At 74.5% G+C, this 57,671-nt stretch carries 50 protein-coding genes (2 of these 50 cut by a window edge); 20 read left to right on the top strand and 30 right to left on the bottom strand.

Annotation, left to right across the window (positions count from 1 at the left end; all coding sequences use genetic code 11):
* A protein-coding gene (locus QSK52_RS21310) for an aminopeptidase P family protein (protein WP_285737707.1) crosses the window boundary here: on the bottom strand, positions 1-335 show its beginning. Its footprint begins 1,111 nt before the window's first position; 335 of the gene's 1,446 nt are visible here — the first part of the coding sequence; the start codon lies at positions 333-335; its stop codon lies off the left edge, out of view.
* A 244-nt stretch (positions 336-579) separates the two neighbouring features.
* Here QSK52_RS21310 and QSK52_RS21305 point away from each other — a divergent pair, with 244 nt between their 5' ends.
* The 6 genes from QSK52_RS21305 (at position 580) to QSK52_RS21280 (ending at position 8,162) form a co-directional block, all read left to right on the top strand.
* Complete coding sequence (locus QSK52_RS21305; protein WP_285737706.1) at positions 580-2,316, top strand: ABC transporter substrate-binding protein; 1,737 nt, start codon at positions 580-582, stop codon at positions 2,314-2,316.
* 14 nt (positions 2,317-2,330) lie between these two features.
* Entirely contained in the window at positions 2,331-3,299 is a 969-nt protein-coding gene (locus QSK52_RS21300) for an ABC transporter permease (RefSeq protein ID WP_285737705.1), read from the top strand.
* Positions 3,296-4,285, top strand: coding sequence for an ABC transporter permease (locus QSK52_RS21295; protein WP_285737704.1), 990 nt, complete (start codon positions 3,296-3,298; stop codon positions 4,283-4,285). Before QSK52_RS21300 ends, QSK52_RS21295 begins: the two co-directional genes overlap by 4 nt.
* On the top strand, positions 4,282-5,268 hold the full coding sequence (locus QSK52_RS21290; protein ID WP_285737703.1) for an ABC transporter ATP-binding protein: 987 nt from the start codon (positions 4,282-4,284) through the stop codon (positions 5,266-5,268). The genes QSK52_RS21295 and QSK52_RS21290 overlap by 4 nt, the downstream gene beginning before the upstream one ends.
* Positions 5,265-6,281: an ABC transporter ATP-binding protein gene (locus QSK52_RS21285; RefSeq protein ID WP_285737702.1), complete on the top strand. Its 1,017-nt coding sequence runs from the start codon at positions 5,265-5,267 to the stop codon at positions 6,279-6,281. Before QSK52_RS21290 ends, QSK52_RS21285 begins: the two co-directional genes overlap by 4 nt.
* A 93-nt stretch (positions 6,282-6,374) precedes the next feature.
* Positions 6,375-8,162, top strand: coding sequence for a glycoside hydrolase family 36 protein (locus QSK52_RS21280; protein ID WP_285737701.1), 1,788 nt, complete (start codon positions 6,375-6,377; stop codon positions 8,160-8,162).
* A gap of 21 nt (positions 8,163-8,183) precedes the next feature.
* Here QSK52_RS21280 and QSK52_RS21275 read toward each other — a convergent pair whose 3' ends face one another.
* The 8 genes from QSK52_RS21275 to QSK52_RS21240 all read right to left on the bottom strand — a co-directional run bounded on the left by QSK52_RS21275 (position 8,184) and on the right by QSK52_RS21240 (position 17,260).
* Entirely contained in the window at positions 8,184-8,558 is a 375-nt protein-coding gene (locus QSK52_RS21275; RefSeq protein ID WP_285737700.1) for a hypothetical protein, read from the bottom strand.
* 92 nt (positions 8,559-8,650) lie between these two features.
* A complete protein-coding gene (locus tag QSK52_RS21270) occupies positions 8,651-9,082 on the bottom strand; it encodes a roadblock/LC7 domain-containing protein (protein WP_435053308.1) in 432 nt (143 codons plus the stop codon).
* A 40-nt stretch (positions 9,083-9,122) separates the two neighbouring features.
* Positions 9,123-10,208, bottom strand: a complete 1,086-nt coding sequence (locus QSK52_RS21265) for a transcriptional regulator (protein ID WP_285737698.1) — start codon at positions 10,206-10,208, stop codon at positions 9,123-9,125.
* Positions 10,208-10,591 (bottom strand): hypothetical protein, encoded by a 384-nt coding sequence (locus QSK52_RS21260; RefSeq protein ID WP_285737697.1) that lies wholly within the window; start codon positions 10,589-10,591, stop codon positions 10,208-10,210. Before QSK52_RS21260 ends, QSK52_RS21265 begins: the two co-directional genes overlap by 1 nt.
* Positions 10,592-10,796: 205 nt before the next feature.
* Positions 10,797-12,086: an MFS transporter gene (locus QSK52_RS21255; RefSeq protein ID WP_285737696.1), complete on the bottom strand. Its 1,290-nt coding sequence runs from the start codon at positions 12,084-12,086 to the stop codon at positions 10,797-10,799.
* Complete coding sequence (locus QSK52_RS21250; protein WP_285737695.1) at positions 12,083-12,676, bottom strand: winged helix-turn-helix domain-containing protein; 594 nt, start codon at positions 12,674-12,676, stop codon at positions 12,083-12,085. Before QSK52_RS21250 ends, QSK52_RS21255 begins: the two co-directional genes overlap by 4 nt.
* Before the next feature lie 79 nt (positions 12,677-12,755).
* Positions 12,756-15,089: an immune inhibitor A domain-containing protein gene (locus QSK52_RS21245; RefSeq protein ID WP_285737694.1), complete on the bottom strand. Its 2,334-nt coding sequence runs from the start codon at positions 15,087-15,089 to the stop codon at positions 12,756-12,758.
* A gap of 86 nt (positions 15,090-15,175) precedes the next feature.
* Positions 15,176-17,260 (bottom strand): S9 family peptidase, encoded by a 2,085-nt coding sequence (locus QSK52_RS21240; RefSeq protein WP_285737693.1) that lies wholly within the window; start codon positions 17,258-17,260, stop codon positions 15,176-15,178.
* A gap of 53 nt (positions 17,261-17,313) precedes the next feature.
* Between QSK52_RS21240 and QSK52_RS21235 the strand changes: the two genes are divergently transcribed.
* Both QSK52_RS21235 and QSK52_RS39700 read left to right on the top strand, forming a co-directional pair.
* Entirely contained in the window at positions 17,314-18,588 is a 1,275-nt protein-coding gene (locus QSK52_RS21235) for an aminotransferase class V-fold PLP-dependent enzyme (protein WP_285737692.1), read from the top strand.
* A gap of 293 nt (positions 18,589-18,881) precedes the next feature.
* Complete coding sequence (locus QSK52_RS39700) at positions 18,882-20,816, top strand: SpoIIE family protein phosphatase (protein WP_435053307.1); 1,935 nt, start codon at positions 18,882-18,884, stop codon at positions 20,814-20,816.
* 69 nt (positions 20,817-20,885) lie between these two features.
* Here the strand turns inward: QSK52_RS39700 and QSK52_RS21220 are convergent, their stop codons facing one another.
* Both QSK52_RS21220 and QSK52_RS21215 read right to left on the bottom strand, forming a co-directional pair.
* Positions 20,886-21,215 (bottom strand): ArsR/SmtB family transcription factor, encoded by a 330-nt coding sequence (locus QSK52_RS21220; RefSeq protein WP_176191456.1) that lies wholly within the window; start codon positions 21,213-21,215, stop codon positions 20,886-20,888.
* A 44-nt stretch (positions 21,216-21,259) separates the two neighbouring features.
* Positions 21,260-21,634: a hypothetical protein gene (locus tag QSK52_RS21215; protein ID WP_285737691.1), complete on the bottom strand. Its 375-nt coding sequence runs from the start codon at positions 21,632-21,634 to the stop codon at positions 21,260-21,262.
* Between the two features lie 465 nt (positions 21,635-22,099).
* Here QSK52_RS21215 and QSK52_RS21210 point away from each other — a divergent pair, with 465 nt between their 5' ends.
* Positions 22,100-24,934, top strand: a complete 2,835-nt coding sequence (locus QSK52_RS21210) for a DEAD/DEAH box helicase (RefSeq protein WP_285737690.1) — start codon at positions 22,100-22,102, stop codon at positions 24,932-24,934.
* Between the two features lie 61 nt (positions 24,935-24,995).
* Here the strand turns inward: QSK52_RS21210 and QSK52_RS21205 are convergent, their stop codons facing one another.
* From QSK52_RS21205 to QSK52_RS21195, 3 genes are all read right to left on the bottom strand, one after another.
* A complete protein-coding gene (locus QSK52_RS21205; protein WP_285737689.1) occupies positions 24,996-25,796 on the bottom strand; it encodes a nucleotidyltransferase domain-containing protein in 801 nt (266 codons plus the stop codon).
* A gap of 281 nt (positions 25,797-26,077) precedes the next feature.
* The gene (locus tag QSK52_RS21200) at positions 26,078-26,620 is read right to left on the bottom strand and encodes a hypothetical protein (RefSeq protein ID WP_285737688.1); all 543 of its coding nucleotides are present in this window, start codon (positions 26,618-26,620) and stop codon (positions 26,078-26,080) included.
* Between the two features lie 114 nt (positions 26,621-26,734).
* Positions 26,735-27,757 (bottom strand): LacI family DNA-binding transcriptional regulator, encoded by a 1,023-nt coding sequence (locus QSK52_RS21195; RefSeq protein ID WP_285737687.1) that lies wholly within the window; start codon positions 27,755-27,757, stop codon positions 26,735-26,737.
* Positions 27,758-27,918: 161 nt separating this feature from the next.
* On the opposite strand from QSK52_RS21195, the gene QSK52_RS21190 reads away from it, so the two are divergent.
* The 6 genes from QSK52_RS21190 (at position 27,919) to QSK52_RS21165 (ending at position 37,069) form a co-directional block, all read left to right on the top strand.
* The gene (locus QSK52_RS21190) at positions 27,919-29,841 is read left to right on the top strand and encodes a discoidin domain-containing protein (protein ID WP_285737686.1); all 1,923 of its coding nucleotides are present in this window, start codon (positions 27,919-27,921) and stop codon (positions 29,839-29,841) included.
* Between the two features lie 78 nt (positions 29,842-29,919).
* A complete protein-coding gene (locus QSK52_RS21185) occupies positions 29,920-31,812 on the top strand; it encodes an RICIN domain-containing protein (protein WP_285737685.1) in 1,893 nt (630 codons plus the stop codon).
* A gap of 263 nt (positions 31,813-32,075) precedes the next feature.
* Positions 32,076-33,566, top strand: coding sequence for a hydrolase (locus tag QSK52_RS21180; RefSeq protein ID WP_285737684.1), 1,491 nt, complete (start codon positions 32,076-32,078; stop codon positions 33,564-33,566).
* A 91-nt stretch (positions 33,567-33,657) separates the two neighbouring features.
* Positions 33,658-35,247 (top strand): radical SAM protein, encoded by a 1,590-nt coding sequence (locus QSK52_RS21175; protein ID WP_285737683.1) that lies wholly within the window; start codon positions 33,658-33,660, stop codon positions 35,245-35,247.
* A complete protein-coding gene (locus QSK52_RS21170; protein WP_285737682.1) occupies positions 35,244-36,305 on the top strand; it encodes an aminotransferase class I/II-fold pyridoxal phosphate-dependent enzyme in 1,062 nt (353 codons plus the stop codon). The genes QSK52_RS21175 and QSK52_RS21170 overlap by 4 nt, the downstream gene beginning before the upstream one ends.
* On the top strand, positions 36,302-37,069 hold the full coding sequence (locus tag QSK52_RS21165; RefSeq protein WP_285737681.1) for a class I SAM-dependent methyltransferase: 768 nt from the start codon (positions 36,302-36,304) through the stop codon (positions 37,067-37,069). Before QSK52_RS21170 ends, QSK52_RS21165 begins: the two co-directional genes overlap by 4 nt.
* Here QSK52_RS21165 and QSK52_RS21160 read toward each other — a convergent pair.
* The 12 genes from QSK52_RS21160 to QSK52_RS21105 all read right to left on the bottom strand — a co-directional run bounded on the left by QSK52_RS21160 (position 36,994) and on the right by QSK52_RS21105 (position 49,159).
* Positions 36,994-38,277: a type III PLP-dependent enzyme gene (locus QSK52_RS21160; protein WP_285737756.1), complete on the bottom strand. Its 1,284-nt coding sequence runs from the start codon at positions 38,275-38,277 to the stop codon at positions 36,994-36,996. The genes QSK52_RS21165 and QSK52_RS21160 overlap by 76 nt on opposite strands.
* 59 nt (positions 38,278-38,336) lie before the next feature.
* The gene (locus QSK52_RS21155) at positions 38,337-39,329 is read right to left on the bottom strand and encodes an alpha-ketoacid dehydrogenase subunit beta (RefSeq protein WP_285737680.1); all 993 of its coding nucleotides are present in this window, start codon (positions 39,327-39,329) and stop codon (positions 38,337-38,339) included.
* Complete coding sequence (locus QSK52_RS21150; RefSeq protein WP_285737679.1) at positions 39,326-40,378, bottom strand: thiamine pyrophosphate-dependent dehydrogenase E1 component subunit alpha; 1,053 nt, start codon at positions 40,376-40,378, stop codon at positions 39,326-39,328. Before QSK52_RS21150 ends, QSK52_RS21155 begins: the two co-directional genes overlap by 4 nt.
* On the bottom strand, positions 40,375-41,289 hold the full coding sequence (locus tag QSK52_RS21145; protein WP_285737678.1) for a phytanoyl-CoA dioxygenase family protein: 915 nt from the start codon (positions 41,287-41,289) through the stop codon (positions 40,375-40,377). The genes QSK52_RS21150 and QSK52_RS21145 overlap by 4 nt, the downstream gene beginning before the upstream one ends.
* A 42-nt stretch (positions 41,290-41,331) precedes the next feature.
* On the bottom strand, positions 41,332-42,360 hold the full coding sequence (gene hppD / locus QSK52_RS21140) for a 4-hydroxyphenylpyruvate dioxygenase (RefSeq protein ID WP_285737677.1): 1,029 nt from the start codon (positions 42,358-42,360) through the stop codon (positions 41,332-41,334).
* On the bottom strand, positions 42,357-43,673 hold the full coding sequence (locus QSK52_RS21135; RefSeq protein ID WP_285737676.1) for a beta-ketoacyl-[acyl-carrier-protein] synthase family protein: 1,317 nt from the start codon (positions 43,671-43,673) through the stop codon (positions 42,357-42,359). The genes hppD and QSK52_RS21135 overlap by 4 nt, the downstream gene beginning before the upstream one ends.
* Complete coding sequence (locus tag QSK52_RS21130) at positions 43,670-45,328, bottom strand: class I adenylate-forming enzyme family protein (protein WP_285737675.1); 1,659 nt, start codon at positions 45,326-45,328, stop codon at positions 43,670-43,672. Before QSK52_RS21130 ends, QSK52_RS21135 begins: the two co-directional genes overlap by 4 nt.
* A 94-nt stretch (positions 45,329-45,422) precedes the next feature.
* Positions 45,423-45,980 carry a hypothetical protein gene (locus QSK52_RS21125; protein ID WP_285737674.1) on the bottom strand — a complete coding sequence of 186 codons (558 nt, stop codon included), beginning with the start codon at positions 45,978-45,980 and terminating at the stop codon, positions 45,423-45,425.
* Positions 45,977-47,086 carry a beta-ketoacyl synthase N-terminal-like domain-containing protein gene (locus QSK52_RS21120; protein WP_285737673.1) on the bottom strand — a complete coding sequence of 370 codons (1,110 nt, stop codon included), beginning with the start codon at positions 47,084-47,086 and terminating at the stop codon, positions 45,977-45,979. The genes QSK52_RS21125 and QSK52_RS21120 overlap by 4 nt, the downstream gene beginning before the upstream one ends.
* Complete coding sequence (locus tag QSK52_RS21115; RefSeq protein WP_285737672.1) at positions 47,083-47,385, bottom strand: acyl carrier protein; 303 nt, start codon at positions 47,383-47,385, stop codon at positions 47,083-47,085. The genes QSK52_RS21120 and QSK52_RS21115 overlap by 4 nt, the downstream gene beginning before the upstream one ends.
* A complete protein-coding gene (locus tag QSK52_RS21110) occupies positions 47,382-47,651 on the bottom strand; it encodes an acyl carrier protein (RefSeq protein WP_285737671.1) in 270 nt (89 codons plus the stop codon). Before QSK52_RS21110 ends, QSK52_RS21115 begins: the two co-directional genes overlap by 4 nt.
* Before the next feature lie 53 nt (positions 47,652-47,704).
* A complete protein-coding gene (locus QSK52_RS21105; protein WP_435053306.1) occupies positions 47,705-49,159 on the bottom strand; it encodes a class I adenylate-forming enzyme family protein in 1,455 nt (484 codons plus the stop codon).
* A gap of 173 nt (positions 49,160-49,332) precedes the next feature.
* Between QSK52_RS21105 and QSK52_RS21100 the strand changes: the two genes are divergently transcribed.
* From QSK52_RS21100 to QSK52_RS21090, 3 genes are all read left to right on the top strand, one after another.
* A complete protein-coding gene (locus QSK52_RS21100; protein ID WP_285737669.1) occupies positions 49,333-50,445 on the top strand; it encodes an alpha-hydroxy acid oxidase in 1,113 nt (370 codons plus the stop codon).
* A gap of 283 nt (positions 50,446-50,728) precedes the next feature.
* On the top strand, positions 50,729-51,667 hold the full coding sequence (locus QSK52_RS21095; protein WP_285737668.1) for an alpha/beta hydrolase: 939 nt from the start codon (positions 50,729-50,731) through the stop codon (positions 51,665-51,667).
* Positions 51,664-52,974, top strand: a complete 1,311-nt coding sequence (locus QSK52_RS21090; RefSeq protein WP_285737667.1) for a PLP-dependent aminotransferase family protein — start codon at positions 51,664-51,666, stop codon at positions 52,972-52,974. The genes QSK52_RS21095 and QSK52_RS21090 overlap by 4 nt, the downstream gene beginning before the upstream one ends.
* Before the next feature lie 74 nt (positions 52,975-53,048).
* On the opposite strand, the gene QSK52_RS21085 is transcribed toward QSK52_RS21090, so the two are convergent.
* The 4 genes from QSK52_RS21085 to QSK52_RS21070 form a co-directional block, all read right to left on the bottom strand.
* Positions 53,049-53,813: an ABC transporter permease gene (locus tag QSK52_RS21085; RefSeq protein ID WP_285737666.1), complete on the bottom strand. Its 765-nt coding sequence runs from the start codon at positions 53,811-53,813 to the stop codon at positions 53,049-53,051.
* A 24-nt stretch (positions 53,814-53,837) separates the two neighbouring features.
* Entirely contained in the window at positions 53,838-54,788 is a 951-nt protein-coding gene (locus QSK52_RS21080) for an ATP-binding cassette domain-containing protein (protein ID WP_285737665.1), read from the bottom strand.
* Positions 54,789-54,875: 87 nt separating this feature from the next.
* Positions 54,876-56,036 (bottom strand): glycosyltransferase, encoded by a 1,161-nt coding sequence (locus tag QSK52_RS21075; RefSeq protein ID WP_285737664.1) that lies wholly within the window; start codon positions 56,034-56,036, stop codon positions 54,876-54,878.
* Positions 56,033-56,362 carry a hypothetical protein gene (locus tag QSK52_RS21070; protein ID WP_285737663.1) on the bottom strand — a complete coding sequence of 110 codons (330 nt, stop codon included), beginning with the start codon at positions 56,360-56,362 and terminating at the stop codon, positions 56,033-56,035. The genes QSK52_RS21075 and QSK52_RS21070 overlap by 4 nt, the downstream gene beginning before the upstream one ends.
* Before the next feature lie 98 nt (positions 56,363-56,460).
* Here QSK52_RS21070 and QSK52_RS21065 point away from each other — a divergent pair, with 98 nt between their 5' ends.
* Together QSK52_RS21065 and QSK52_RS21060 are read left to right on the top strand one after the other, a co-directional pair.
* Complete coding sequence (locus QSK52_RS21065) at positions 56,461-57,393, top strand: 3-oxoacyl-[acyl-carrier-protein] synthase III C-terminal domain-containing protein (protein WP_285737662.1); 933 nt, start codon at positions 56,461-56,463, stop codon at positions 57,391-57,393.
* 46 nt (positions 57,394-57,439) lie between these two features.
* Positions 57,440-57,671: the 5' portion of an acyl carrier protein gene (locus QSK52_RS21060; RefSeq protein WP_285737661.1), read on the top strand. Its footprint extends 83 nt past the window's final position; the window shows 232 of its 315 coding nt (coding positions 1-232); its start codon is at positions 57,440-57,442; its stop codon lies off the right edge, out of view.

The raw sequence follows: 57,671 nt of genomic DNA, 5'->3' as shown, positions 1-57,671 counted from the left end.
TAGAGGACGGGTTCGCCGTCGGGCTCGACCACCAGGACGTGGCCGACCTGCTCCTCGCCGGTCAGGCCGGTGAGGTGGGCGTAGGCGCTGTGCGGGCGGAAGCGGTGGTCGCAGTCGTTGCTGCGGACCTTCAACTGCCCGGCGGGGACGAGGAGTCGCTCGCCGGGGAAGGCGGCGGCGAGCCTGCCGCGGCGGGCCGGGAAGTGGGCGTAGCCGGGGACGCGCTCGTCGGCGGGCAGCGGGGTGGCGGCCCACTGGCCGGCCATGTGGGCCTCCAGTGCGGGGGTGACGGGGAGGTCGTGGCTGCCGGTGTTCAGGGTGGGCTGGTCGGCCATCGTCGGGGGCTCCTCTGACCTGGTTGTGACCTGGTGGGTCCGGGACAACGTGCTGGGCGGGAAAGGAAGTTGCACCACCGGGGCGGGGTCGGCAATGACACGGGTCGGTAACGGTCCGGTCCCCTCGTTGCGCAGTGCAATTTCACATTACTATGTTACGGGTCACACCTCAGAGCGGGCCAGACCCCGGGCGGCACAGATCCCCCGTTGAACGGCAGACCGGCCCCCATTTCCGGAGTTGCACATGAACAGGCGTTCCCACGCCGCCCTCGCGGCGGCCATCGCGGCATCCCTCACCCTCGGCCTCGGTGCGTGCAGCAGCAACGGCGGCGACCGGGGCAGCGGCGACCAGCAGGGCGTGGTCACCGAGGGCAACGGCATCATCGGCGGCACGCCGGTGAAGGGCGGCACCCTCACCATCCTGTCGAACCAGGACTTCGACCAGCTCGACCCGGCCCGCAACTGGACCATGCCGGTCATGGACGTCGGCGTCCGGATGCTCTACCGCACCCTCACCACGTTCAGGGCCGCCCCCGGCGCCGAGGGCCTCAAGGTCGAACCCGACCTCGCCACCGACCTCGGCACCCCCAGCGACGGCGCCCGGACCTGGACCTTCCACCTGAAGGACGGCCTCACCTACGAGGACGGCACCCCGATCGTCGCCGACGACGTCAAGTACAACGTCGAGCGCTCGTTCTCCCCCGAGCTGGCCGGCGGCCCCGACTACGCGGCCCGCTACCTGGCCGGCGTCGACGGCTACCAGGGCCCGCTGGGCGGCAAGCGGCTGGGCAGGGAGTCCATCGAGGTCCCGGACGCGAAGACCATCGTCTTCCACCTCAAGCGCCCGGTCGCCGAGTTCGCCCAGACCGTCACCCTGCCCACCTTCTCGCCCGTCCCGCAGGCCAAGGAGACCGGCGCCAACTACTCCAACCACCCGGTCTCCTCCGGCCCGTACAAGATCGAGAGCTACGACCGCGGCAAGCGCATGGTGCTCGTCCGCAACACCCACTGGGACCCGAACTCCGACCCGGTGCGCAAGGCGTACCCGGACAGGATCGTCGTCGACCAGACCCTCAAGGGCACCGGCATCGCCGACCGCCTGATCGCCGACCAGGGCGACGACAGGAACGCCGTCTCCTACGTCGACCTGCTGCCCGCCAAGATGTCCGAGGTGCTCACCAACCCGGAGGTCAAGAAGCGGCTGGTCAGCGAGAACGGCGGCTGCACCACCATGCTCGACATGAACACCACCAAGGCGCCGTTCGACAACGCCACGGTGCGCCGGGCCATGCAGTACGCGGTGGACAAGGAGTCCTTCGCCGCCGCCATGGGCGGCCCGGCGTTCACCGACGTCGCCACCACCTACCTGCCCCCGGCGCTCACCAGCGGCGCCCCGGTCGACCACTTCATGATCAAGCCCGCGGGCGACCCGGACAAGGCCAAGCAGCTGCTCGCCGAGGCCGGCTTCCCGAACGGCTTCGACACCGAGATGGTCACCTCCACCGGCGGCAAGCAGCAGGCCGAGGCGGTCCAGGCCGCCCTGAAGCGGGTCGGCGTGAACGTCACCATCACCACCGTCGACCCGACCGCCGTCAACTCCATCGTCGGCGACAAGGACAAGCAGCCCGGACTGGCCCAGCTCGGCTGGTGTCCCGACTACCCGTCGGCCGCCACCTTCCTGCCGATGATCTACGACGGCCGACAGATCAAGGACAAGGGCAACAACGGCAACATGACCCGGTACAACGACCCCGAGGTCAACGCCGAACTCGACCGGATCGCCGGCCTGTCGGACCTCCAGCAGGCCAACGCCGCCTGGCTCGCCCTGGACGCCAAGATCATGGACGCCTCGCCCGCCGTCCCGCTGGTGTGGCAGAAGAAGCCGCTGCTGGTCGGCTCCAACATCGCCGGGGCCTTCGGCTCGCCGATCTGGTCCGCCCAGATCGACTACGCCACCATCGGCCTCAAGTCCGTCAAGTAAGGCGGGAGTTCCCCATGACCACCCCGCTCGCCCCGGCCCCGGCCGGGGGAGCGGGGGCCCCGGCGGCCCCCGAGGCCGCCCCCGCCCCCGCCTCCCCCCGGGCCCTCGCCCTGCACCGCCTGCGCCGCCAGAAGAGCGCCAAGGCCGGTGCCGCCGTCATCGCCTTCTTCGTCCTGGCGGCCGTCCTGGCGCCGGTGCTCACCGCGATCAGCGGCACCACCCCGGACGCCGTCGACAAGAAGGCCGTCGACCCCTACCTCGGCGGCCTGCCCCGCGGCTCCCTCGGCGGCATCAGCCCCGACCACTGGCTCGGCGTCGAACCGATGCTCGGCCGCGACATCTTCGCCCGGCTCCTGTACGGCGCCCAGATCAGCCTGCTGGTCGCCTGCGCCTCCGCCCTGCTGATCACCCTGATCGGCACCGTCCTGGGCATCACCGCGGGCTACTTCGGCGGCCGCACCGACGCCGTCATCAGCCGGTTCATGGACATCATGATGTCCTTCCCCAGCCTGATCTTCATGATCGCCCTGCTCTCCGTCGCCCGGGACGTCAACCGGGTGGTGCTGCTGATCGGCGTGATGTCGCTGTTCTCCTGGCCCTACATCGCCCGCGTCGTGCGCGGCCAGACCCTCTCGCTCAAGCACCGCGAGTACGTCGAGGCCGCCCGCGCCAGCGGCACCACCAACCGCCGCATCCTGTTCGGCGAGATCCTGCCCAACCTCACCGGCACCGTCATCGTCTACGTCACCCTCGCCGTCCCCGGCCTGATCGGCACCGAGGCGGCGCTGTCCTTCCTCGGCGTGGGCATCCGCCCGCCCACGCCCTCCTGGGGCCAGATGATCTCCGACGCGGTGCTCTACTACAAGGTCGACCCGATGTTCTTCGTCCTGCCCAGCGCCTGCCTGTTCCTGGTGGTCCTGGCCTTCACCCTGGTCGGCGACGCCCTGCGGGACGCCCTCGACCCGAAGGGCGGCCGGACGTGATCGGATTCCTGCTGCGGCGCCTGCTCGCGATGGCCGCCACCCTGCTCGCGGTCTGCGCGCTCACCTTCGCCGTCTTCTACCTGCTGCCCAGCGACCCCGCCGCCCAGTTCTGCGGCAAGGACTGCTCCGCCGACCGGATCCAACTCGTCCGGCAGCAGCTCGGACTGGCCGACCCCCTGGTCGTCCAGTTCTGGCACTACGTCACCGCCGTCTTCGCGGGCCGCTCCTACGGCACCGGCCCGTACGCCGTCCAGTGCCACTTCCCCTGCTTCGGCTACTCCTTCCAGTCCGCCCAGCCCGTCTGGGACCTCATGACGGACCGGCTGCCCACCAGCGTCTCGCTCGCCCTCGGCGCGGCCGTCCTCTGGCTGGTCCTCGGCGTCGGCGCCGGAGTGCTCTCCGCCCTGCGCCGCGGCACCTGGCTCGACCGCACCCTGATGGTCGGCACCATCGGCATCGCCGCCCTGCCGGTCTACTTCACCGCGATGATCCTGCTCTACCTGGTCGTCACCGTCGCCGGGATCCTCCCCTACCCCCGCTACATCGCCTTCGGCGAGGACCCGGCGGGCTGGGTCACCAACCTGATCCTCCCGTGGATCACCCTCGCCCTGCTGTACGCCGCCATCTACGCCCGGATGACCCGCAACTCCGTCATCGAGACCATGGCCGAACCGTACGTCCGCACCGCCCGCGCCAAGGGACTGCGCGAGGCCCGCGTCGTCGGCCGGCACGGACTGCGCCCCGCCCTCACCCCCGTCGCCACCATGCTCGGCATGGACCTCGGCGGACTGCTGGCCGGCGCGCTCATCACCGAATCGCTGTTCAGCCTCCCCGGCATCGGCAAGCTCTTCGCCGACTCCCTCAACAAGGCCGACCAGCCGGTGATCATGGGCATCACCCTGCTCGCCTCCTTCTTCATCGTCAGCTCCAACCTGGTCGTGGACCTCGTCTACGCCTGGATCGACCCGAGGGCGAGGCTGTCATGACCCCCCACCCGCTGCTCGAAGTACGCGACCTCACCGTCGAGTTCAGCACCGAGGAAGGCCCCGTCCGGGCCGTCAGGGGCATCGACTTCACCGTCGAACGCGGCCGCACCCTCGGCATCGTCGGCGAATCCGGCTCCGGGAAGTCCGTCACCTCGCTCGCCGTCATGGGCCTGCACCGCGGCGCCACCGTCACCGGCTCCGCCAGGCTCGACGGCACCGAACTCGTCGGCGCCCCCGACGAACGGCTCCGCACGCTCCGCGGCCGCCGGATGGCGATGGTGTTCCAGGACGCCCTCACCGCCCTGCACCCCTACTTCACCGTCGGCGACCAGATCGCCGAGGCCTACCGCGAGCACTTCGGCGGCACCCGCAGGGCCGCCCTCGCCCGCGCCGTCGACGTCCTCGGCGACGTCGGCATCCCCGAACCCGCCCGCCGGGCCGACGAGTACCCGCACCAGTTCTCCGGCGGCATGCGCCAGCGCGCCATGATCGCGCTCGCCCTCTCCTGCGAACCCGACCTGGTCATCGCCGACGAACCCACCACCGCGCTCGACGTCACCGTCCAGGCCCAGGTGCTCGAACTCCTGATGCGCCTGCAGCAGGAACGCGGACTCGGCATCGTCATGATCACCCACGACCTCGGCGTCATCGCCCGCGTCGCCGACGACGTCCTCGTCATGTACGGCGGATCCGCCGCCGAACAGGCCCCCGCCGACACCCTCTTCACCACCCCCCGGCACCCCTACACCCGCGGCCTGCTCGACTCGCTGCCCCGCCTCGACGCCGAACGGGGCACCGAACTGCGCTCCATCCCCGGCAGCCCGCCCTCCCTGCTCGCCCCGCCCGCCGGCTGCGCCTTCCACCCGCGCTGCCCCCGCCACGCGGCCCGACCCGACGCCCGCTGCACCGGCGACCGCCCCCCGCTGCGCACCGTCGCCGACGGCCACCGCAGCGCGTGCGTCCACGACGAGGTGACCGCATGACCACCGAGACCGCCCCGCTCACCGACGCCGCGGACCCCGGCGCGCCCGACGCCCTGCTCAGCGTCCGCGACCTCGGCATGACCTTCCCCGGCCCGCGCGGCACCCTGCGCCGCCGCCCCGGCATCCGCGCCGTCGACGGCGTAAGCTTCGACGTCCGGCCCGGCGAGACGCTCGGCCTGGTCGGCGAGTCCGGCTGCGGCAAGTCCACCACCGGACGGATGCTGGTGCGCCTGCTCGACCCCACCGCCGGGAGGGTCAGCTTCCGCGGCCAGGACATCACCCGGACCCCGCAGCACCGGCTGCGGCCGCTGCGCAGCCGGTTCCAGATGATCTTCCAGGACCCGTTCGCCTCGCTCAACCCGCGGCAGACCGTCCAGCAGATCGTCGCCGCACCGCTGCGCGCCCAGGGCGAGAGCAGGCAGCGGATCCGGGCCGAGGTCCGCGACCTGGTCCAGCTCGTCGGCCTCGCCCCCGAACACCTGGAGCGCTACCCGCACCAGTTCTCCGGCGGCCAGGCCCAGCGCATCGGCATCGCCCGCGCCCTCGCCACCCGGCCCGAACTCGTCGTCGCCGACGAACCCGTCTCCGCGCTCGACGTCTCCATCCAGGCCCAGATCGTCGGCCTGATGGAGCGCCTCCAGGCCGAACTCGGCGTCGCCTACGTGTTCATCGCGCACGACCTCGCCGTGGTCAGGCACATCAGCCATCGCGTCGCCGTGATGTACCTCGGCCGGATCGTCGAGATCGGCGACCAGCAGCAGGTCTACGAGCACCCCGCCCACCCGTACACCAAGGCGCTGCTCTCCGCCGTCCCGCTGCCCGACCCCGCCGCCGAACGCACCCGCGAACGCATCGTGCTGCTCGGCGACCCGCCCAGCCCCGCCAACCCGCCCAGCGGCTGCACCTTCCACCCGCGCTGCCCCAAGGCGCAGGAGCTCTGCCGGACCGAGGCCCCCCTGCTCACCCCCGACGGGCCCGGTCGGCAGGTCGCCTGCCACTTCCCCGAGGCGTAGCCCCCTCGCGGGGCGCAGCCCCACCGCGGGGCGGCGGAACGGGCGCGGCGGACCGCGCCCCCCGTCGCCCCGCTCCACGAAAGGAACCACCGCGTGACCGCGCTGTCCTGGGACGGCTCCGCACCGCCGTCCGGCCGCACCGAGACCTCCCGCACCGTCGACGCCGGGCCGCTCGCGCTGCGGGTCACCGCCGTCGGCAGCCACGCCGCACCGGCCGTGACCGTCACCGCGCCGGACGGCCCCGGCGTGCTGCTGGTCGAGGCCGCCACCGACACCCCGGACGCCCGGCTGCGGGTCGAGTGGCAACTGCCCTGCACCGGTGCCACCGGCTACTGGACGCCCCACACCAACACCCGCTGGCTGCCCCCGAGTTGGGCCGCCCCCCGGGAAGCCTCGCTGCCCAAGGGCGCCCCCGCCGGCAGCCTGGTGGGCCCCGGCGACGCGGCCCTGTGCACCTTCGCGGTCGGCGAACCCGTCCGCCCCGTCACCATCGGCGAGGGCGCCGTCGAGGAGACCGGACGCTACAGCTGGTGGGTCGAGCAGGACGGACCGCACCTCGCCCTGCGCCTGGACCTGAGCGGACGCCACTTCGCCGACACCGTACGGGAGTCGGCCGCCTGGTGGGGCACCCTCGCCCCCGCCCGGACCGTCCCCGACGCCGCGTTCGAGCCGGTGTTCTGCACCTGGTACGCGCTGCACCTGGCGATGACCTCCGCCGACGTCGAGCGCCTCGCCGAACTCGCCGCCCCGCTCGGCTTCCGCACGCTGATCGTCGACGACGGCTGGCAGACCGACGAGCGCACCCGCTCCTACGCCACCACCGGCGACTGGCAGCCCGCCCCGCACGACTTCCCCGACTTCGCCGGACACGTCCGCCGGATCCAGGCCCTCGGCCTGCGCTACCTGCTCTGGCACGCCCTCCCGTTCGTCGGCGACCGCAGCGCCGCCGCGCAGCGGCTGGCCGGGCACACCCTCGCCCACCTGCCGCTGCTGGAGACCTTCCTGCTCGACCCGCGCAGCGCCACCGTCCGCGCCCACCAGGTCGAACGGCTCGCCGCCGCCGTCGAGCAGCACGGCGCGGACGGCCTCAAGATCGACTTCGTCGACACCTTCGCCCGCAGGCCCGGCCCCGGCGCCCCGCCGCACACCGCCTCGCCGGAGGCGGACTGCGCCACCGTCGCGGAGGGCGTGCAGAAACTGCTGGCCGCGCTCGACACCCGGCTGCGGGCCGCCCGCCCCGACGTCCTGGTCGAGCACCGCCAGGACTACACGGGCCCCGGCCTGTGGCCCTACGCCACCATGGTCCGGGCCACCGACTGCCCGCACGGCGCGGTCGAGAACCGCGTCCGCACCGCCGACCTGCGGCTCACCGCCGGACCGCTCGCCGTGCACGCCGACCCGCTGACCTGGCACCCGCGGGAGAGCCCCGAGCAGATCGCCGTCCTGCTCCAGTCGGTGCTGTTCGCCACCGCCCAGGTCTCGGTCGACCTCACCGCCCAGAACGCCGAGCAACTGACCGCCCTGGCCTTCTGGCTGAGCGTCATGGACGAGCACCGCACCCTGCTCCAGCGCAGCGAACTGCGCCCGCACCGGCCCGAGTTGGCCTACCCCGTGATCGAGGCCCGGGACGGCGCCCGACTGGCCTTCGGCCGGTACGCGCCGCTGCCGCTGCGGGCCCGCGGCACGTGGGAGCTGCTGCTGGTCGCCAACGCCGACCAGGACACCCTGGTGCGGATCGAGTTCGACCGCGCCCCCGGCACCGTCGACCTGCTGGTCCAGGACTGCCTGGGCGGGACGGTCGCCCGGGCGCAGACCCCGGTCGGGGGGACGGAGCTGTCCGTCCGCGTCCCCACCGGGGGTCTGCTCACCCTGCGCAGGTAGGACCGGGGAGGGGCCGGGGCCTCAGACCTCCAGGTCGGCCTCGATCTTCTTCAGCTGGTGCCGGGCCATCGCCAGGTTGGCCCGGTTCCGGTCCAGCGCCAGGTACAGGAACAGGCCCTTGCCGGTGCGCGAGGTCAGCGGCCGGATCAGGTGGTACTGGGTGGAGAGGCTGATCAGGATGTCCTCGATCGCCTCGTTCAGGTTCAGCAGCTCCATCGCGCGCAGCTTGGCCCGCACCACGTCGGTGTTGCCCGCGGCGGCGACGTTCAGGTCCAGCTCCGGCCCGCCGCCGATGGTGCCCAGCGCCATCCCGCTGTTGTAGTCGACCAGGGCGACGCCGATGGTGCCGTCGATCGCGGCCATCAGGTCCTTCAGTGCAGTTTCCACAGCAGCCATTTTTTCCAGGTACCTCTTCCGTGAAAGGAATTGACGACCCGTCAGGTCTCTTGCGCGACGGGTGCGCCGGGGGACGGGATGAACGTCGGGGGTCAGAAGGTCGTCCGGTCGAGGTCGGCGTCGGCCAGGGCCGCTATCCGGGCCCCGGCCCGACGGGCCTCCAGGTGCAGCCGCCCCACGTTGGCCTGCGAACCGGCCAGCAGGGTCAGCACCGTGTACGCGCCCGCCGCGTACGTCGCGGTGTAGCCGCGCTCGCCGCGGGTGATCAGCTCCCGGAAGGCGCCCTGCCCGGTCGCCTCGGTGAGCCGCGACCCCACGCCCAGGGCGGCGGCGGTCAGCGCGGCCACGCCCTCCGGTTCCAGCGCGGGGGCGTCGTGCGCCACCACCAGGCCGTCGATGGTCGCCACCAGCGAACCGGTCAGGTGCGGGACCCTCGCCCGCAGGCCCTGCAGTTCGGCCTGCACCTCGGCTTCCGGCAGCACGGGGGTCCTCCTCGCGGTCAGTTGTCGAAAGGTCCGCTTCATGACTCGGTCGGCGGGACGGGGCGGGCGGGCGGGGCGGTGGTCACAGGGCCTCCAGGGCGGCGCGTAGTCGGAGCAGCAGGCCCACCTCCGGGTCCGAGGAGTCGTAGGAGCGCGGCGCCGGCGGCAGCAGCACGTCCGGCAGCGCGGCCGGCGGCACGGCGGCCGGGGGCGGGTCGGCGGCCGGGGGTGGGTCGGGGACGGCGGCCGGCCGGGGGGCGGTCAGCAGCCCCGCGGCGGCCAGCTGCCGGACGTCCAGCAGCGTGCCGTAGGTGGAGCGCCCCAGCAGCCGGGCCAGCTCGGGCGCGGTGCGGGTGCCGTCCGCCGCGGCCAGCAGTGCCTGCCGGCGGTGGCGCGGCACCGCGGTGCGGCGGGTCGGGGCGCCGCCGGCGGCCCGCAGCGGGGCCCGGTCCAGTGCGGCGGACGGCCAGCAGGCGTCCAGCAGTGAGCGGCGGTGGCCGACCGCGCCGCGCAGCTCCAGCACCGAGAGCGGGCGGTCCAGCCGGAACGCCGGGCGGGCGGCGGGGTCGAAGCGCAGCTCGCCGTCGGGCTGGGCCAGCGCCTCCTGCGCGCCGTCCAACGTGGCGGCCATCCGGGCGAGTTCGAGCTCGCCCGCGCCGACCAGGCCGCTGTCCAGCAGGTACTCGGCGAGCCGTCCGGCGCCCAGCAGCAGGCTGTCCTCCCACGCGCGCGCGGTGATCCGCCCGGCGCCGGTCAGCAGGTGCCCGACGGTCGCCGCGGCGGGCGCCTCGGCGTGCACCACCAGCCCGCCCGCCAGGTGCACCGCGCCGCCGGGGCCGTGCAGCGCGCCGGTGGAGCCGTCCGCGGCCAGGTCGGTCAGCGCGGCCTCGAAGGTGGTGGCGGGCGCGCAGCTGGAGCGGCGGCGGCGCGGCAGCGGGGCGGCGTGGGCCCGGCGCCGGGCGGCCGGAGGGGCGGGGGCCGGTTCGGCGGGCCCGGCCGTCAGGTACGGGCCGGGCACCTCGGCGGTGCGTCCGAACGGCCCGGCGGCGGGCGCCAGTTGGCGCACCGAGACCGGGGAGGCCACCAGCAGCGGCGGCACCGAGGGGGCGGGCGGCACGGGCGGGACGACGGCGGTGGCCGTCGGGGCGAGGGTGTCGGTGGGCCACATCAGGAGAGCACCAGCCGCTCGGCGACGGCGGCCAGGCGCAGCCGGGCCATCGCCAGGTTGGCGGTGTCCCGGTCCAGCCGCAGGTAGAGGAAGACGTTGGCGTCGAAGGGCGCGGGGACGAAGCGCAGCAGGTGGTAGTGGCCCGCCGAGGTGACGATGACGTCCTCGGCGGGCGGCGCGCCGCTGTCCGGGTCGGCGAACGAGGGGGTCTGGGTGACGGCCCGGGCGAGTTCGGTGGCGTCGGCCGCGCCGACCTCGTGGTCGCCGTCGGGGCCGAGACCGGCGGTGCCTATGGCCAGACCGTTGGTCCAGTCGACCAGGCTGACCCCCAGGGCGCCGGTGATCCCCATGGCTTCCGCAAGGCACTCCTCGATCCCGGGCACGTACCGCGTTCCCTCCCCACCGTGCGGGGGCACGGTGCGTCGCCTTCACCGCCTTCACCTGCGGTAGTCTGACCAGGACGCAACGCTACCGGCGCTGCCACGGGAGGGCGAGACTTTCCGCCATATCCCTCGGGCATATGCACGAATGCGCTATGGTGCGCAGCTTTTGGAGCGTTGCGGTGAAGGCGGCGCGGCGCGGGCGGCCTCAGTCCTCCGGGGGCTGCGCCCCGTCCGGGGCGGGGAGTTCGCGCATCCGGGGGATCGGCGAGAAGAGCACCCACAGGCCGGAGCAGACCGCGCCGACGGCGGCGATCCACAGCGCGGGGCGCAGGCCGAGGGCGGTGCCGAGGAAGCCGCCGAGCAGTGAACCGAGCGGCCGGACGCCGTAGTTGACCGCCTGGTAGGCGCCGGAGACGCGGGAGCGCAGGGCGTCGGGGATGCAGGCGGCGAAGACGGCGCCCGCGGTGATGTCGAGGATCATCACGCCGAGGCCGGAGAGGAACTCGGCGCCGAACAGCAGCGCCGCGGAGGCGGCGACCGAGCCGCCCGCCAGCGGGACGAGCAGCAGCGGGGCGGGGAAGAGCACCAGGCCCAGCAGCAGGGCCGGGCCGATGCCGATCCGGTCCGAGAGTCGTCCGGTGACCGCCGCGCCGAGCAGGGTGCCGACCGCGGCGGCGGCCATCACGGCGCCCAGCAGGCCCGCGCCGAAGTGCAGTTCCCGGGTGGCGTAGAGGACGAACAGCGCGCCGATGACGAAGGTGAACAGGTTGACGGTGGCGGTGCCGAGCAGGGTGGCCCGGATCACCGGGTCGCGCCGGATCCAGCGCATGCCCTCGGCGGTGCCGCCGCGGCCCTTCGCGGCGGGCGGCGGCTCGACCGGGTCGATCCGGCGCAGGAAGGCGGCGGAGGCCAGGAAGGAGAGCGCGTCCACCACCAGCGCCAGTGGTGCAGCCAGGAGTTGGACCAGCAGGCCGCCGAGGCCGGGCCCGGCCACGTAGGTCGCGGCCCGGCTGCCGTTGACCAGCGCGTTGCCGCGCAGGTACTGCTCGGCGGGCACCAGGGCGACGAACAGCGGAGGGTTGCAGACGTTGAAGAACACCGACAGCGCACCGACGGCCAGCACCACCGCGTACAGCTGCACCAGCGTCAGCACCCCGGCCGCGTACGCGAGCGGGACGGTCAGCAGGACGGCGGCGCGGCCCAGGTCGGTGGCGATCATCACCCGGCGGCGGCGCCCGTAGCGGTCGGCCCAGCCGCCCGCGTGCAGCGAGAGCAGCAGGTACGGGAGGTACCCGGCGGCGGAGAGGTAGCCCATCTGGGCGGCGTCGGCGTGCAGCACGGAGACGGCGATCAGCGGGATCACCAGCAGGGAGACCTGGTCGCCGAGCGAGGAGACGCTCTGGCCGGTCCAGTAGCGGCGGAAGGCCGGTTCGCGCAGCAGGTCGGGTATCCGGCGGCGGACGGCGGCGGCCGGGCGGGTGTCCAGGAGGGTCACGGCGCTTCCCCCTCCGGGGTGTCGGTGGGGACGGCGAGCCGGATCAGCTGGACGGGGCGGGCGCCCGCGGGGTGCGGGCCGGAGCCGCCCAGGCGCTCCACGTAGGGGCGGATCAACTCCTCGATGCGGGCGTCCAGTTCGGCCAGCTCCTCGGCGGTGACCAGGACGGCGCTGTCGCCGAAGCCGGCCGCCTCGCGCCACTCGGGGGCGTCGGCGCCGCGCTGCAGCAGCCAGTTGGTGGCGCGGGCGAAGTAGCCGTCCAGGACGGCCCGTTGCAGGGCCTCGGTGGCGGCGGCCTGCTCCGGGTCGGCGGGGGAGGCGTCCCAACTGGTGAAGGCGGCGGTCGCGCGCCAGGGTTTCTCCCGGCCGCGGCCGCCGCCCGCCTCCTCCACCAGGCCGTACTTGGCGAGCTGGCGCAGGTGGAAGGAGCAGCTCGCCACCGATTCGGTGCCGAGCAGCTCCGCCGCCCGGGTCGCGGTCAGCGGCCCGTGCAGGCGGAGCAGGCCCACCAGTGCCATCCGGGTGGGATGGGCGTAGGCGCGCAGGGCGCGCGGGTCGGTGAGCCGGATGGCCGGCAGCTCTTCGCTCATGCTCTAAAGGTAGCTTTAGAAAGAACTCTTTACAAGCCGCCGACCTGCGGGCTCAGCGGACCAGTGGACCGCGCCCCGCTCAGGAGGCCGGACCCACCTTGACGGTGGTGAGCTTGCCGCCCTGGGTCTCCCGGACGACCTCGATCCGGGTGTTGGTGTCCGGCACCTTCACCCCGAGCTGCGGGAGCGCCGGGTCGTCGTACACCCCGCTGCGGTCGTCGAACACCGGCACCGCCGGCTCGGACGGCACCACGGTGGCCACGCCCGCCTTGTGCAGGGTGAACGAGGTGGTCGGCTTCAGCGAGAAGGTCGCGTCGTACGGCTGCGACCGCCCGTTGGTGACCGAGCCGTCGGCGAACCGCAGCGCCTTCGGGTGCGCGTCCACCGGCAGGATCAGGCCGCCGCCCAGGTGGTCGACCGTGTTGTTGTCGCCGTAGGCGGTGTCCCACAGCCACACCAGCACGCCCTCCTGGTACGGGTAGGTGTCGATCACGCCGGTCTTCCCGGCGACGCCCGCGTAGCCGAAGTTGTACGGGCCGGTCCTCAGGAAGGCGCCGTAGCCGGCGTAGCGCCGGTTCTCCACCAGGTACGCCCGCGGGTGCTGCCTGACCGCGTCCTTGCCCTCGATCACCGAGAAGCCGACCTGCGCCCAGCCCGCGTCCCCGCCGTCCTCCGCGCCGTCCGCCAGCACCGTCGCGCCGTCGGCGGTCAGCCGCACCGCGTCGACCAGCACGCCCCTGCCGTGGGTGTTGGTGTCGGAGGTGACGTGGAAGCGGACCCGGACGTCCTTGCCCAGGTAGGCGTCCAGCGGGACGTGCAGCTGCCGCCAGCCGCCCGAGCTGCCGCTCAGGCCCGGGGTCAGCGCGGTGGTGTCGCCGATCGGCTGCCCGTCGACGGTGCCGTGCAGCGGCGTCCAGCTCCTGCCGCCGTCGGCCGACGCCTCCACCGAGAAGAAGTCGTAGTCCTGCTCGGTGTCCCACCAGGCGGCCGCGTCCAGCGCGGCCGAGGAGGCGGCGCCGGTCAGGTCGACGGTGCGGGAGAGCGAGGCGTCCATGCTGTCGCCGGTGTCGCTCCACCACTGCCGACCGCCCTCGTACGGGGTGGCCAGCGCGGTGGTGGTGGTGCTCGGCGGCAGGTGCACCAGGACGGCCTGCGCCTGGTCGGTGTTGTAGCCGCTGACGCCCAGGGTGTGGCTGGAGCGGGTCGCCGCCCGGGCCTCGTCGTACTCGAGCCAGCCCAGCTGCAGCTTGCTCCAGGCGTCCAGGTCGCCCGGGTACTCGCCGGTGGTGTTCCTGCCCTTGCCGAGGTAGGAGGCGGAGGACATCAGCGACCAGAAGCTGACGGAGTTGTCGCCGCCGCTGGTCGGGTACAGGTCGGGCAGGCCGAGGTTGTGGCCGAACTCGTGGGCGAACAGGCCCACGCCGCTGTTCTCGCCCGCCTGCACGTAGTCGTAGGCGTAGAAGCCGGAGTCGCCGACCGGCGCGCCGCCGATCCGGTTCCCGGCCGGGCCGGTCTGCCCGGTCGGGTCCGGGAAGGCCCAACTGCGGTGCGCCCACAGGGCGTCGGCGCCCTGGGCGCCGCCGCCCCAGGTCTCGTCGACGCCGGCGTGCACCACGACCACGTTGTCGAGGTAGCCGTCCGGCTCGTCGAAGTTCCCGTCCTTGTCGTGGTCGTAGCGGTCCTCGGTGTCGTACTGCGCGAGCTCCGCCCGGATGTCGGCCGGGGTGCGGCCCTTGGCGACCTCGCCGTCGTACCACGCCCGGGTGGCGTCCCGGACGAACTCCTGGGCCTGCGTCCAGGCGCCGCCGCCCTGCGGGCCCTTGTTGGAGCCGTAGCGGGCCTCGTTCCACGGCACGGTCACCCAGTCGGAGACGGTGCCCTGGAGGTCGTACCGGCCGGAGGACTGGGTGCGGTAGAAGTTGCGCATCGAGTTCGCGCCGGGCGCGTCGTCGAAGAACATCTTCTGGTAGTAGTCGCGACCGAAGTCGCTCTCCCAGTAGGTGTGCGTGTCGTCCTTGCCCGGCTTCGGGATGGCGTTGTGCTTCGGGCCGGGGGTGCCGCCGTAGCGGACCTGGCCGTCGTACCGGGTGGTGGTGTCGACCTGGTCGCCGAACTGGGCCAGGATCACGAACACCTTGTCGGTGCGCTGCCTGGCCAGCTGGACGTAGTCGTTGCCGATCTTCACCTTGGCCGGGGCGCTCCTGCCGTCCTTGGCGACCCCGCCCTGGTTGACCTGCTCCAGGGCCCGGGCCCTGAGGGCCTGCCGGGCCTTCTCCTGCGGCGGCACCGGGGAGGGCGGCGCCTCCTTGCCGTCCGCGCCCTGCTGGGCCGTCAACTCGACGGCGGGCTTGGCGGGTTGGCCGAACGCGGGGGTGGTGGTCAGTGCTATCGCACCGGTGGTCAGCGCAGCCATGAGGGCTGCGGGAAGTCTGCGCACGTGACCCGCTCCTCTAGAGGGGTGGACAAACGGATGGCCGGTAATATTTCACATGTCATCTGTCACGGGGAAGGGGTGGCGCCCAGTTCCCGGCGCAGGAAGGCCAGTTCCTGCACGGCGACCTGCTCCAGCACCCCGTCCGGCGTCATGTGGCTCACCCCCGGCAGCACCAGCACGCCGTGCTCCCGGCCCGCCCGGGTCAGCGCCTCGGACAGCAGCAGGGTGTGCGAGGGGTGCACGTTGTCGTCCGCCAGGCCGTGGATCAGCAGCAGCGGACGGCTCAGCCCCGGCGCGTCGTCGATCAGGCAGTCCGCCGCGTACCCCTCCGGGTTGTCCTGCGGCAGGCCGAGGTAGCGCTCGGTGTACGCGGTGTCGTACCGCCGGAAGTCGGTCGGCGGGGCGCCCGCGCTGGCCGCGTGGAACACGTCCGGGCGGCGCAGCACCGCGAGCGCCGCGAAGTAGCCGCCGTACGACCAGCCGCGCACGCCGACCCGCTGCAGGTCCAGGTCCGGGTGGGCGGCGCCCAGCGCCTGCAGGGCGGCGACCTGGTCGTCGAGCGCGACCTGCGAGAAGCGGCGGAAGATCGCCCGGGTGAAGTCCGGCGAGACGAACGGGGTGCCCCGGTTGTCCACCGTCACCACGGCGAAGCCCTGGTCGGCCCACCACTGCTTGAGTTGCCAGCGGCGCGGCTCGTTGGCGACCACCTGGAAGCCCGGGCCGCCGTACACGTCCAGCAGCACCGGGAGCTTGCGGCCGCTCCGGTGCCCCTGCGGGTACAGCACCGCCGTGGGCAGGCCGAGTTCGGTCACCCGGGCCAGCAACGGCCGCGGACGGTACGGGAGTTCGGCCGCCAGATCGGGGAAGTCCGTGCGGCCCGAGGCCGTTCGCAGCTCGCGGCGGACGCCGTCCAGCGAGGCCGAGGTCAGCAGCAGCGCGTCCTCGGCGTGGGCGGCCACCGCGTGCACGCCCGCGCCCTCGGTGAGCTTCTCCAGCGCGCCGGTGTCCGGGTCGAGCAGGAAGACGTGCTGGTCGGCCGGGTCGCCGTCGCCCGCCTCGATCAGCAGCCGCCCGTTGCGCCACGGGCCGACCACCCGGCGCACCTGCAGGCGCTCGTCGGTGAGGATCTTGCCGTCCAGCGCGACCCCGCGGGCGGCCGGGGTGTCGGCGGAGGTCAGCACCCGGCCGTCGGCCAGCCGCAGCGGGGTGCCGGGCAGCGGGTCGACCCAGAACGCGTCCTCGGTGCGGCTCAGTTCGCGGGTCGCGCCGGTGGCCGGGTCGGCGCTCAGCAGCAGCACGTTCTGCTGCAGCCGGTCCGCGACGGTCAGCAGGATCTCGCCGTCGCCCTCCCAGCCCGCCGCCGTCAGGTACGGGAACTCCTCGGCGTCCCAGCGCAGTTGCGTCGCCGCGCCGCCCGGGCGCAGCACCCACAGCTGGACGTCCGCGTTCGGGCCGCCGGCCTGCGGGTAGGCGAAGGACTCGGGGGCCAGCTCCGGGTGCGCCGGGTCGGCGAAGTGCCGCAGCGGCAGCGCGGACTCGTCGACCCGGGCGGCCAGCACGGCGGTGCCGTCCGGCGCCCACCAGTGGCCGCGCAGCCGGCCCAGCTCCTCCTGGGCGGCGAACTCGGCCACGCCCCACAGCGCACCGTCCGCCGGGCTGATCCGGCCGCCCGGGGTCAGGTGCAGCGCCCCGTCGGCGACGTACGCCACCACCGAGCCGTCGGCGTTCGGGCGGGGGTCGAACGCCGGTGCCACCACCGGGAGTTCGGTGCTGGTGCCGGTCGCGGTGTCGCACCGGAAGACCCGGCCGTCCAGGGCGAGGACGGCCTGCGCGAGGTCGCCGGTGGCGGCGAAGGAGCCGATGCCGGGCGCCCACAGCCGGATCCGCTCGCGCAGCCTGCGCTCCAGCGGCGGCAGCGCCGAGGCGGCGCCGGTGCGCCCCGGGACGAGGGTGGCCGGGTCGGCCACCAGCCGCTCCCGGCCGCTGGCCAGGTCGTACAGCCACAGGCGCTCGACCGGGTCGGTGGGGCCGGTGGAGCGCAGGAACAGGGCGCGGCTCGCGTCGGCGGCGAGGGTGACCGCGCGGGGGGAGCCGTAGCTGAAGCGGCCGGTGGCGGCGCTCAGCGCGAGGTAGGGATCGGTGTGAGTCACCCGCCGATGGTTGCCGCGCCGGGCCCCGTTCGGCTAGAAGTATGCAGTGTGAAATGTCACACAGCATTTGGATGGTGGAGATGAAGGACCAGGGGAACCCGCGCCCGGCACCGGCCCGCCCGGCGGTCCGCGCCGACGGGACCGACGGGACCGACGGGACCGACGGCACCGACCGGCCCGCCCCGCTGCGCGGCAGCAGCACCCTGTTCACCCTCGACCCGGGCACCGCCCACCTCAACCACGGCTCCTACGGCGCCCTGCCCGTCCCCGTCCAGCGCTACCAGGCCAGGCTGCGCGCCGAGATGGAGAGCGACCCCGACGGCTTCTTCCTCGACGCCCCCGACCGGATCGCCCGCGCCCGCGCCGAGATCGCCGCCGCCCTCGGCGGCGCCCCCTCCCGGCTCGCCCTGATCACCAACGTCACCGAGGGCGTCGCCGTCGCCCTCGACTCGATCCCGCTCGGCGAACGCGACCAGGTCCTGGTCACCGACCACGGCTACGGCGTGGTCACCCGCGCCGCCGAACGCCGCGCCGCCGAGGCCGGGGCCGCGGTGCGCCGCGTGCGGATCTCCCCGCACGCCCCCGACGCGGAGGCCGTCGCCGAACGCGTCCTGGCCGCCGTCACCCCGCGCACCAAGGTCGCCGTCCTCGACCTGGTCACCTCGCCCACCGCCCGCGCCGTCGCCACCCCCGCGCTGCTCGCCGAACTGCGCTCCCGCGGCGTCACCACCGTGGTCGACGCCGCCCACGCCCCCGGCGCCCTCCCGGTCGACCTCGGCGGCGCGGCGGGCGGCGCCGACTTCTGGGTCGGCAACCTGCACAAGTGGGCCTTCGCCCCGCGCGCCGCCGCCGTCCTCGCCGTGGAACGCACCTGGCGGGCCCGGGTCCGCCCGCTGACCTACTCGTGGGAGCACGACCGCGGCTTCCCCCGGCGGGTCGAGTGGCGCGGCACCTTCGACTACACCCCCTGGCTGGCCGCCCCCGCCGGGTTCGCCCTGCTCGGCCGGATCGGCGCCGCGCAACTGCGCGCCCACAACGACGCGCTGGCCGCCCACGGCCAGCGCCTGCTGGTCGAACGGGCCGGGCTGCGGGCGCTGCCGGGACTGCCCGGCCTGGGCATGCGCGCCGTCCGGCTGCCACCCGGCGTCGCCGAGCAGGAGCACGCCGCGAAGGCCCTGATGGTGGCCGTCCGCCGCGCCCTGAACACCCGGATCGCGGTCCGCCCCTGGCAGGGCGGCGGCATCCTGCGGATCAGCGCCCAGCTCTACAACCGCCCCGAGGAGTACCTGCGGCTGGCCGACGGCCTGGCCGGTCTGATCACCCGGTAGCGGGTTCGCGCCCGGGGGCGGACCGGTGCGGACCGGTGCGGAGCCCGAACGGAGCCCGGACGGGACGAGGACCTACGGCCTGCGGGTGCACATCGAGCGGCAGAGCGACCACCACGAGGCGTCCGACGGCGGCCCACTACGAGTACTGCGCCGGCCCGGTCGAGCCCAGTGCCGCGGCCACCTGCATCTCGTGGGGCGGTTCCGTGGAGGGCGCCCAGCGGGCCTCCGGCCGGGAGCACTGCGGCTGACCGGCCGCTGACCCGCCGAACGGGTTGCCCGCGCGTGTCCCGCCGGTGCCGACCGCGCCGCCGGTGCGAGGGTGGAGAGCCCGTGCCGCGGGCACCCCGGCGGGCCGGTGTCCGGGAGGGCCGACGGGCCGCGAAGGATGTGGAGGTGGGCCAGTGCCCCGGGTGCCGCTGCTGTCCCTGCGCGGGATCACCAAGCACTACGGCGTGGTCAAGGCCCTCGACGCGGTCGACCTCCAGGTGGAGCGCGGCCAGGTGCTCGGCCTGGTCGGCGACAGCGGGGCGGGCAAGAGCACCCTGGTCAAGGCGGTCTCCGCGGTCGCGCCGGCGGACGCGGGGCGCGTCGAGTGGCAGGGCCGCCCGGTCCTCCTGCGCCGACCCGCCGACGCCCAGCGGCTCGGCATCGCCACCGTCTACCAGGACCAGTCGCTCGTCGACCGGCTGGACACCGTGGCCAACCTGTACCTCGGCCGGGAGCTGCGCCGGTTCGGGGTGCTCCGCGAGATCGAAATGGAGAAACGTTCCTGTGCCCTGCTGGAACGGCTCTCCATCCACCTCCCCAGCGTCCGGACCCCGGTGGGGACGTTCACCATGGACCAGCGGCAGTCGGTCTCCATCGCCCGGGCCGTGCTCACCGAACCCGACCTGGTGCTCCTCGACGAGCCGGCCGCCGCGCTCACCGTGGAGCAGACCGTCCGGGTGCTCGGCCTGATCCGCCGCCTGCGGGACGAGGGCCGCGCCGTGATCGTGGTCAGCCACAACCTGGACGACGTCCAGGCCGTCGCCGACCGCATCGCCGTCCTCCGGCTGGGCCGCAACAACGGCCTGTTCGAAGCCCGGTACACCAGCCAGGAACAGCTCGCCGCCGCCATCAGCGGCGGCCACCCGCTCGCCGTCACCCTCCAGCGCAGCCTGCTGCCCCGCGACCTGCCCGAGCACGAGGCCGTCGAGGCCGCCCACCGCTACCTGCCCGCGCACGCCGGGGTCGGCGGCGACTGGTACGACGTCATCCCGCTCTCCGGCGCCCGGGTCGCCCTGGTCGTCGGCGACGTGGTCGGCCACGGCCTGCACGCCGCCGCCACCATGGGCCGACTGCGCACCGCCGTACGGAACTTCGCGATGCTCGACCTGCCGCCCGACGAACTGCTCACCCACCTCGACGCGGTCGTCGCCCAGATCGACGAGGAGGAGACGGCGGGCGGCCGGGAGGGCGCGATCATCGGCGCGACCTGCCTCTACGCGATCTACGACCCGGTCTCCCGCCGCTGCCAGCTCGCCCGGGCCGGACACCTCCCGCTCGTCCTGGTCCGCCCCGACGGCACGGTCGACATCCCCGACACCCCGGCCGGTCCGCCGCTCGGCCTGCGCGGACTGCCCTTCACCACCGTGGAGCTCGACATCCCCGAGGGGAGCCAACTGGTCCTCTACACCGACGGGTTGGTGGAGTCCCGCACCGAGGACATCGACGTCGGCCTGGACCGGCTCCGGGCGGCCCTCGCCCACCCGGGGCGCACCCCCGAGCAGACCTGCCGGGCCGTCCTGGAGGCGATGCTCCCCACCGACTCGGCCGACGACGTGGCCCTGCTCGTCGCGCGCACCCGGGCGGTGCCCGCGGACCGGACCACCGAGTGGGACGTCCCCTCCGACCCCGCGGCCGTCGCCGCCGTCCGTGCAGCGGCCACCGACCAGCTGCGCCGCTGGGGCCTGGAGGAGCTGGAGACCGGCACCGAGCTGATCCTCAGCGAGCTGGTCACCAACGCCATCCGCTACGGGGCCGCCCCGGTCCGGGTGCGCCTGCTGTACGGGCGGACCCTGATCTGCCAGGTCGCGGACTCCAGCAGCACCTCCCCCCGGGTCCGGCTCGCCGCCGCCACCGACGAGGGCGGGCGCGGGCTGTTCCTGGTCGGGCAGATCGCCCAGCGCTGGGGCACCCGGTACACCGAGGACGGCAAGGTCATCTGGGCCGAGCAGAAGCTGCCCTGATCGCTGGTCCCTGGCCGCCGCCTGCTGACCGCTGGCCGCCGCCCGCTGACTGCCGGCCGCTGACCGCGTTCAGCGGGCGGCGCGGAGCTCCTCCAGCAGCATGCCCTGGTCGGCGAGCAGTTCGGTGAGTATCCGCCGGGCCGTCCGGAGCAGCTCGGCGACGTCCGCGCCGGCCAGGGCGTACACCACCGTCGACCCCTCGCGGGTCGCGGTCACCAGGCCGGAGCGGCGCAGGATGGCGAGCTGCTGCGAGAGGCTCGACGGCTCGATGTCGAACTCGGGCAGCAGGTCGCGCACCGGGGTCGGTCCGGCCTGGAGCAGTTCGAGCACCCGGATTCGCACCGGGTGGCCGAGCATCCGGAAGAACTCGGCCTTGGCCTGGTACAGCGGTACGGGCATGCTTCCTCCCCTTTTCCGGCGGCACGCGGGCCGCCGTCCCGCGCTCAGACCTCCAGCGTCGACTCGATCCGCTTCAACTGGTGCCGGGCCATCGCCAGGTTGGACCGGGTGCGGTTGAGCGCGAGGTACAGGAACAGGCCGCGCCCGCTGGACGTGGTGAGCGGCCGGATCAGGTGGTACTGGTTGGTCAGGGTGACCAGGATGTCCTCGATGCCGTCGTCGTGGAGATTGAGCATTTCCATCGCCCGCATCTTGGCACGGACGAGGTCCGTGTTGGCGGCCGCGGCGACGTTCAGGTCGATCTCGCCGCCGTCCCCGAGGGTGCCGAGCGCCATGCCGCTGCCGTAGTCCACCAGGGCGACCCCGATGGCTCCTTCGATGGTCATGGCTTCCTTGAGCGAGGTTTCGAGGTTCGCCATCGCCTGTCTCCTGTCGTGGCTGTGATCGGTTCGGCACGACTGTAGGAACGGGATCGCACTGCGGCCGAGTGTTGACCGGAATCTTTCGCTTCTGATCCGACCGCGACTGATCTGCCTCGGTTCGCCGACCACATGAAGACATTTGCAATTCGGGATGTGAACAGTTCACGCGTACGCGATTTCGGCAGCCGCCGGACGGGAAAGCGGCCCGGAGCGCGCGGGCGCCGCCGGGCCGACCCGCCCTGAGCCGGGCATGCCACCTGCGAAACTGCCGGAAAAGTCTGATGTTGATGTCACTCCGGACGGGTAATCTCAGGCTGAGATGCTCGATCACCACACCCCACGCACCCGCTGCGCCCCGTCGCCACCCCAGGCCACGGCCCCGCAGCCGCAGGCGTCGCCGTCTGCGTTCTCGTCCAGCCACACCCACGGGAAGAACAGGTGACGCCAGTGCCTACCAGCCCCATGCCCGAAGAGCAGCTCAGCCCCGCCGAGCGGTACGCCGCCTCGCGCGAGCGCGCCAGGGAGCAGGCCACCGCCTTCCACGGCTTCCAGCAGTTGTACGACTTCCCGCTCGACGACTTCCAGGTCCGCGCCTGCCGGACGCTGGAGGACGGCAAGGGCGTCCTGGTCGCCGCGCCGACCGGCTCCGGCAAGACCATCGTCGGCGAGTTCGCCGTCCACCTGGCGCTGGCCGGCGGCCGCAAGTGCTTCTACACCACGCCGATCAAGGCGCTGTCGAACCAGAAGTACGGCGACCTGGTCAAGCGCTACGGCCAGGCCAAGGTCGGCCTGCTGACCGGCGACAACTCCGTCAACGGGGACGCGCCGGTCGTCGTGATGACCACCGAGGTCCTGCGCAACATGCTGTACGCGGGCTCCAGCGCCCTCGACGGCCTCGGCTACGTGGTGATGGACGAGGTGCACTACCTCGCCGACCGCTTCCGCGGCGCCGTCTGGGAGGAGGTCATCATCCACCTCCCCGAGTCGGTGACGCTGGTGTCGCTCTCCGCGACCGTCTCCAACGCCGAGGAGTTCGGCGACTGGCTGGACACCGTCCGCGGCGGCACCGAGGTGATCGTCTCCGAGCACCGCCCCGTCCCGCTCTGGCAGCACGTGATGGCCGGCAACCGGATGTACGACCTGTTCGCCAGCCCCGACCGGGACGGCCGCCCCAAGGGCAACCTGAAGAACCCCGCCAAGGCCGTCAACCCCGAACTCGTCCGCCTCGCCCGCTCCGAGGCCGACCGCGGCCGCGACCGGTTCGCCCGCGGCCGGGGCCGCTCGATGCCCACCGGCCGCCCCGGCCGGGTCTGGACGCCGGGCCGGGTCGACGTCATCGACCGGCTCGACGCCGAGGGCCTGCTCCCCGCCATCACCTTCATCTTCAGCCGGGCCGGCTGCGAGGCCGCCGTGCAGCAGTGCCTCAACTCCGGCCTGCGCCTGAACCGGGACGCCGACCGCCTCAAGGTCCGCCAGTTCGTCGAGGAGCGCTGCCGCGACATCCCCGACGAGGACCTGCACGTCCTCGGCTACTACGAGTGGCTGGACGGCCTGGAGCGCGGCATCGCCGCCCACCACGCCGGGATGCTGCCCCGGTTCAAGGAGGTCGTCGAGGAGCTGTTCGTCCAGGGCCTGGTCAAGGCGGTCTTCGCCACCGAGACGCTCGCCCTCGGCATCAACATGCCCGCCCGCTCGGTCGTCATGGAGAAGCTCGTCAAGTGGAACGGCGAGACCCACGCCGACATCACCCCCGGCGAGTACACCCAGCTCACCGGCCGGGCCGGGCGCCGCGGCATCGACGTCGAGGGCCACGCCGTCGTCCTGTGGCAGCGCGGGCTCGACCCCGAGGCGCTGGCCGGCCTGGCCGGCACCCGCACCTACCCGCTCAAGTCCTCCTTCCGCCCCTCGTACAACATGGCCGTCAACCTGGTCGGCCAGTTCGGGCGGCACCGCTCCCGCGAACTGCTGGAGACCTCCTTCGCGCAGTTCCAGGCCGACCGCTCGGTCGTCGGCATCGCCCGGCAGGTGCAGCGCAACGAGGAGGGCCTGGAGGGCTACCGCGAGTCGATGACCTGCCACCTCGGCGACTTCGACGAGTACATGCGGCTGCGCCGCGAACTCAAGGACCGCGAGAACGAACTCGCCCGCGAGGGCTCCACCCAGCGCCGGGCCGCCGCCATCGAGGCCATCGAGCAGCTCAGGCCCGGCGACATCATCCACGTCCCGACCGGCAAGTTCGCGGGCCTCGCCCTCGTCCTCGACCCCGGCCTGCCCCCGGTCAGCCGCAACGGGCACGGCCGCGGCGGCCCCCGGCACCCCGACTTCCAGGACGGGCCGCGCCCCGTGGTGCTCACCGCCGAGCGCCAGGTCAAGCGCCTCGCGATGATCGACTTCCCGCACCCCGTCGCCGCGATGGACCGGATGCGCATCCCCAAGTCCTTCAACCCGCGCAGCCCGCAGTCCCGCCGCGACCTCGCCTCCGCGCTGCGCACCAAGGCCGGCCACCTCGAACCCGAGCGCTTCCGCAAGGGCCGCGCCGCCGCCGCCGACGACCCCGAGATCAGCCGCCTGCGCACCGCCCTGCGCCAGCACCCCTGCCACGGCTGCGACGAGCGCGAGGACCACGCCCGCTGGTCCGAGCGCTACCACCGCCTGCACCGCGACACCGAGCTCCTCGAACGCCGGATGCGCTCGCGCACCCACACCATCGCCCGCACCTTCGACCGGGTCTGCGGCCTGCTCACCGACCTCGGCTACCTCCAGGGCGACACCGTCACCGGCGACGGCAAGCGCCTCGCCCGGCTCTACGGCGAACTCGACCTGCTCGCCTCCGAGTGCATCCGCGAGGGCGTCTGGAACGGCCTCGCCGCAGCCGAACTCGCGGCCTGCGCCTCGGCGTTGGTCTACGAGGCCCGGCAGGCCGACGACGCGGTCGCCCCGCGCGTCCCCGAGGGCGGCGCCAAGGACGCCCTCGGGAAGATGGTCCGGATCTGGGGCAGGCTCGACGACCTGGAGGAGCAGCACAAGATCTCCACCGCCGAGGGCGTCGGCCAGCGCGAACCCGACCTCGGCTTCGCCTGGACCGCCTACCGCTGGGCCCTCGGCCACGACCTCGACGCCGTCCTGCGCGACGCCGACATGCCCGCGGGCGACTTCGTCCGCTGGACGAAGCAGCTCATCGACGTCCTCGGCCAGATCCAGGACGCGGCGGGCGACAACGCGGAGCTGCGCAAGACCGCCCGCAAGGCGGTGGACGGGATGCGGCGCGGCATCATCGCGTACTCGTCGGTGGGGTGAGACCGCCCCGGGCCCGGCCGCTTCCCGCTCCCGGGGCGGTCGGGCCCGGTGTCCCGTTCCGTCAGGCGCCGACCGCCGCGGCGCTCTCGTCGACGCGGGCCCGCACCCAGGCGAGGAACGACCGGACCTGCGGACCGGGCAGGGGCAGTGCGGCGGCGCGGGGGCGTTCGAAGCTGCGGACCGCGGCCTCGACCAGCGGACGGAACTCCTCCTCCGCGGCGGCGACCTGCCGGGCCGCGTCGCGCTTGGCGGACCAGCGCCCGGTGCGGCAGTAGGCCACGGAGCGGCAGCCGTTGAGGACCCGGTTGTCGGCGAGGTGCCCCTCGCCGTCGTCGTGCTCGCGCACCGAGGCCCGGATCGCCGGGTACAGCTCCGCCGGGCCGGGCGCCGCGATCACCTCCGGTGCGGGCGGGCCGTACAGCGCGATCCCGCTCTGGTGGGCCACGGAGCGGTCGATGACGTACCAGAACGACGGTGCCCCGGCCGGGTCGAAGGCGGTCCGGCCCGGCAGCTGGGCACCGGTGTTGAGGTCCAGCAGGTAGCCCGCCTCCCCGGACGGGACGCGGGCGAACTCCGCCGGGTAGACGACCAGTTCCAGCCCCGCCGCCGGGCACGGCAGCCGCCGGTGGTCGAGGGCGGCGGCCAGCTCCCGCAGGACGGCGGCCGGGGGCGGGCCCTCCACCAGGACCGTGACGTCCACGTCACTGCGGCCGTGCCGGTAGTCGCCGAGCGCGAGGGAACCGACCGCGACCACCCCGGCCAGCCGGGGGCCGCACACCGCGTGCGTGCGGCCCACCAGCTCCGCCAGGTAGGGCCGCACCTCGGCGGGAACGGCACGGAACGGCTCGGTCTGTGCGTCCATCCGGCCAGTATGGGACATCCCGACCCCGGTGCGCCCGGGGCGGGCGGGCGCACCGCCCGCAGGGCGTTCTCACCTGTGCGGTACCGAGTCGGTGGAGTCGCGGACGATGAGTTCGGTGGCGAGTTCCACGTGCAGGGCTTCGGTCTCCTGCCGACAGCGCAGGGAGACTCGTAGGCCTTCGCGTGAACGGGGTCTTCGGGACACCAACATCCTGCTGCCGAGAGACGCTGGTCAGACAATCGGATCAGTCTGCCCGGTAGGGCCGCCCATCCTGGAGGGGGTCAGCCCAGTGTGGCTCCGAACAGGCCGGCTTCCGCATCACTGCTGGACAGATTGATCTTCCCCCGGTGGCTGATCTCGACCTGATAGAACTTCGGACCCCTGGGGACCTTGGTCACGTTCACCGTGAACGCACAGCCGTCCACGCCTTGCGTCACACCCGGACCCAGGGCGCCGATGGCTAGTACCTTGCCGCTCTCGTCGTACACCGTGACCCCGGCACCTGTACGGATGTCGTTGTAGCCGCCCGATCCAGCGCAGCCGGTCTTGGTGTCGACAGCTCCGCTGGTCAGCGTCATCGATCCGACGAGGGTGAACGTCCCGGTGTTCGCCGAAGCGGCGGCAGGAGCGGAGGAACCGCTGGAGGACAGTCCCCAGGCGAGGCCGACCGTTGCTGCGCCGGCCGCGAAGCCCGTCAGGCCGGCAACGAGCCAGACCGGCACGGACAGCGTCCGTGCCGGTCGTCGCTGGGCTGTGGTGAGCAGCGGGGAGGCCGCTGGTCGATCTGTGGGTGGCGGGGGCGTGGCGACGGTCTGGTCGGTCATGGCCGCGAGCATTCCAGTTCGGACGGAGCGCGGTGGCTGCCGGGATCGAATCGTGATCCCGTCGGTGGGAGCGTCAGGTCGTCCCCTCCGAGGTCCGCCGCCCGCAGGGCGTTCTCACCTGTGCGGTACCGGGCCGGTGGAGTCGCGGACGATGAGTTCGGTGGCGAGTTCCACGTGCAGGGCCTCGACGGCGGTGCCCTCCAGGAGGCGGAGGAGGAGGCTGACGGCGAGGCCGCCGAGTTCTTCGAGGGGTTGGCGGACGGTGGTGAGGGTGGGGACGGAGGTGCGGCTGAGGTAGTCGTCGTCGAAGCCGACGACGGAGAGGTCGGCGGGGACGCGGAGGGCGCGGTCGTGGGCGGCGCGGAGGGCGCCGATGGCGGCCTTGTCGTTGAAGGCGACGAGGGCGGTGGGGCGGTCGGGGAGGTCGAGGAGGCGGCCGGCGGCGGTGTGGCCCCAGTCGCTGGTGGGTTCGATGCTGGTGACGAGTTCCGGGGGGATGAGGACGCCGGCCTCGGCGAGGGCCGCGGTGTGGCCGGCGAAGCGGGAGGTGGAGGCGAGCCAGTCGTCGGGGCCGTTGATGAAGCCGATCCGGCGGTGGCCGAGGGCGACCAGGTGGGCGGTGAGGTTGCGGGCGCCGGTGAAGTGGGAGGCGGAGACGGCGGCGATGTCGCGGGGGACGGGGGTGCGGGGGTCGATGACGACGAACGGGAAGTCCTGGCGGCGCAGTTGCTCCAGTTCCGCGCCGTCCTCGACGGGGAGGACGAGCAGTGCTCCGGCGAGGTCGCGGCGGCGGGGGAGTCCGGCGAGCGCCCCGTTGTGCTGGGCGGAGCTGCCCGCGCTGAGGATCAGTTCCCGGCCGTGCCGGTCGAGCGCTTCGGCGACGGCGGTGACGATGGTGCCGAAGTAGTCGGTGAGCAGGTAGGGGCAGCGGACGAACACCGCGCCCGGCCGGGCGGTGCGCCGGGGGGCGGCGGGCTCGGGGGAGCCGAGCCGTTCCATCGCGGTGCGGACGGCGGCCCTGGTCTCCTCGGCGACGGCGGCCTGCCCGGTCAGGACGCGGGAGACGGTCGCGGGGGAGACCCCGGCGGCGGCCGCGATCTCCCGGACGGTGACCCGCGTCGACTTCGGCCTACCCATGTGTTTCATCGTTTCGTTTCACGAAGCCGATCATACAACTCCCAACTGGCAAGGGCTGCACGAATCTTGACAGCGGGAAAGCGGGTGCCGTTTCCTGAACGCACGCAGGTGTATCAGAAATGTTTCATTTTGTTTCATGAAGGCAGAGCGAGAGGACCCCGATGTACCGACGCGTGCTCGGCGCCGCCACGGCGGCCGCCCTGACCCTGGGCCTGGCGGGCGCCGCCCCGGCGCCCCTGCACCGGCCCGCCGCCCCCGGGGTCGAGGTCTGGGTCACCACCCCGGACGGGGCCGAACTGCTGCACCGGCGCCCGTCGGTGGCGTTCCACCCGGGCGCGTCCACCCGCACCACCGTCACCGTCGACCCGACCCGGACCTTCCAGCGGATGGACGGCTTCGGCGCCTCGGTCACCGACTCCTCCGCCGCCGTCCTGAGCGCGCTGCCCCCGGCCGAGCGGGACGCCGCACTGCGCCGCCTCTTCGACCCGGCCGAGGGCATCGGCATCAGCATGGTGCGCCAGCCCGTCGGCTCCTCCGACTTCACGGCCGCCGCCGCGCACTACACCTACGACGACGTCCCGGCCGGGCAGAGCGACTTCACGCTGAGCCGGTTCTCGATCGCCCACGACGAGCAGCAGATCCTGCCGCTGCTGCGCCGGGCCCGGAGCCTGAACCCGGAGCTGAAGGTGGTGGCGACGCCGTGGAGCCCGCCCGCCTGGATGAAGACCGGCGACTCCCTGCTGGAGGGCAAGCTGAAGGACGACCCGGCGGTCTACGACGCGTACGCCCGCTACCTGGTGAAGTTCGTGCAGGCGTACGCGGCGGCGGGCGTCCCGGTGGACTACCTGACGGTGCAGAACGAGCCGCAGAACCGCAAACCCAACGCGTACCCGGGCACCGACCTGACCGCCGAGCAGGAGGAGAAGGTGGTCGAGGCGCTCGGGCCGCTGCTGGCGAAGGCCAGTCCGCGCACGAGGATCCTCGGCTACGACCACAACTGGGCCACCCACCCGGACGACGTCCGCAACACCCCGCCCGGCGAGGACCCGGAGACCGACTACCCCTACCGGCTGCTGGACAGCGACGCCGCCGAGTGGCTGGCCGGGACGGCCTACCACTGCTACGCGGGCGACCCGTCCGCGCAGAGCGCGCTGCACGAGGCGCACCCGGACAAGGGCATCTGGTTCACCGAGTGCTCGGGCTCGCACGGCCCGGACGACACCGCGGCGCAGACCTTCCGCGGGACGCTGACCTGGCACGCCCGGAACCTGACCGTCGGCGCGACCCGCAACTGGGCCAAGTCGGTGCTGAACTGGAACATCGCGCTGGACGAGCACGACGGCCCGCACAACGGCGGCTGCGGCACCTGCACCGCGCTGCTGACCGTGCACGGCGACGGCGGCGTGAGCACCGGCGCCGAGTACTACACCATCGGCCACCTGTCGAAGTTCGTCCGCCCCGGCGCCGTCCGGATCGCCAGCACCAGCTTCGGAACGCCCGGCTGGAACGGGCAGTTGATCGACGTCGCGTTCACCGACCCGGACGGGTCGACCGTGCTGGTGGTGCACAACGAGAACGACGCGCCGCGCGACTTCGCCGTCGCGGTCGGCGGGCAGAGCTTCGAGTACACCCTGCCCGGCGGGGCACTCGCCACCTTCCGCTGGCCCAAGTCCGCTGCGCCGAAGGCCGATCGGCGCGAGGTGCCGCTCACCGGCGCCACCGCCACCGCCCGGCCGGCCGCGGCCGACGCCCGCGCGGCGATCGACGCCGACGGCTCCACCCGGTGGAGCACCGGGCAGGCCCAGGCCCCCGGCCAGTACCTGCAGATCGACCTCGGGCGGCGCACCGCCTTCGACCGGATCGCCCTCGACAGCGGCGACAACCTCGGTGACTACGCCCGCAGTTGGCGGATCGAGAGCAGCGAGGACGGCACCGCGTGGCACCCGCTGGCCACCGGCGCCGGCGCCGGCCAGCTGACCACCGTCGACCTGCCGCGCAGCACCCGGACCCGCTACCTGCGGATCACCAACACCGCTGCCGCGCCCGGCTGGTGGAGCCTCGCGGACGTCCGCCTCTACCGCTGACCCCCACCCCGTGCCCGCGGAACACCCGACGCTCCGCGCGCACCACCCCACCCACCCCACCCCCACGAGGAGCAGTCCATGCACGGACCGCACCGCCCCGCCCGGATCGCCGTGGCCCTCGCGCTGGCCGCCGCGGGTCTGGCCACCGTCGGCAGCACGGCCGCCGGGGCCGCCGACACCACCGCCCAGGTGTGGATCACCACCGCGGACGGCAGCAGCCGCCTCGCCCAGGCCGCCGCCGTCCCGTTCTCCGCCACCTCTCCGCAGGCGCAGGACATCGCGGTCGACGCGGCCGACGTGCAGCAGCCGCTGGTCGGCTTCGGCGCCGCGTTCACCGAGTCCTCCGCGCACCTGGTGGCGGGCCTGTCCGCGACCACCCGGGCCGCCCTGATGAACGACCTGTTCTCCACCGCGGGCGGCGGCATCGGCCTCAACTACCTGCGCCAGCCGCTGGGCGCCTCCGACTTCGTCTCGCACCTGCCGTTCTACTCGTACGAGGACACCAGGGGCTCGTTCTCGATCGCCCGCGACCAGCAGGAGATCCTGCCCGCGATCAACCAGGCCCGCGCCGTCAACCCGAACATCCGGATCATGGGCACCCCGTGGTCGCCGCCCGCCTGGATGAAGACCTCGGGCTCGCTGAACGGCGGCAGCCTGAAGCCGGAGAACTACGGCGACTTCGCCGACTACCTGGTCAGGGCGATTCAGGCGTACGGCGCGGCGGGCGCCCCGATCAGCGACCTGACGGTGGCCAACGAGCCGAAGTTCCAGACGAGTTACCCCTCCACCGGGATGACGGCCGCCCAACAGGCCGACTTCGTCAAGGTGTTGGACGCCAAGCTGACCGCGGCGGGCCTGCCCACCGAGCTCTACGCGTACGACCACAACTGGGACGACACCTCCTTCCCGCTGAGCGTGCTCTCCCAGGACGCCTCGGTGGCCCGGCTCAAGGGCGCCGCGTTCCACTGCTACGGCGGCCAGCCCGAGGCCGAGCAGCAGGTCGCGAGCACCGGGAAGGCGGTGTTCTTCACCGAGTGCACCGGCACCGACGCGGCCACCCCGGAGCAGACCTTCAGCAGCACGCTGAAGTGGCAGACCGAGAACCTCGTCATCCGCAACCTGCGCAGCGGCGGCCGCACCGCGGTGCTGTGGAACGTCGCGCTGGACGCCAACGGCGGCCCGCAGTACGGCAACTGCTCCACCACCTGCAACGGCGTGCTGGAGGTCGGCGGCGGCACGTACCGCAAGAACGCCGAGTACTACGTGCTCGGCCACGTCTCCAAGTTCGTCCGGCCCGGCGCCCACCGGATCGGCTCCACCAGCCAGGGCGGCGGCGGCCTGCAGGACGTCGCCTTCCTGAACCCGGACGGCTCGCGCGGCGCGGTGGTGCTCAACGCCACCGGCGGCTCCCAGCACTTCTCGATCACCGACAGCGGCCGCTCCCTGGTCTACGACCTCCCGGCCGGTGCGGTCGCCACCTTCACCTGGCCCGGCGCGCCCAGCGGCGGGAGCACGGGCGGCGGCCCGGTCGACACCGCGGCCTGGTACACCCTGGCCAACGCCAACTCCGGCAAGTGCGTGGACGCCACCGGCTGGGGCACCGCCAACGGCACCGCCGTCCAGCAGTGGGCGTGCGGCGGCGGCGCCAACCAGCAGTGGCAGTTCACACCCACCGACGGCGGCTACTACCGCGTCACCAACCGCAACGCCGCCGCGGCCGCCCAGGTGCTGGATGTCACCGGCGCCGCCACCGCCGACGGGGCCAAGCTGCAGACCTGGCAGTGGTCCGCCGGGGCGAACCAGCAGTTCAAGCCGGTCCAACGGGCCGACGGCGCCTGGACGTTGGTCAACCGCAACAGCGGCAAGTGCCTGGACGTCACCGACGTCTCCACCGCCGACGGCGCCCGCCTCCAGCAGTGGACCTGCACCGGCGGCCCGGCCCAGTCCTTCCGCCTGACCGCGGTCGGCTGACCGCACCCCCCGAGACCGGGGCGGCCGGTTGGTGGACCGGACCGCCCCGCGGGGCGCCCGTCGCGGGTGGTGCCTGAGCACCCGCGGCGGGCGCTCCACCACCGCCGGGAGCCCGGCGCGCTGATCCGGCGTCAGCCGACACTCCGTCGAGTCGACGTGTTCCGTTCAAGCCCCGCTTACCTCACCATGGGACCGTGCCGGTGCACCTACGCGCGTAGCACACGTCTGCGCCGCCCCCTTCCCCGGTACGAGGAGATCGACAGATGATCAGGGCTCCGAAGGCCGTCCGCCCGTCCGCCCTCGCCGCGACCGGCCTGCTGCTGGCCGCCGCGGCCGCGACCGTCCAGCCGCACCCCGCCGCCGCGGCGACCACCGGCACCGCCGCCGGCAGCACCGCCACCACCGTGGCCACCGTGACCACCCCCAAGCGGGTGCTGTTCGACAACAGCAAGGGCGAGACCGCCGGGAACGCGGACTGGATCATCTCCACCAGCCAGCCCGACCCGCTCACCCAGAACGCCAACCCCAGCACCGAGACCTCCTGGACCGGCGCCATCTCCGCCTGGGGCGTCGCGCTGCAGAAGACCGGCAACTACAGCCTCAAGACCCTCCCCGCGGGCAGCACCATCACCTACGGCACCGGCGGCGCGCTCGACCTCGCCAACTTCGACGAGTTCGTGCTCCCCGAGCCCAACATCCGGCTCAGCACCGCCGAGAAGACCGCCGTGATGACGTTCGTCAAGAACGGCGGCGGCCTGTTCCTGGTCTCCGACCACACCCAGAGCGACCGCAACAACGACGGCTGGGACTCCCCGGCCGTCATCAACGACCTGCTCACCAGCAACGGCGTCGACAACACCGACCCGTTCGGCTTCTCCGTCGACCTGCTGAACATCACCACCGACAACCCGCGCGCGATCACCGACACCACCGACCCGGTGCTCAACGGCCCCTTCGGCAAGGTCACCGGCTCGATCATCCGCAACGGCACCACCTTCACGCTCAAGCCCGCCGACAACCCGAACGTGAAGGGCCTGCTGTACCGCACCGGCTACAGCGGCACCACCGGCGCCGCCTTCGCCACCTCCACCTTCGGCAGCGGCCGGGTCGCCATCTGGGGCGACTCCTCCCCGATCGACGACGGCACCGGCCAGTCCGGCAACACCCTCTACGACGGCTGGAACGACCCGGCCGGCACCGACGCCGCCCTCGCCCTCAACGCCACCGCCTGGCTCGCCCAGGGCAGCGGCACCGGCACCGGCGGCGGGACGGGCGGCGGCACCGGCTGCACCGCCGCCCAGCTGATCACCAACCCCGGCTTCGAGACCGGCTCCACCTCCGGCTGGACCGAGACCAACAGCAACGGCACCAGCACCATCAACTCCAGCAGCAGCGAACCCGCCCACAGCGGCAGCTACGACGCCTGGCTCGACGGCTACGGCGCCGCCACCACCGACACCCTCGCCCAGACCGTCACCCTCCCCGCGGGCTGCGCCGCCTACAGGCTCAGCTTCTGGCTGCACATCGACAGCGCAGCCTCCACCACCAGTGCCTTCGACACCCTCACCGTCACCGCCAACGGCACCACCCTCGCCAGCTACAGCAACACCAACGCCGCCGCGGGCTACCAGCAGCGCACCTTCGACCTCGCCGCCTACGCGGGCCAGAGCGTCACGCTGAAGTTCACCGGCACCGAGGACTACACCAAGCAGACCTCCTTCGTGCTCGACGACGTCAACGTCAACGTCTCCTGACGCCCGGCGACCGCCGCGGGCGCCGGACCCGTCCCGCGCCCGCGGCGAAAACCCCGTTCCCCCGGCCGGGCGGCCGGGGCATGATGGCCCGATGAACCGCACCGACCAGCAGCGCGCCGACCGGCAGGGCTCCGACCAGCAGCGTTCCGATCAGCAGGGCTCCCGGCAGCAGCGCTCCGAGCCGCGCTTCCACGTCATCGTGCTGTCGAACTTCGCCCGGGGCTTCGACAAGTACGCGCTCAGCTACGGCAAGGCGGGCATCCCGGAGAGCACCTACCCGGACAGGTTCCACCTGCTGACCCGCGCGGAACTGGGCATCGGCACCGCCAAGGCCGGACGCCTGCTGGAACGGCTGGCGATACCCGGCGACCGGCTGCTGGTGCTGGAGACCGCCGTCGACCCCGACGCGCTGCACCCCAACGAGGTCACCGGCCTCGGCGCGGAACTGCGCCGGGGCAGCATCCGGCTGACCGCCGTCCACGAGCCCGCCGCGGAGCCGGACGGGCGGATCACCCTGACCCCGACCACCGTCGAGGACGCGATGGCCGCCTCGCTGCGGCTCAACCCCGACCTGGCGGCCTACGCCGACCTGAGCCCGCGCTCGGTCTCCGTCCTCCCGGTGGCCGCCGCCTGCCAGGCCAAGTGCGCGTTCTGCTTCTCCGCCGCCTCGATCTCCAGCGACCAGCCGCCCGCCCGGGTCCCGTGGGACACCGTCGCCGACTGGCTGGAGCGCGGCCGCGCGGCGGGCGCCGAACGGGCGGTGATCACCGGCGGCGGCGAGCCCACGCTGCTCCCCTTCGACCAGCAGCTCCGGCTGGTCGCCGCCTGCGCGGCCGCCTTCCCGAAGACCGTCCTGATCAGCAACGCGCACAACCTCGCCGGACTCGCCCCCGCCGACCGGGCCGACCGGCTGGCCGCCCTCGCCGACGCGGGCCTGAGCGTGCTGGCCGTCTCCCGGCACCACCAGGACGACGACACCAGCGAGCGGCTGATGGCGCTGCGCACCCCGGTCGGCGAGGTCGCCGACACCTGGCGCGCCGGACGCGACCGCTGGCCCGGGCTGCGGCTGCGGCTGATCTGCGTCCTCCAGCACGGCGGCGTCGCCGACGAGGAGGGCGTCGCCGCCTACCTCTCCTGGGCCGCCGCGCACGGCGTCGAGGAGGTCTGCTTCAAGGAGCTGTACGTCTCCACCAGCACCGAGTCGCTGTACCACGACCACGCCGCCAACCGCTGGAGCCGCGACCACCAGGTCTCGCTGTCCGTGGTCACCGGCTTCGCCGAGCGGCACGGCTTCGCGGAGACGAGCCGCCTGCCCTGGGGCGCTCCGGTCCTCGACGGCAGCTGGGACGGCCGCCCGATGCGGATCGCCGCCTACACCGAGCCCAGCCTGCTCTGGGAACGCACCCACGGCGTCGCCCGCAGCTGGAACGTCCTCGCCGACGGCCGCTGCTACGTCTCCCTGGAGGACCGGGCCAGCGAGATCCTCCCGGCGGGTGCCCTCCCGCTGGAGGTCCTGCCGACGGAAGAGGCCCGACCGGGAGAGGCCCAGCCGGGAGGAGCCCAGCCGGGAGGGGCCCAGCCGGGAGGGGCCCGACCGGCAGCGGTCCGTCCGGCAGCGGTCCGTCCGGCAGCGGTCCGTCCGGCAGCGGTCCGCCCGGCGCCGGAAGGGGCGACGGCATGAGGTTCGACGAGTTCCAGGCGTTCCGGCGGCAGCGGCTCGACGCCGACCCGTCCCTGCTGGACGCCGCCGAGACCAACCTCTACCGGGCGCTCGCCCCGCTGGGCCCCGAACCCCCGGACGAGGACGGCGCCCGCACGGTGTACCGCTGCGACCTCGCCCGCACCTGGCTGCGCCGCTACGGGCTGCCGGAGCAGTGGTCGCGCCGTGCCCTGGTCAGCCGCGGCGTCCGGCACGGACTGGAACTGCTCCTGCGCCACCTGCACGGGACCGGCGCCCGGCTGTGGCTGCCCGCCGACGTCTACCCGGTCTACTTCGAGCTGGCCCGCGCCGCCGGGACGGCCCCCGACAGCTACCCCACCCTGCCCGCCCCCGTCCTGCCGCAGGCCCCGCCGGACGGCGAGCGCCCCGAGTACCTGCTGCTCGCCAACCCCAGCAAGCCGCTCGGCCGGTACCTCACCGATCCCGAGTGCGCCGAACTGGTCGCCTGGCTGCGGCGGTCCCCGCACCGGCGCCTGCTGATCGACACCGTCTACGACCTGGACACCCCGTTCGCCCCCGGCACCCGGCGGCTGCTGGAGACCGGCCGCGCCGTCCTGCTGCACTCGGTCACCAAGGGCTGGCTGCAGCCCCGCACCTTCGGCATCGTCCTGCTGCCCGAGGCCGACGCCGACAGCACCGTGGTCGGGGCCTTCCGGGCCGACCCGCCCGGCCAGGAGCAACTCCGCTTCGCCGAACGGCTGCTGACCGAGCACGCCGACACCCCCCGGCAGGTCGGGGCCGCGCTGGCCGCCCGCGCCGAACGCCTCCTCGCCGCGCTGCCCGCCGCCGTCCGCGCGCAGATCCCGGCCGCCGCCCGCACCAGCCCCGGCAACTACTTCTTCCCGGTCGACACCCCGGCCGAGACCCTGCTGGCCGACCACGGCCTGCTCGCCCTCCCCGCCACCGCCTTCGGCGACACCCCCTGGGGCGGCTCCGTCCTCACCAGCCTCGCCGCCCCCTTCGCCGCCGCCCCGGAGACCGCCGCCGCTCCCGCCCCCGTTCCGGAGAACCACCGATGAAACCGCTGCAGGACCTCGCCGTCTACGAGGACGCCGACTTCTACGACCGGGAGTTCGCCACCCGCACCCACGACGTCCCGTTCTTCCTCGACCAGGCCCGGCGCGCCGACGGCCCGGTCCTGGAGGTCGCCTGCGGCACCGGCCGGATCACCCTGCCGATCGCCCGCGCGGGCGTCGACGTCACCGGCCTCGACGTGATGCCCAGCATGCTGGCCCGCGCCCGCCGCCACTCCGCCGCCGAGGGGCTGCCCGTCGAGTGGCTCGAACAGGACTGCCGCGACATCCGCACCGGGCGCCGCTACGCCCTGGTCTTCTCCGCCACCAACGCGATGCAGCACCTGCACGACCTGGACTCCGTGCTCGCCTTCCTCACCTCGGCCCGCGCCGCGCTGCGCCCCGGCGGCACGCTGCTGCTGGACGTGTTCAACCCCGCCCCGGCCAAGCTCACCCGGCGGCCCGACGCCCCCTACCACCACAAGTCGGTCACCGACCTGGACGGCACCGCACTGGAGGTGCGCGCCGCCACCGGCTACGACGCCGCCACCCAGGTGCTGCACTTCACCCTCGACTACCTGCGCGCGGGCGAGCGGGTCCGCACCAAGAAGGTCAGCATGCGCTGCTTCTTCCCGGAGGAACTGCTTGCGCTGTGCCGCCTGGCCGGGCTCGACGTCGTGGACCGCTACGGCGACTACGACTCCTCCCCGTTCACCAGCGCCTCGCCCAAGCAGATCCTGTTCTGCCGGGCCACGGGCTCCGCCGACTGAGCGGTCCCGTCGGCGATCCCGTCGGCGAACTCGTCGGCGAAACCGTCGGTGACCCCGTCCGTGAGCACGGTGTACGGCAGCGGGTCGAAGCCGTTGAACCCCTGGGTGAGGTAACTGACCGCGTACGCACCGCTGGAGAGGATCCACACCGGGTCGCCGGAGGCCACCGCCCGGGGCACCTGCACCAGGCCGGTGGCGGCTCCGTGCGGAAAGGTGTCGTCGCTGTCGCAGGTCGGGCCCGCCACCACGGCCGGGACGCACTCCGCGGCCGGGTGGGTCGGGAAGACCAGCCGGTACTGCACCTGGTCCATCTCGTACAGGCCGTTGAACTTCCCGCAGCCCAGGTAGAGCCAGTGCTCCCGCTCGCCGTCCGGCTGCTCGCGGGAGGTCAGCCGGTAGACGTGGGTGCGGATCGCGCCCTGGTCGGCGACCAGGTGGCGGCCCGGCTCCAGGACGAAGTCCAGGGCGCCGCCGTGCAGCCGGCGCAGCCGGTCGACGCCCTGCCGGACGGCCCGGAAGATCTCGTCGAGCGGCGGATCGAGCGCGGTGCCGTGGCGGTCGGCGTAGCCCAGGGCGGGCAGGCCGCCGCCGAGGTTGACGTGGTCGAGCCGGACGCCGTGCCGGTCGAGCTCGACCAGGACGCCGCCGAGCAGCTCGAACGCGGCCGTCCAGGCACCGGCGGTCAACTGCTGCGAACCGACGTGCACCGAGAGCCCGGCCGGGGTCAGCCCGGCGTCCCGGGCGGCGGTCAGCACCCGGACGGCGTCCGCCGCCGAGCAGCCGAACTTGCGGCTCAGACCCCACAGCGCGCCCTCGCCGCTGGTCGCGAGGCGGCAGAACACCCGTGCGCCCGGGGCGTGTTCGGCGATCGCGGCGACGTCCGGGAGGCTGTCGGTGGCGAAGTCCCGGATGCCGAGGCGGTACGCCTCGGCGATGCCCCGGTCCGACTTGACGGTGTTGCCGTAGTGCACCCGGTCGGCCGGGACGCCGGTGCGCAGCGCCTGGGCGATCTCGTGCGGGCTGGCGGCGTCGAACCCGGCGCCGAGCGCGGCCAGGTGGACCAGCACCTCGTCCACCGGGCAGGCCTTCATGGCGAACCGGACGGCCACGCCCGGCAGTTCGCTGCGCAGCGCGGTGTAGCGGCGGGCGATGCCGGCCAGGTCGTAGAAGATCCGGTCCTCGCCGGCCGCGGCCAGGGCGGAGCGCAACGCCGGGCTGAGGGCGGCGCGCGGCGCCGGGGTGGGCGCGGGGAGTTCGGTGACCTGGTTCAACGCGCCCGGCCCTCGCCGTACGGGGGCCGCAGCGGCCCGAACGCGCGCAGGGCGGACCGCAGTTGCTCGCGGTGGGGTTGCACGGCGCGGTCCAGCGCGGGGGCGAACGGCAGCACGGCGCCGTCCGGCCGGGTGATCCGCCGGGGCGGGGCGACCAGGCGCATCTCCTCGGCCGCGGTGGCCAGCACCTCGGCGCCGATGCCGCAGCTGCGGTTGGAGTCGTCGATCACGACCAGGCGCCCGGTGCGCTCCAGCGAGGCGGCCAGCGCCGCCCAGTCGAAGGGGTACAGGGTGCGCGGGTCGAACACCTCGACGGAGAGCTCCGGGGCCAGCTCCTCGGCGACGGCCAGCGCGTCGTGCACCAGGTGGCCGACGGCGACCACGGTCACGTCGCTGCCCGCCCGGTGGATCCGGGCCCGCCCCAACGGGATCGGCGCCAGCTCCCAGGTCACGGTCTCCCGCACCGGCAGGGCCGCGGCCGGGGCGAACACCACCACCGGGTCCGGGTCGGCGATCGCCGAGCGCAGCAGCCCGTACGCGTCGGTGGGCGTGGCCGGGACGACGGTCTTCACCCCGGCGTGCGCGAACAGGCCGTACGGGTGGTCGGAGTGCTGCCCGGCCCAGCCGTCCCGGGAGCCGGAACCCGGCACCAGGCAGGTCAGCGGGACGGCGGCCTGGCCGCCGGTCATCAGCGAGAACTTGTGGGCCTGGTTGACGAGTTGCTCGAAGACCAGGAACAGCAGCGAGGGGATCTGGAACTCGACCACCGGCCGCCGTCCGGTCAGCGCGGCGCCGATCGCCATCGAGGTGAAGCCCTGCTCGGAGAGCGGGGTGTCGACGATCCGGCCGGGGCCGAAGCGCTCCAGCAGGTTGAGGGTGGGCCCGGCCATCCCGGCGCCGACGTCCTCGCCGAACACGCAGACCGCCGGGTCCGCGGCGAGGGCGTCGGTGAGCGCCCGGTTGAGCGCCTTGGTGTAGGAGAGCCTCATGCCCGCGCCCCCGCCCGCGGCCGCAGCCCGTCCGCGTACAGGTGCTCCAACGCCCGCTCCGGGGAAGGGTGTTCGGAGGCGAGGGCGAACTCCCTGGCGGCGTCCAGCTGTTGCCGCACCGAGGCGTCCAACTGCCCGGCCAGGCCGGGCGGCAGGAGCGCGGCGGCGCGCGGCAGCGGGTCGCGGGTGCGCCAGTCGGCGACCTCCTCGGGGGTGCGGTAGCGCAGTTTCATCAGCCGTTCCATGGTGTGGTGCCCCTCGAAGCGGTAGGTGCGGCACCTGAGGAAGCCGGGGCCGCCGCCGTCGGCGGCCCGCTCGACCGCTTCGGCGGCCGCCGCGCGGACGGCCTCGGTGTCCATCCCGTCCACCTCGACGGCGGGGATGCCGAAGGCGGCGGCCCGGCCGGTGGCGCTGCCCGCCACCGCGGTGGCGGCGGGCAGCGTGGTGGCGTAGCCGTTGTCCTCGCAGACGAACAGCACCGGCAGCCGCCACATCGCGGCCAGGTTGAAGGACTCCAGCAGGACGCCCTGGTTGAGCGCGCCGTCGCCGAAGAAGGCGACCGCGACCCGGTCCTCCCCGGCCTGCCGGGCCGACCAGGCGGCGCCGACCGCGATCGCGCCGCCCGCACCGACCATGCCGTTGGCGCCCAGGATGCCGAGCGAGAAGTCCGCGGCGTGCATCGAGCCGCCCCGCCCCCGGTTCAACCCGCCGGTGCGGCCCAGCAGTTCGGCGAGCAGCCGCCCCGGGTCCGCGCCCTTGGCGAGCACGTGGCCGTGGCCCCGGTGGGTGGAGGTGATCCGGTCCTGCGGGCGCAGTGCCGCGCAGACGCCGACCGCGACCGCCTCCTGTCCGACGTACGGGTGGATGCCGCCGGTGATCTCCCCGGCGCGCACCAGGGCGAGCGCGAGCTCCTCGAACCCGCGGACCAGCCGCAGCATCCGGTAGCGCCCGGCGACCGTGTCCAGGCCGGTCGAGCCCGGGCCGGTCGAGCCAGGGGCGGCCGGGTCCGGGGCGGTCGGGTCCGGGGCGGCCGGTCCGTTCCGGGTCACCGGGCTCCCCGCCAGATCACCGGGCAGATCTCGGGGTCGGCGTAGTCGGGCCGGCCGTCGGCGGTGCGCCGCACCAGCACGTCGTGGTTGTACGCGGCCGGGGAGCCGTCCGGGCGGGTGGCGTGCCGGTACTCGTTGGCGCCGTCCTGCAGGTGCAGCGAGACCGCCCGGCGCGGGAAGTCGGCCAGGTTGGCGCCGCTGCCGTGGTAGGTCCGGCAGTGGTGGAAGGACACGTGCCCGCGCGGGATGACCACCGGCACCTTGCGGACCTCCGCGCCGTTGTGGGCGGCGTTGGCGGCCAGGATCGACTCCAGTTCGGAGCGGTCGCGCTGGGCGAAGTGCCGGGTGGCGTCCTCCGCGGAGGGCAGCTCCCGCCAGCGGTTGCTGCCGTCGACCATGGTGATGGTGCCGTTCTCCACCCCGCAGTCGTGGAACGGGATGAAGGCGGTCAGCATCTCCTCCGAGGTCGAGGTGTGCCAGTAGTGCTTGTCGAAGTGCCACGGCACCTGGTTGGACGGCTCCTCGGGCACCGGCGGCTTCAGGATCAGCGTCGACTGGAAGATCCGGATCTCCTCGGCCCCGGCGAGCAGCGCGGCGACCGCGCCGACCAGCGGCTTGCGCAGGACCGCGCCGATCGCGTCGCTCTCGTGGTGCACGTAGTCGTTGTGCCGCTGCACCGGCCCGTGCGCGGGCTCCCAGGCGGCCAGGTTCGGCGGCCGGACGGCCAGGGTGCGGTCGCGGTGGCCCGCGTAGTACGCGTCGGAGGCGGCCTGGAGGGCGTCGACCTCGGCGTCGGTGAACAGCTTCCGGGAGAGGTACCAGCCGTGCTCGCGGTAGCCGGCCACCTCCTCGGGGGTGGGCAGCAGGGCGCGCTCGGCCGCGGTCAGCTCGAACTCGGTCACGGTGGTCACGGGGGTTCCTCCTCGGAGGATCGGTGCGGGGCGGGTGGGGTGTCAGGCGGTGGCGGTGGCGTGCTGGCGCTCGACGGCCTCGTACAGCGCCTTGATGTTGGCGGTGCCGAAGGTGCCCGCGCCCTGCCGCTCGATCACCTCCAGGAAGAAGGTCCGCCGGGGGTGGGTGGAGCGGGCGAAGATCTGGAACAGCTGGCCGCCGTGGTCCTGGTCGACCAGGACGTTCAGCTCGCGCAGCGTCTCCACCGGGATGGCGGTGCCGCCGAGCCGCTCGGCCAGGGCGTCGTAGTAGGCGCCGGGGGTGGTGAGGAACTCCACGCCGCGGGCTCGGGCGGTGCGGACGGCGGTGGCGATGTCGCCGGTGCGGAAGGCCAGGTGCTGGACGCCCGCGCCGTCGTGGTCGGCCAGGAAGGTGTCGATCTGCCCGGCCCGGCGGTCGGTGTCCGGCTCGATCAGGGTGAAGGTGACGTCCCCGGAGGGGCTCTGCACCACGCTGGAGTCCATCCCCTGCTCGCCGACCGCGATGTACTCGCCGAAGATCCGGTGCATGCCGAGCGCGGCCTCGCAGAACAGCACGGCCCGCGCCAACTGCCCGGCGGGCACGCAGATCGCGACGTGGTCCAGGGCGTCCAGCAGGTCGCCCCCGACGGCCTCCGGGGCGCCGACCGGGGCGCCGACCGGGGCGCCGACCGGGGCGTCGTCCGGCAGGTCGACGAAGCGCAGCGCGGTGTCGCCGAAGCCCGCGATCAGCGCGCCGTCCCGGTCCAGCACCTCGGCGCCGTGCCGCTCGGCCCGCTCCAGCGCGGCCCGCGGGTCGGTGCAGCCGAGCGCCAGCACGGCCACCCCCTCGCCGTGCCGCTCGACGTAGCGGGCCACCGGGTGGTCGCCGATCCCGCTGGAGTGCAGCCGCAGCCGGATGCTGCCCTGCCGCAGGTGCACGGCCTGCACCCCGGGCCGCCACACCGGCTGCTCGGCGTCGCGCCGGAAGCCGAAGCAGCTCTGCAACTCGGCGGCGCTCCGTGCGGCGTCCGCGCAGTGGTACTCGACGTGGGTGATCGTCCGGATGGTCAACGGGGCTCCTGGTGGCGGGAGTCGGGGGCGAGGGGGCGGGCCGCGGCGGCCCGCCGGGCGGTACGGGTGGGCGTCGGCCCGAAGACCAGGCTGGTGTTGTGGCCGCCGAACGCGAAGGCGTTGCTCAGCGCGGCCCGCAGCACGGCCGGGCGGGCGGCGCCGCGGACGTGGTCCAGGTCGCACGCCGGGTCGGGCTCGTCCAGGTTGAGGGTCGGCGGCAGCAGCCCGCGGGCCACCGCCAGCGCGGTCACCGCGGCCTCCACCGCCCCGGCCGCGCCCAGCAGGTGGCCGGTGGCGCCCTTGGTGGAGCTGACGGCGGGCCGGTGCGCGCCGAACACCGCGTGCAGCGCCGCCGATTCGGCCAGGTCGCCGAGCCTGGTGCCGGTGCCGTGCGCGTTGACGTAGCCGATCTCGGACGCGGCCAGCCCGGCGTCGGCGATCGCGGCGCGCATCGCGTCGGCGGCGCCCTCGCCGTCGGGGCGCGGCATGGTCGGGTGGTGGGCGTCGGTGCTGGCGCCCCAGCCGATCAGCTCGGCGTACCCGGCCGCGCCGCGGGCGGCCGCGTGCTCGGCGCTCTCCAGCACCAGGACGGCGCTGCCGTCGCCCAGCACGAAGCCGTTGCGGCGGGCGTCGAACGGCCGGGACGCCTGTGTCGGGTCGTCCCAACCCTGGGCCAGCGCACGGGCGTTGGCGAAGGCGGAGACGATCGTCGGGTGCAGCGAGGCGTCCGTCCCGCCGCACACCACCACGTCCGCGTCACCGGCCCGGACCAGCCGCAGCCCTTCGGCCACCGCCTGGGCGCCGGCCGCGCAGGCCGTGACGATCGCGGTGCTGAAGCCGCGGACGCCGTGCTTGATCGCGATCCGGGCGGTCGCCATGTTGGAGAGCATCCCGGGCAGCAGGTACGGGCTGACACCGGGACGGCCGCGCTCCCGGCGGCGGCCCGCCTGCTGCTCGTACGTCTCCAGGCCGCCGCCACCGGTGCCCAGCACCACGGCGGTGCGCCGGGCGTCGACGTCGCGGCCGACCACCAGCGCGGCGTCGGCCAGCGCGGCGTCCGCGGCGGCCATCGCCAGCAGCACGAAGCGGTCCACGCAGCGGGTCTCGGTCGGCGGCAGCACCTCCCGGCCGTCGACGTGCGGGGCGATCCCGGCGGCGGGCAGCCAGCCGTGCGCGACGTGGTCCTCCGGCACGGCGGTGATGCCGCTGCGCCCGGAGGCCAGCGCCGCGAACACCTCCCCGGGCTCGCGGCCCAGCGAGGTGACCATCCCGATGCCGGTGACGACGGCGCCCGGCCGTCCGGCCCGGGTCACCGGGCGCCCGTCGGAAGGGCGCCTGCCGGAAGGGCCTCGGCAGGGGCCGCCGCGGCGAGGTGGCGCTCGCGCAGCAGCACCTTGCGGACCTTGCCGGTCGGGCCGAGCGGGATGTCCGCCTCGTCGACCACCAGCACCGAGCGGACGGTCGCGGCGGTGGGCCCGTCGAGCGCGGCCAGCACCTCCGCGGTGCGGTCCGCGGCCCGGTCGGCGCCGTCCGCGAGGAGCAGCAGCACGTCGGTGACCACCCGCCCGCCGTCCTCGACCGCGACGACCGTGCAGTCCTGCACGCCGGGGACGTCGGCCAGCACCCGCTCCTCGGACATCGCGGTGTACAGCCGTCGGCCGCCGCCGAGGTCGACCGAGTCGACCAGCCGGTCGACGTGGTAGTAGTAGCCGTCCTCGTCGCGGTACATCAGGTCGCCGGTGAGGAAGCGGCCGCGCAGCCGGGTGCGGTAGGTGGTGACCGAGTCGTTCCAGTAGCCTGGCGCCAACGTCGGTGAGGCGGTGGCGAGTTCGCCGACCTCGCCGGGGCCGAGCGGCTCGCCGTCCGGGCCGACCACCTCGCAGTCGACGAAGGCGTGCGGGCGGCCCACGCAGCGGCCGTACTTCTCGGTGCCCGGCGCGTGGGTGATGTGGAAGTGCGAGTGGCCCATCTCGGTCGAGCCGAGGCCGTCCACGAACACCGAGCCCGGCAGGCGGCCGCGGCCCTCGCGGGTGACGGTCTCCCGCGAGCCCTGCGCGATCAGGCGGCGGATGTGCGCCTCGTGCGCGCAGTCGCCGGTGTTCCACCACAGGCCGACCGAGGACAGGTCGCGGGCCGAGAGGTCCTGCCGGGCCAGGTCGGCCCAGGTGGTGGCGAAGCCGAACACGCTCTGCGGCTGCCAGCGCTCGATCGCCTCCAGCACCGCCGGGCCGGTCTGCTGCGAGATCAGGTGCAGCCGGGAGTGGAAGCTGAGCGCCAGGTTGAGCGCGATCAGCGTCGCGGCGTGCGCGGCGGGCAGCGCGCTCAGCACCCGGTCGATGCCCTGCGGACGGGGCAGCGCGGCGCGGTGCCGGATCGCCGCGTACAGGCTGGCGTGCGAGTGCACCACGGCCTTGGGCATCCCCGTGGTGCCGGAGGAGTGGGTGATCGCCACCGGGTCGTCCGGGTGGTGCCGGTACGGGGCGGGCGCCGACTCCGGGTCGCCGTCGGCGAGTTCGGCGGCGTCGGCGAGGACGGGCGCCGCCGGGTCGTGCCCGGCCAGTTCGGCCCGGTGCGCGGGGTCGGTGAGGATGCCGACGGCGCCCAGGCGGGCGACGTAGCGGGCCGCGCGCTCGCCCTCCACCCCCGGGTTGAGCAGCGCCGGGATCGCGCCGAGCCGGGCCAGCGCCAGGAAGGACAGCACCTGGTCGGCGGCGGCGGAGGCGTACACCACCACCACGTCCCGTCGGCCGACCCCGAGGGCGTGCAGCGCGGCGGCCCGGGCGCGGACGGCGCGGTCGGCCCCGCGCAGGGTGAGCGGCTCCCCGGCGGCGCGGCCGTCCACCGCGGTGTCGAAGCTCAGCAGCGGGTCGTCGAGGCCGGTGCCCAGGGCGATCCTGCTGGTCAGCACGTTCCCGGCGCCGACGTCCGGGTCGCTCGCCAGGAGGCTGCGAATACTGCGGGTGCTCACGGTGTGGGTCCTCCCATGGACCACGGCGCTGGCCGTGCGGGTGCGGTGTGGTGCGGTGCGGCGTCCGGGGGCGGACGCGTGCGGACGAGGTGGCTCAGGGGGCGGCGGCGACCAGGACGGCGGCGGCCCGGTCGGCGGCCCCGGTGGCTTCGGCAGCTTCGGCGGGCCCGGCCTGCGTGGCGGGCCCGGCCTGCGCGGCGGGTTCGGCCTGCTCCGCGGTGATCACCAGGACGTGGTCGGCGTCGCCGTCGGCGAGCAGCAGCGCGGCCAACTCCAGGGCGTCCGAAGGGACTTCACCGGGCGCAGCGGCCTCCGGCGGGCTGACCGCGACGACCGGGCCGGTCAGCTGCCAGCGGGCGGCGACGTACCCGAGGACGGCGTTCGGGTTGGACTGGAAGAACAGCAGCGGCGGCATCCGGTGCCCCGCGGCGGCGGTGTCGATGGCCAGCGCGGTGGCGCGGTCGCCCCCGGCGCTGGCGAGCAGCAGACCGGTGCGGCGCGGCGGCCCGGGCTCGCCGTAGTGCGCGGCCAGGCAGCGCTCGGCGACGGCCGCGACCAGCGGGTTGAAGGTCGAGGCCGGGAAGCCGGGCAGCGGGGGCGGCGGCTCGCCGTCGGGCCAGCGGACGGTGGCGAGGGTGCGCAGGCGGTTCACGCGGCGGCCACCAGGAGCGCGGTGTTGGCGCCGCCGAACGCCGAGTTCAGGCTCAGCGCGCAGCGCGGACGGGCGTCCTGCCGGGGTCCGGACAGCACCAGGTTCAGCCCGATCTCCGGGTCCGGCCCCAGCCAGCCCGCGTTGACCGGCAACCGTCCGCTGCCCAACGCGCCGATGGTGACGACGAGTTCGAGCAGCGCGGAAGCCTCCAGGGCGTGCCCGTGCACGGACTTGCTGGAGCTGACCGGCAGCCCGCTCAGCGCCTCGCCGAACACCTCGCGCAGCGCCCGCGCCTCCGCCATGTCCGACACTGGCGAACCGGTGCCGTTGGCGTTGACGTAGCCCACCTCGGACGGGGCGACCCCCGCCCGGGCCAGCGCGGACCGGACGGCCCGGGCCACGCCCGCCCCGTCCGGCCGCGGACGGCACACGTGGTGGGCATCCCCCGAGCGGCCCCAGCCCGCCAGCCGGGCCAGCGGGCGGACACCGCGCGCGGCGGCGGCGGTGTCCGCCTCGACGACCACGGCCGCCGCGGCGTCCCCGAGCAGGGTGCCGCTGCGTCCGCTGCTGAACGGCCGCAACTCGCCGTCGCGGGCCAGCGCCCGGCCCGCGTCGAAGGCCGCGAAGACGCCGGGCTCCACCAGGTGCCCGGCCGCGACCACCACCCGGGGGTGGCGGCCGGAGCCGACCAGCGCGGCCGCGTCGGCCACCGCGGTGGCGGCCGCCACGCAGGCGCCGGTGTAGACCCGGGCCACCCCGGCCAGGCCGAGGGCGGCGGCGCCCCGGGCCACCTCCGCGGCCACCTCACGGGTGTGCAGGTCGCTGTGCAGGGCGAGCAACAGCGGTGCACCGGAGGGGGGTTCGGACTGCGCGCAGGCGTCGGCGAGGGCGCCGAGCACCGCCTCGGCGAGCGGCGGCGGATCGGCCAGCAGGGCGGCCCGCCGGGTGCCGCGCCGGGCGACGTCGAAGCGGGTCACCGCGGCGAACCCGGCGGCGGAGCCTCCGGCGGTCGCGGCGGCCAGCGGGGCGGGCCCGGCGCCGAAGGCGCTGAGCACCCCGAGGCCGGTGAACACCGGCCGTCCGGCCGGCGGTGCGCTGCTGCTCATGACCGGGCGACCCCGCCGGAGACGGTGCCGGGGGAGGGGGCCGGGGCGGTGCCGGGGGTGGCGGCGAGCACGGCCGCGCGCAGCAGGGCGACGGCGTCGTCCACCGTTCGGACGGCGGCGAACTGTGCGTCCGAGAGCTCCAGCTCGATTCCGTAGCGCTGCTCGAACTCGGCGGTCAGCCAGGTGAGTTCGAGCGAGCCGAGGTGCTCGGGCACGCTCTCCGCGGCCCGCTGCCCGAAGGTCGCGAGCATCGCCACCACCGCGGCCCGGTCCGGCAGCACGGGTGCGGGCGTGCTCACGCGGCGCTCCCGGCGGCGGCGGTGGCGACCCGGCGGGCCACGTCGGCGGTGAACTGGTCGAGCGTCATCAGCGCGGTGGTCTCCAGCTCGTCCATGTCGAACTTGATCCCGAACTCGTCCTCCACCTGGACCGAGAGCTCGGCCAGCGCCAGCGACTCGAGGTCGAGCCCGGCCGGGCCGAGGTCGGTGTCGCCGGTGACCTCGGCGACGTCGTAGTTCATCTCGGTGAGCGTCGCGAGGACGAACTCCTGGATGCGCTCCTGCATGCTGTGCTCCTCGTGCGGGGTGGTGGTCGGGTCCGGTGCGGTGTGCGGTCGGATCAGGGGGCGGCGGCGCGCAGCGCGGCGGCGTCGCGGACGAGCTTGCCGGTGGCGGTGCGGGGCAGTGCCGGGAGGAAGGTGAGCTGCCGGGGCCGCTTGTAGGCGGCCAGTTCGCGGGTCAGCGCGGCCCGCACGGCCCCGGCCTGGTCGGCCCCGGCCCGGTCGGTGGCCCCGGCGTCCTCGGTGGTCGGGTGCGCCTCTGCGGCCAGGTACGCCTCGATGGCGCCGTCCGCGAAGACCACCACGGCCTCGCGGACCCCGGGCAGGGACGCGAGGGTGTGCTCGACCTCGTTGAGGTCGACCTTGAGGCCGCCGACCGAGACCTGCGAGTCGCGCCGCCCGAGCACGGTGACCCGGCCGGTCGCCGGGTCGACCCGGCCCGCGTCGCGGGTGTGCAGCCAGCCGTCCGACCAGCGGCCGGGGTCGGTGGTTCCGGGGTACGGGGAGGCGGCCATCGCGAGGTGCAACTCGCCGCCGTCCTCACGCAGTTCGGTGCCGTGGACGGGCACGGCCTCGGGGTGCAGGGTGCCGTCGAGGTCGGTGGCGATGACGCCGCGCTCGGTCATCCCGTACATGGTGCCCAGCGGCACCCCGTACCGGGCGGTGAAGGCGGCGGGCAGCCCGGGGCGGACCAGTTCGCCGGCGACGATCATCCGGCGCAGCTGCGGCAGCGGCGGGGGAGCGGCCGCACCGGCCAGCAGTTCGGCGTGGAACGGCACGCCGATCACGGTGGTCGGCCGGTCGTCCTCGGCGACCGCGGCCAGGATGCCCGCCGTGGTCATCCTGGCGGGGACGGTCAGCGGCACCCGGGCGTGCAGGCTGTTCAGCAACCCGCCGACCAGGCCCAGGACGTGCACCACGGAGGAGAGCAGGACGACCCGCTCCCCGGCCTTCGGGAACGCCGCCAGCCGCGCGTAGCAGTCGAGTTCGCGCAGCAGGTCGGCAGCGGTGCGGGCGATCACCTTGGCCGGGCCGGTCGAGCCCGAGCTCAGCTGCACCAGCGCGTGGCCGGTCGCGGCCGGGCGGCCGTCCGGCCGCGCCACCGGCACCGGGTCGGTCTCGGCGAAGCCGCGCATCGCCGCCGCGGGGCCGTGCGCCGACTCCACCAGCACCTGGGGCGCCAGCCGTTCGACGGCCAGCGCGACCTCGTGGTCGGTGAGCCGGTGGTCGAGCAGGACGGCCTGGGCGCCCAGCTGCCAGCAGGCCAGCAGGGCGGCGGCGTAGCCGAGCGAGGGCGCCAGCCGCAGCGCGGCCGTGCCGCCGCGCGCCAGGCCCGCGGCGGTGAGCCGCGCGGCCTGCTCGGCGACCAGGGCGCGCAGCGCGGCGCGGTCCACGGGGGCGCCGAAGCGCAGGCACTCCTGGTCGTCGGGTCCGGCCAGCAGGAAGCGGTCCACCCAGTCGTGCGGGGTGCCGCACGGCAGGGCGGGGAGGGAGGGAGATCCGGTCAACGTCACTCCACGAAGCGGAGGTTGGAAGGAGGCCGGTCACGACCGGCGGGGTCGGTTCGGCGTCCCGACCATGACACAGCCGTTCGAGCCGAAGCAAGGTCTAGACCATTGGGGGCGTCGCCTCCTACGCTGCCGGGCCGGAGCGGGCCCGACCGGGGCCTGCCCGGAAAGGCAGACCCTTGGACGCACTGGAACTCTCCGACGTCGAACGCGCCGCCCGCGCCGAACTCCCGCCCGAGACCTGGGACTTCCTCCAGGGCGGCAGCGGCGCCGAACGCACCCTCGCCGCCAACCGCGCCCAGTTCGCGCACTGCCGCCTGCGCCCGCGCACCATGGTCGACGTCTCCACCACCGACCAGCGCCTCACCCTGCTCGGCAGCCCGCTGCAGACCCCGATCGGCATCGCGCCGATGGCCTACCACCAGCTGTTCCACCCCGAGGGCGAGGTCGCCACCGCCCGCGCCGCCGGCCGCGCCGGAGCGCTCATGGTCGCCGGGATCTTCGCCAGCCGCACCCTGGAGTCCATCGCCGGGGCCGCCACCGGCCCGCTCTGGCTCCAGCTCTACTGGCTGCGCCGCCGCGACGCCCTCGCCGCCCTGGTCGCCCGCGCCGAGGACGCCGGGTACCGCGCCCTGGTGCTCACCGTCGACGCCCCCCGGATCGGCCGTCGCCTGCGCGACGCCCGCAACGGCTTCGCGATCCCCGCGCACGTCCGCGCCGTCAACCTCGACCCGGCCCTGACGGCCGCCAGCCACCGCGCCGACCACGGCAGTTCCGGCATCGCCGACCACGCCCGGGAACAGTTCGACCCCACCCTGACCTGGGCCGACCTGGCCTGGCTGCGCGCCCGCACCCGGCTGCCGATCGTCCTCAAGGGCATCCTCACCGCCGAGGACGCCCGCCTCGCCGCCGAACACGGCGTCGACGCCGTCCTGGTCTCCAACCACGGCGGCCGCCAACTCGACGGTGCCCCACCGACCCTCACCGCCCTGCCCGAAGTGGCCGCCGCCCTCCCGCCGAACCTGCCCGTCCTCCTGGACGGCGGTGTCCGAACGGGCACGGACGCTGCCCTCGCGATCGCCCTCGGCGCCCACGCCGTCCTGATCGGCCGACCCGCCCTCTGGGGCCTCGCCGCCGACGGCGAGAACGGCGTCGCCCGGGTCCTCGACCTCCTGAAGGCCGAACTCGACCACACCCTCGCCCTCCTCGGCCGCCCCCGCCTCACCGACCTCGACCCCACCGCCGTCGCCCCCGCCCACCGCAACCCGCCCACGGCGGGCTGCCGTTGCTGACCGGCGGCCGGACCGTCAGGAGCGTCCCCGGCCCGCTCCCGCGCCGCAGCCGGCCCGTGCTCCCGCCGACGCCCGGTGGTCCGGCCCGCCGGCCCGAGCCCCGCCCGCGGCCGGTCCGTGTCCGTGCCGCCCCCCGCACCTGCGGGTGCACCACGTCCCTTCCTCCCACCGCGTCCCTTCCTCCCCCCTGCGGCCGGGCCCCGTGCCCGCACCGCTCGCCGTCAGGCCCCGCGCCTGCGCACCACCCCGCCGCCGACCGGCGGCCCGACCCCAGGAACGTCCCTTGCCACTGCACCCCCAGGCCGAGGCCCTGCGCCGGCAGCGCGCCGCGGCCGGTACGCCCCCGCTCTACACCCGTACGCTCGCCGAGGCCCGGGCCGCGGACCTCGCCGACACCCGGGCCGCCGCCGGGAGCCCGGAACCGGTCGGCTCCGTCGCGGAGTTCACCGTCGACGGCCCCGGCGGTCCGCTGCCGTTGCGGGTCTACCGTCCGGCCGGTGACGCGGCCGGGCAACTCCCGCTGCTGATCTACCTGTTCGGCGGCGGCTGGGTGCTCGGCTCGCTCGACACCGGGGACGCGATCTGCCGCCGCCTGACCAACGCGGTCGGCTGCGTCACCGTCTCGGTCGGCTACCGGCTCGCTCCCGAGCACCCCTTCCCGGCCGCCGTCCACGACGTGCTCGCCGCCGCCGAGTGGGCCGTCGGCCACGCCGCCGAACTGGGCGCCGACCCCGGGCGGACCGCGGTCGGCGGGGACAGCGCGGGCGGCAACCTGGCGGCCGCGCTCACCCTGCTCGCCCGCGAACGGGGCGGCCCCGCGCTGCGGCACCAACTGCTGGTGTACCCGAACACCGACCACGCCGCGGACACCCCGTCCGTCCGCGAGCACGACGACCCGCTGCTGTTCAACCGCCGCTCGGTGGCCTGGTACTGGGGCCACTACCTGGCCGACCCGGCCGACGGCGCGAACCCGCTGGCCTCCCCGCTGCGCGCCCCCTCGCTGGTCGGACTGCCGTCCGCGACCGTGATCACCGCCGAGTACGACCCGCTGCGCGACGAGGGCGAGGAGTACGCCGAAGCCCTGCGCGCCGCGGGCGTGCCCGTCGAACTGCGCCGCTACGACGGCATGCCGCACGGCTTCTTCGCGATGTCCGGCGTCCTCGACGACGGCCGCGCCGCCCAGCAGTACGCCGCCGACCGACTGCGCGAGGCCCTCCGATGAGCACCGGCACCTTCACGCTCCCGCTGGGCGACCTGCACGCCAGCCTCGCCGACCCGCTGCTGGACGCGATGACCTTCCTCAACGAGGTCACCGAGCGCTACCCGCACGCGCTCTCCTTCGCCCCCGGCCGCCCGCACGAGGGCTTCTTCGAACCCGAGGACGTCCACGCCTACCTGGACACCTACCTCACCCACCTCGCCGAGCGCGGCCTGAGCGGCAGCGCCGTGCGCACCGCGCTGTTCCAGTACGGGCCGACCAAGGGCATCGTCGCCGACCTGGTGGCCCGCACCCTCGCCAACGACGAGGGCGTCGACGCCGACCCCGCGGCGCTGGTGCTGACCGTCGGCGCCCAGGAGGGCATGCTGCTGGTGCTGCGTGCGCTGTGCGCCACGCCCGAGGACGTGCTGCTGGTCAGCTCGCCCTGCTACGTGGGCGTCACCGGCGCGGCCCGGCTGCTCGACCTGGCGACCGTCCCCGTCCCGGAGGGGCCCGACGGCGGACCGGACCCGGCGGCCGTGCGCGCCGCGGCCCGCGCCGTCCGGGCCGCCGGCCGCCGCCCGCGGGCGCTCTACGTCGTCCCGGACTTCGCCAACCCGTCCGGCACCAGCATGCCGCTGCGGGCCCGGTCCGGGCTGCTGGCGGTGGCGGCCGAGGAGGGGCTGCTGGTGATCGAGGACAACCCGTACGGCTTCTTCTCCCGGGAGGAGCGCGGACGCCCCACCCTGAAGGCCCTGGACCGCCGCCACCAGGTCGTCCACCTCGGCTCGTTCGCCAAGACCTGCTTCCCCGGCGCCCGGCTCGGCTACGTGCTCGCCGACCAGCCGGTCCTCGCCCCGGACGGCCGCACGACGCTGCTCGCCGACGAGCTCGCCAAGCTCAAGAGCATGACGACGGTCAACACCCCGGCGCTCAGCCAGGCCGTGATCGGCGGCATGCTGCTGCACCACGGCTGCCGCCTGCGCGCCGCCAACGCCCCCGCCCGCGCCCACTACGCGGCCAACCTGGCCGTTCTGCTGCGGGAGTTGGAGCGGCACTTCCCGGCGGCCGAGCGGGCCCGGCTGGGCGTGTCCTGGAACGAGCCGGAGGGCGGCTTCTTCGCCGTGCTGGAGGTGCCGTTCACCGCCGACGAGGCGGCGATGGAGCGCTGCGCCCGCGACCACGGGGTGCTCTGGACGCCGATGGGCCCGTTCTACCCGGCGGGCGGCGGCGAGCGCCGGCTGCGGCTGTCGATCAGCGCCCTGAGCGCCCGGCAGATCGAGGCGGGCGTCGCCCGGCTGGCCGACTTCGTCCGGGCCGCCGCGCCCTGAGGCAGGAGGGAGACGCGTCGGAGGGGGAGGGGCCGCGGCCCCTCCCCCTCCCCGTACGGGACCCGTACGACCGGCTACCGGATCCGGGCCGAGAACAGCCGGGCCGAGCAGAACACCGCCGCGGTCGTCATCACCACGACGATCAGCAGCCCCTGCCAGACCACGCGGTCGCCGGGGTGCCCGGAGAACAGTGCCCGCATGCCCTCCACCGCCCAGTAGAAGGGGTTCCACTTCGCGACCTCCTGCAGCCACACCGGCGCCAGCGCCAGCGGCAGCAGCACGCCGGAGAGCAGGCCGATCGGCTGGGCGACGGTGTTCACCACCGGCGCCATCGCGGCGTCGTTGGGCAGCGCCAGGGCGATGCCGTACGAGAGGGCCGAGGCCATCAGGGCCAGCAGGGCCAGCAGGACGAAGGCCAGCAGCAGGCTCAGCGGCTCGACCCGCAGGCCGAACGGCAGCGCGACCAGCATGATGATCACCGCCTGCACGACCAGCCCGAGCATCTCGCGCAGCGCCCGCCCCAGCAGCAGGGCCAGCCGGCTGACCGGGGTCACCCGGGAGCGTTCGATGATGCCGGCCTTCAGTTCGCCGAGCAGGCTGAAGCCGGTGTAGAGGCCGCCGAAGATGCAGAGCACCGCCAGCAGGCCGGGGACGTAGATCTGGTACGCCTCGGCGTAGCTGGTGGCGCCCATCGGGGCGAGCACCTTCTTCAGCAGCGGGGCGAACAGCAGCAGGTAGAAGACCGGCTGGGTGATGCCGACCACGATCCAGATCGGGGTGCGCCACATCAGCAGCACTTGCCGCTGGAGGACCAGCCAGGTGTCACGGGCGAGCTTCACGGAAGGGACCCCAGGGATTTCTCGTCAGGACTGTTCGATGGAGCGGCCGGTGCGGGCCAGGAACACGTCGTCCAGGCTCGGCCGCTGGAGCTGGACCGTCCCGGGGACGATGCCCGCCCCGTTCAGGACGCTCAGCAGCTGCGGGATCGCCGCCGCACCGTCGTCCAGGTAGAGCCGCAGGCCCTCCTCGCCCGGCTCCAGCCGGTGCAGCGAGGGCTGCCCGCGCAGGGCGTCGGCCGCGGGCCCGGCCTGTCCGGCGGCGAGGCCGAGCAGCACGACGTCGCCGGAGATCTCGCGCTTGAGCGCCTCGGGCGTGCCCTCGACCACGACCCGGCCGTGGTCGACGATCGCGACCCGGTCGCAGAGCGCGTCGGCCTCGTCCAGGTAGTGGGTGGTGACCACGACCGTCATGCCCCCGGTGCGCAGCCGCCGGATCTCGGCCCACACCTGGCCGCGGCTGACCGGGTCGAGGCCGACCGTCGGCTCGTCCAGGAACAGCACCTCCGGGGCGTGGATCACCCCGAGGGCGATGTCGATCCGGCGGCGCTGACCGCCGGAGTAGGTGCTGCAGGGGCGGTCGGCGAACTCGGCGAGGTCGAACGCCTCGACGGCGTCCGCGGCCCGCTGCCGGGCCTCGGCCTTGCGGCTGCCGTACATCCGGGCCTGCAGGACCAGCTCCTCCCGCCCGGTGACCGCGTCGGCGGTGCCGCCGCCCTGGGCGACGTAGCCGATCCGGCGGCGGACCCCGGCCGGGTCGGCCAGCAGGTCGGCCCCGGCGATCAGGGCCGCGCCGCCGTCCGGGCGGATCAGGGTGGCGAGCATGCGCAGCGTGGTGGTCTTCCCGGCGCCGTTCGGGCCGAGGAATCCGAAGATCTCGCCCGCCCGGACGTCCAGGTCGATGCCGCGGACGGCGTCGACGACGGTCCGGCCGCGCTTGGCCGGATAGGACTTGCGCAGTCCCTTGGTCTCGATCAACCAGAACTCCCGTGCTGGAGTGGGGTACGGGGCCCCGCGCCGCCGACCACCGCTCATGGGACGGCGGTCGGCGGGCGCGGGGCGGTATCAGGGGGCGACCAGCTCCGCCATCCGGTCGGCGGCGACCGACGCGCCGCCACCGGACAGCAGTTGACGGCCGATCAGTTCCGCGGCCGCCCGGTGGGAGGGGTCGTCGAGCACCCGTCGCAGCCGCTCGGCGATCACCGGCGGACCGACCCGGGCGAACGGGACCCGCAGGCCCGCCCCGGCCCGGGCGACCCGCTGCGCCACGAACGGCTGGTCGTTGCGGATCGGCGCCGCCAGCACGGGGACCCCGTGCGCCAGCGACTCGACCACGGTGTTCATCCCACCATGGCAGAGCACCGCGTCCAAGCGGCCGCCGGACAGCAGCTCCAGCACCGGTGCCCGATCGACCACCAGCACGGAGTCCGGAAGGGCAGCCGGAAGTGCCCCGCGGGGCGCGGCGACCACCGCCTGCACGCCCTCCCCGGCGAGCAGCGCCAGCGCCGCCACGGTGCGGTGCAGGAAGTCCGCGCCGACCGCGTCCGACATCGTCCCCACGGTGACCAGCACGGTGCGCCGACCGGCCGCCAACCGCTCCCACGGGAACGACCGGTCCGCCGGGCGCGCGGTCAGCACCGGCCCCACCAGGGCGAGTTGCGGCAGCTCCGGCAGCTCGCCGAGCAGCGCCCGGCCGGAGGTGGCCAGCACCAGGTGCGGCGAGCAGCGCGGGTCGGTGAACTCCCCGGCGGGCAGGTGGGCCCGCTCCCACAGCCCCGCCAGCAGGCCCGCCGTCCAGGCCTCGACCCGCGGCAGGTGCCGGTACGGGCGGCCCAGCTCCATCGCCCCCGGCGCCAGCGTCGCCCACGGCAGCCCGTACCGGTGCGCGACCAGCGCGCCCGCCGGGGTGTGCTGGTCCACCAGCAGCGCGTCCGGCCGGAACTCCCGCACCACCGCGTCCAGCGGCTTCAGGGTGAACCTGGCGTACGGGACGACGAAGCCCTCCCACAGCGAGCGCAGCGAGGCCAGGCCGTGGCCGCCCATCGGTCGGAACATCCGGTTGCCGGTGCCGAAGACCCGGGCGCCGGGGCCCAGCAGCGGCCGCAGCATGGACTCGGTGCCGGTCCAGGCCACCTCGTGGCCGCGGGCGACCAGTTCGTCCGCGATCCCGGCCGCCGGGTTGACGTGCCCGGCCAGCGGCGGCACCACCAGCAGGAAGCGGCTCACCGGCGCACCAGCTCCGCCAGGTCGCCGACGGTCAGCGCGGCCAGGCCGTCCAGGTCGAGACCGGCCCGCAGCGCGCCCAGGTCGGCGCCGAAGCGCTCCCGCAGCAGCGCGTCCAGGACGGTCAACTCGCTCTCGTCCAAGGCGAGATCGGCATCGAGTCGGTCCGTCGGGGCCAACGACCGTGCCCATTCGGGCAGAGCGTCGGCGGCCTCGGCCAGCGCGGCCAGCAGCCCCGGGTCCAGGGCGGCGGGCGGCCCGGGCGGCGGCGCGGAGCCCAGCTCGGAGGCGGTTCGTGGGCATGCGGAGGAAGGCTGGGAATCGGTCATCGGAAGGCTCCACCGGCTCGACGGCAACGGGGTGAGGGAGGGGGCCCCGGGGCGGTGATCGCTTGTGCGACCCGCAGGGCGTGGGAATACTAACCGGGGTGACCGCACTGGAGGCAGTGGCCGTCCACCTCCCCCCGCGACTCGAACCGATCGAGGACGTGGGCGCCCGGATCGGCCTTACCCCACGTCAACTCCGAATCCTCCGCCGCTTCCACGGCCTGGACCAGGTGCGCCTGGACCCGGACGGGACGCTGCTCGACCTGCTGGAACCCGCCGCCCGGGCGCTGCCCGGACTGCGCGGCAACGAACACCGCGTCCGGTACCTGCTGCACGCCCGCAGCACGCCGGTCGCCGCGCCCTACCCGATCAACCCCCTGCACCAGCTGGGGGAACGCCTCGGCCTCACCCGTGCGGAGGCGTTCACCGTCACCCAACAGGCTTGCGCCGCCTCCCTGTTGGCCGTCGACCTGGCCGGGCGCCTGCTCGCGGACGACGGCGACCCGTCGGCGCTGGCCCTGGTGGTGGCGGGGGAGAAGACCTTCACCCGGGACGCCCAGGTCCTCCCCGACACCACGATCTTCGCCGAGGCCGCGACGGCCTGCCTGGTCAGCGCCGACGGCGAGCGCAACCGCGTGCTCTCCTACGCGGTGCGCCAGCGCCCCGAGTTCCACGGCCGACCGGTCGACGACCCGGAGCTGATGACCCGCTACCAGCGGGAGTACCAGCCCACCATGGTCGAGACCGTCCGGACCGCCCTCGACCGGGCGGGCCTCGACCTCGCCGACCTCGCCCTGCTGCTCCCGCACAACGTCAACCGGGCCTCCTGGCGGACCACCTGCCGCGAACTCGGCCTCCCCGTCGAGCGGGTGCTCCTGGAGAACGTGCCCGCGGTCGGACACAGCTTCGCCGCGGACGCCTTCGTCAACCTGCACACCGCCACCACCCGCGGAGCGCTCCGCCCCGGCGACCCCTACCTGATCGCCGCGGCCGGCATCGGCGCCACCTTCGCGGCCATGGTCCTGCAGCACTGACGCCCCTGCCGCCCCGCCCACCCACCCACCACCGGACGGTCCACCCATGCCTGAATCCGCCCCGCCCACAAGCGAGTCGCCCGCAACCGCCGCCACCGACCCCGAGGTGCGCGAGCGCATCCGGCGCGGCATCGAGGAGGTCCTGCCGCGCGTGCTGGGCGTCGCGCTCGCCGACGTCCCCGAGAACGCCTGCTTCTTCGACGACTACGGCCTCACCTCCTCCGGCATCGTCGAACTCGTCCTCGACATCGAGGAGACGCTCGCCATCCAGGTCGACG

Origin of the sequence: Kitasatospora phosalacinea (genome assembly GCF_030268885.1) — a bacterium.
In the GTDB taxonomy this organism is placed as follows: Bacteria; Actinomycetota; Actinomycetes; order Streptomycetales; family Streptomycetaceae; genus Kitasatospora; species Kitasatospora phosalacinea_C.
This window is presented reverse-complemented; position numbering and strand designations above follow the sequence as displayed.

Coding starts and splice junctions, on each gene's coding strand:
- QSK52_RS21070 (WP_285737663.1), bottom strand. CDS start 56,362: ATGACCGATTCCCAGCCTTCCTCCGCATGCCCACGAACCGCCTCCGAG.
- QSK52_RS21165 (WP_285737681.1), top strand. CDS start 36,302: ATGAAACCGCTGCAGGACCTCGCCGTCTACGAGGACGCCGACTTCTAC.
- QSK52_RS21250 (WP_285737695.1), bottom strand. CDS start 12,676: ATGAGCGAAGAGCTGCCGGCCATCCGGCTCACCGACCCGCGCGCCCTG.
- QSK52_RS21290 (WP_285737703.1), top strand. CDS start 4,282: ATGACCCCCCACCCGCTGCTCGAAGTACGCGACCTCACCGTCGAGTTC.
- QSK52_RS21270 (WP_435053308.1), bottom strand. CDS start 9,082: ATGAAGCGGACCTTTCGACAACTGACCGCGAGGAGGACCCCCGTGCTG.
- QSK52_RS21305 (WP_285737706.1), top strand. CDS start 580: ATGAACAGGCGTTCCCACGCCGCCCTCGCGGCGGCCATCGCGGCATCC.
- QSK52_RS21180 (WP_285737684.1), top strand. CDS start 32,076: ATGATCAGGGCTCCGAAGGCCGTCCGCCCGTCCGCCCTCGCCGCGACC.
- QSK52_RS21175 (WP_285737683.1), top strand. CDS start 33,658: ATGAACCGCACCGACCAGCAGCGCGCCGACCGGCAGGGCTCCGACCAG.
- QSK52_RS21220 (WP_176191456.1), bottom strand. CDS start 21,215: ATGCCCGTACCGCTGTACCAGGCCAAGGCCGAGTTCTTCCGGATGCTC.
- QSK52_RS21265 (WP_285737698.1), bottom strand. CDS start 10,208: ATGTGGCCCACCGACACCCTCGCCCCGACGGCCACCGCCGTCGTCCCG.
- QSK52_RS21235 (WP_285737692.1), top strand. CDS start 17,314: ATGTCACACAGCATTTGGATGGTGGAGATGAAGGACCAGGGGAACCCG.
- QSK52_RS21170 (WP_285737682.1), top strand. CDS start 35,244: ATGAGGTTCGACGAGTTCCAGGCGTTCCGGCGGCAGCGGCTCGACGCC.
- QSK52_RS21275 (WP_285737700.1), bottom strand. CDS start 8,558: ATGGCTGCTGTGGAAACTGCACTGAAGGACCTGATGGCCGCGATCGAC.
- QSK52_RS21200 (WP_285737688.1), bottom strand. CDS start 26,620: ATGACCGACCAGACCGTCGCCACGCCCCCGCCACCCACAGATCGACCA.
- QSK52_RS21195 (WP_285737687.1), bottom strand. CDS start 27,757: ATGGGTAGGCCGAAGTCGACGCGGGTCACCGTCCGGGAGATCGCGGCC.
- QSK52_RS21285 (WP_285737702.1), top strand. CDS start 5,265: ATGACCACCGAGACCGCCCCGCTCACCGACGCCGCGGACCCCGGCGCG.
- QSK52_RS21245 (WP_285737694.1), bottom strand. CDS start 15,089: ATGGCTGCGCTGACCACCGGTGCGATAGCACTGACCACCACCCCCGCG.
- QSK52_RS21215 (WP_285737691.1), bottom strand. CDS start 21,634: ATGGCGAACCTCGAAACCTCGCTCAAGGAAGCCATGACCATCGAAGGA.
- QSK52_RS21185 (WP_285737685.1), top strand. CDS start 29,920: ATGCACGGACCGCACCGCCCCGCCCGGATCGCCGTGGCCCTCGCGCTG.
- QSK52_RS21090 (WP_285737667.1), top strand. CDS start 51,664: ATGAGCACCGGCACCTTCACGCTCCCGCTGGGCGACCTGCACGCCAGC.
- QSK52_RS21205 (WP_285737689.1), bottom strand. CDS start 25,796: ATGGACGCACAGACCGAGCCGTTCCGTGCCGTTCCCGCCGAGGTGCGG.
- QSK52_RS21110 (WP_285737671.1), bottom strand. CDS start 47,651: ATGCAGGAGCGCATCCAGGAGTTCGTCCTCGCGACGCTCACCGAGATG.
- QSK52_RS21120 (WP_285737673.1), bottom strand. CDS start 47,086: ATGAGCAGCAGCGCACCGCCGGCCGGACGGCCGGTGTTCACCGGCCTC.
- QSK52_RS21155 (WP_285737680.1), bottom strand. CDS start 39,329: ATGAGGCTCTCCTACACCAAGGCGCTCAACCGGGCGCTCACCGACGCC.
- QSK52_RS21190 (WP_285737686.1), top strand. CDS start 27,919: ATGTACCGACGCGTGCTCGGCGCCGCCACGGCGGCCGCCCTGACCCTG.
- QSK52_RS21300 (WP_285737705.1), top strand. CDS start 2,331: ATGACCACCCCGCTCGCCCCGGCCCCGGCCGGGGGAGCGGGGGCCCCG.
- QSK52_RS21210 (WP_285737690.1), top strand. CDS start 22,100: ATGCCCGAAGAGCAGCTCAGCCCCGCCGAGCGGTACGCCGCCTCGCGC.